We start from the raw sequence: 43,800 nt of genomic DNA on the forward strand, positions 1-43,800 counted from the left end.
TGTTAAACGTTAGTCTGAGGGGTGAGGTGACAGCTTTCCAAAAGACTGGAGAGTAGAAGATTTCCAGCCCTCGAGAATGCCCTCGATCCCGCTTTGGAGTTCTTCCAGCCCCCTCAGCATTACATCTATGCTGTCGAGCGCCTTCCCTTAGTCTTGCAGGATGACAGCGTAGGCCCTCAACGAGAAGAAAGACAACACCAGGAGCAAGACACAACCCCCCAGAGGAATAACCCGGGAGCCACCCCCCAGTGGTGCAGGCCGGCGAGCTTGGAGATATGAAAACCATTAAATATCGCTACGTTTCGGTCTGTTGTAGTGAGCTGGTCTAATGAAAACCTCGAGAATCATCATCCTTTTACTTACATTCCTGATATTAACAGCACATTTAACCCTGTCTGAAACATCCACTTGGAGCAGCTCCACACTTACTTTTAATGGGTTTGATCTACTGAGTATGGCTGTCAGCCCCTCCGGAAGATATTTTGCAGTAGTTCTAGGGGACAGGTCGTATTACTCGAGGACTCTAAGGATATACGACGCAAGTCTTAACGTTGTCGATACATTACAGTTATCCAGCTTTAGTGAGGTGAGTGTTTCATTCCTTAACGACACGTATTTAGTAATAGCCGAGTATATCTGGAGCTCGCAGGTTCCTTTTAGTTATATTCACCTCTTAAACCTGAAGGAGGGAAAACTATTAACGTCTCCTAAAATACCTGCGACTTATCTCCAATCGATAAACAAGGCTGTGGTTGTCGGTAGAACTCTTTACCTGCTTACACCAAGGTATCTTTTGGGACTAGATATTGATACTCTTTCGAAGACCTACATTAGGGGCTTTCTTAATAGGGGTCTTGAGCTATTAGCAATAAATCAAAGCCTATTCATACTCTCTGTTGAGACACATTGTCCGCTTTGTCTAATGCAGAACGAGAAAAATTTAACGATAGTGACGCCCAGCGGTGAAAAATCGATCACTTATTGTCATGTTTTACAAATGGTTAACCTACCAAATAATAGGGCAGGAATATTATACGATAATGGCACTCTAGCTGAATGTACTGTCCAGGGAGGGGCGCCTTTCTGTTACGGCAAAACTCAGGTGCCCGTGCCTGTAAACTTAGCCTCCGAGCCCAACTACAAGTTGCTATACGCACTTAACATCGCGGGTCTAGAGGTAAATTTGATTGTATTCAATGTGAGCGATGGTATAACAAGAAAATATCACTTACCTCTCCCATATGCAAAAGGGGATATTATTGGTCTAAGAGTTTACGATGACGGCTACTTTTTGGCCTGGGACAACGACACTATAGTGCTAGGCAGCCCCGCAGGCTTTGAGGGTATTATAAAAGCGGAAACACGGGTTATAGACGCTTTTTATGCCGGAGAAAAAATATATGTGGCTTCTCCGAACAGAGTAACAATTTTCGAGAGAAAAATACCCTCAGAACTTCATTCACTTCGACTAGACGCGTTCTCCGAGGACGGGACGCCGATAAGCAACTTCACGGTATTAATTAACGGCAAAAGGATTTCTTCAAATGACTCGTCAGTAAGCTTGTGGCTTCCCAGAGGGGTTTATAATATAACCGTGAGCTCACCTAAACACTACTCGACAACCTTTACACTAAACCTTTCGTCTGATATAAGGAAAAGCATTGTTCTGAAAAGGATAAGGTATTCTCTTATCGTCCATGCATCGACATCAACGGGAGACCAACCTGATGTGCTCGTTTACCGTGGGAACACCCCTATAGCCCGTGGAGTAGGCATCCTTAAGGTAGACCTTTTACCTGGCAATTATACGCTACAAATCAGTTATGGGAACACCTCTGTTTTGAAAAAAGTAGAACTTCTGAATTACACAGAGATTTCTATCACACTCAATACTACACCACCATTAGTTCCTGAAAAACCTCATAATCAAACTAGCACACAACCACCCATGAATAGCACGGAAGCAGAGTATATCATCATGTATGGGGAGAAAACGTGTCCGGAATGTCAACGCACAAAAGAGACTCTCCAAAAACTTTCCGTGAAAGTTTTCTTCAAGGATATTGCTGGTAATCAAACATATCTTAACGAGTACGACACCCTATACCAGTTGTGCGGAGCTGGCAATTTGAGAATAGTACCGTTAACCCTCGTCTTTAAAGGGAACAATCTTATCGCTGTAGTGGCAGGTTCTCTCCCGGCTGAAGGATGGAGTGAGGTGCTGAAAATGAATTTTTCGGGAAAGACGCTTGTCATAATGGATAATGGCGGGCAAGCTTTAAGAGACCTCAACTCAACGCTTATCTATGAGATAGCAGTTAAAGGCTTAACTTCATTAAATTCGAGTTCGAAGCCCAAGGAAAACATCCTACCATTGATTTTGGTGCTCGCAGCCTCAGACTCCGTAAACCCATGCACATTCATGATTTTTGCCGTACTCGTTACGGCGGTTATGAGTTTCTCTGGAAGGAGAAAAGCTACGATTACCGCCGCTTCCTTTATTTCAGCAGTGTATATATCTTACATGACTCTAGGTCTTGGGTTAATACATTTTATAGCCTCGTTCACCTGGCTAAAATACGTAGTCGGACTTCTCTCAATAATTGCTGGTGCATATTCTCTTGCCGTCGGTACCATTGCCTGGCGGGAAGGATGCCGTGAAGATAAAAGAGCGTTCCCAAGGGGGCTCATGAGGCTGAGCGAGAGACTAAGAGGACTGAACAAGCTTAAGGATAAAGTAAACGTAATACAGCAAAACCTCCTAACTAAGGCCCGTAGCGGAGGTATTTACGCGTCATTTCTTGCCGGGGTTCTAGTTAGTTTCACACTTCTACCGTGCAGTAGCGGACCCTACCTGGTCGCATCTTACGTCCTTTCACAGGAGGATACTGCGACAGCTATAGGAATGCTTCTATTGTATAATCTTGTCTTTGTGCTTCCACTAGTACTGATAGCCGCTGGGGTCATAATCGGGGGAAAGCTCTTAATGATGGTGGATTTTGCAACAGTACAACTCAACGCGTTACGTAGGTGGACTGGAATACTGCTTGGAATAATCCTGGTTCTTCTAGGAGTATTTATCGTGTTCTTTCACTAGTCAATAGCAAACATTTTTGTTCTCAATTTCCTTATAAAAACATGTACCGTTGAATCTTGTAGAGTGAAAAAGATGAAGGTAATAGTTGAACTCGGGTCTAAAAGGTGGTTACGTTCAAATACCTATAGAGCCACAGCTAACGTAATTGAGCTTTGCGAAGGAATATATATAGTGGAGACAACCCTAGAGGGTGCAAGGTACCTTTTTCCTGTGATGAGGTGCTCGTGCAGGGAAAGGGATACTGTGAAGATAAATGGAACCCCTTATTGCGAGGCAGAATACTGTAGCGATTTCCTTGAAAAAATTTCAAGATGCGACGGGATAAATATAACCGCTGAAAATCCCGCCTTTAGACGCTTCTCTGTGAAACATCCGATAGCCGAGGACGCGACTAACCCGCATATCCTCCTATCTTCGAATGGGGAAGACCTCGTCCTTAAAGGCTATAGGCTGTATACCTCATGGAACCCTGAGCCCTTATTTCTACATTTCCTTAGTGATAAACAGCTGACGCCGAAATTGAAGTTATCCTACTCGTATAAGGGCTCCCCCCTCGGAATTCTAACAGAGTTCATCAAGGGAGCAATTGATCCGGGCTCTATTCTCTACAGTTCACTTGTTAGAACGCTTACGGGTGAAGGCCTCATTGTGCCTTTAGACGATATAAAGGCAGCTAGTCAAACCATCGCAAGGTTTCACAACGTGATGCTCTCTTGTACTGAAAACTGGTGTACTCCCAGAACAGCAAACGAGACAGATGTTGATAGGTGGCGTAAAAGAACTCTTTTCTACCTTTCCAATATCCTAAAATTTGAGCCATCCCAGAGCATCAAACGCATACTCCTCAATTTGAAGAACCCGTTATTCGATGAATTTATTGATCAGAGGATAATTGCGACTCACCAAGACCTTCACTTTTCACAGATGCTGAAATGGGGGGAGAACCTCTTTATAATTGACTTCGAGGGTGAGCCTGGACGCCCCGATGAGTATAGGCGCGACCTCGAACCCCCCTTGCGTGACCTCGCCTCCACTCTACGTGCATTGTCCTATATAGCCTTTTTCGCTTTATTGGAAGTAAACAGGATTGACAAGCAAAGAACAATGCAGCTCTTATACAGTAACAGTCAACAAGTCGAGCTAGCAAGAGAATGGACGATACACGTGGCCGAGAAGCTAATAGAAGAGTATGCTAGGTATGTCAAGAGAGACATAGTAGAGTCGACGTCGCCTTCTGAAATCCTGGAATTCTTAAAACCTTGGTTTGTCGAGAGAGCCTTGTATGAGGCATACTATGAGTCGGGTTATCGTCCTGAGAATACAATGATAGCGTTGTCAACCCTTGCTAACAATATTCCCCCTATTCTTGACGCAAAGATTATCATGTAGAATGATAGTATCTTTACTAGGGAGTCGTATCATGAGTGGTGTTATCGAAAAAGTAAAAACTGGAATCCCGGGTTTCGACGATTTACTTTATGGTGGCATCCCGAAGAGAAACATCGTTTTGCTGTCGGGGGGTCCCGGAACCGGTAAGACCATCTTCTCGCAACAATATCTCTACTATGGTCTTGTCAATGGTGAGCCCGCTGTTCTCGTAGCCTTGGAGGAGCACCCGGTTCAAATCCGACGAAACATGGCTTCTTTTGGATGGGATGTTCGCCGCTTTGAAGAAGAAGGCAAATTTGCCATAGTTGATGCCTTTACTGGAGGAATCGGAGAGGCTGCCAAGAGGGAAAGGTACGTTGTTAAGAGCGTAGATGATGTCAGTGAACTCATAGACGTTGTACGGCAAGCTATAAGAGAATCTAAGGCTGAGAGAGTTGTCATCGACTCTGTCTCAACACTGTATCTGACAAAGCCTGCCATGGCGCGCGGTGTTCTGATGCAGCTGAAACGTGTGCTGGCTGGGCTTGGAGCTACTTCTATTTTCGTTTCCCAAGTGAGCGTGACCGAGAGAGGATTCGGCGGGCCTGGCGTGGAACACGCCGTTGACGGTATCGTACGCCTTGACCTTGATGAGGTAGATGGGGAACTCGTAAGATCCCTTGTTATATGGAAAATGAGGGGAACCAAACATGACATGAGGAGGAGACCTTTCGATATCACTGATAAGGGAGTCGTCGTCTACAGTAATAAGGTCGTAAAGCTTAAGGGAATCTTTTATAGAGTTGAAGAGGGGGGGTCTAGTGAGCAGTGAGATTCCACTCAAGCCTTTAGGAAAAGATGAGATAAGAAAGCTTGAACTCTCACTCATCCTCGGCACCCTTTTAAGACCAGACGTTATAGATGCGGTTAGGAGTGCTGAGGATAAAATCACTTGGCTAGACTCTCTCGTTGTAGCTGCTGGCGCGCTCGCACGTGAGAGAGCTGGTTACTCTATTGTCCGAATTGCCGAGGAACTGGGTAGAACAGAGTCCACTATTAGGAATCACCTTACTGCTAAAACTGAAGCCGGCAGGCTTGTGAAGGAGACATACGACAAGCTCTTGCAGAGTGGCGGCAAGCTTGAGCTAGATATATTTTCTACAAAGGCTGAGGAGGAGCTTGGAGCTCTAAGAAAACGCGTCGAGGAGTTAGAGAAAAAGCTTGAAACTGTTAAGAAAGCACTAGAGGAGATTCTCAAAAATATCTAGTTGTTTCATCTAAACGCCGCCTTTAGTGTTAGGCCCGGCTAGCCTAGAGTAGGCCTCAAGAAGCATGTCTGCGGCTTTCTCCCAAGTAAACGTACTACTCACCCTGTCAATCGCATTCTTGCGTATTATCTCCCCAGCATCAAGGTATTCTTCAAGGATGGAGAGAAGTTTTTCATCCCCTATTTTCCTATGGTATCTCTCTAAGCTGCCTTGGTTTGAAGCTTCCATAAAGGCCAGCATGTTTCGCATCGCGTCTGCGAGCTCGTAGGGGTTATCGGGCGGGACAAGCAGACCTGTTCCCTTAATACCGTGCTCGTGGATATCAAGAACAGTCTCCTTTAAACCCCCCACCTTGCTCCCCACAACAGGACAGCCGGCGGCAAGGGCTTCTATAGCCATTATTCCGAATGGTTCCCAGCGTGAAGGTGCCACAAAAATGTCGGCTGCGAGATGTGAAAGTTTATAGACCGAGGGAGCGATGCCGAAAATCACCCGGACGTTATAAGGATACTCGCGAGACAGTTCGATAAGTACGTCAACGTACTTCTCTCCCCCCCATACAGGTAATACAAGAAAAATTATCCTGGCCTCACCGAATTCTCTAAGAAGTATCTCGATGGCTTCAGCCATGGTGTCGAAGCCTTTTTGGCGGGAGAGCCTACCGGTTGTTATCGCTAAGGGACCATCAAAGGGGAACGGGTCTAGCTTCAATTCCTCACGAAATGGTGGAGCAACCCGTTCCAGTATATATTCCTTTATTTTTTCATCTGGAATTTTTGGCTCACCCTTTGGTAACTGTCCCAGAGCATGAAGCAACAAGTATTTTCTAAGGGAAGATCGATTAGAAGTATTCCCAACGGTCTTCTCAATCCTATCTCTATGTATCGACAAAACCTCTTGTATGAGTGTCTCATACTGCCAGTCAGTGCCGTTGTAAACTACGAGCCCTCTACGGGTTACATCTCTCCCTAGGAAGCCGAGAAGATCCTCCTCTAGGTACGACTTACTCACGGTGATCAACTGGTCTGACTCCGCTAGGCCCAGTTTTTCTGCAAAGCCTTCTACCGAGTCGAAAACTTCTCGCAGGGTAACATGCAAGGTTTTACCATTTAGGTATGCTTTATGAACCCAGTCCCTTCTAAGACCTGCTGCCTCTATCGTGGCCCAGTCTAGTTTTCTCCTAACTAAGAGGTGCACGTGGTATACCAGGTAAGGTTTCTCATCCTCTCCCCTCTTCTCCTTAGCTTTAAGCAATGGTACTACAGAGTGCCAGTCATGAAAGTGGAGTATGTCTGGCTCTACTAGTCCCAGATCACTTGCCCACGTGAGTATGTATGGAAGAGCCTTTGCGAGATCCACTACTTTGTTTAATAAAACGTCCTCTGAATATACTCTGGAGTCATCTAGAAAATCGCTGTGAACACGGAGGAAATGGATGCCTTTGTACATTGTTTTTTCGAAGACGTATTTTTTCCCCTCAATTAACCTCTCTACAATCTCTGCACGAGGATCTATTACCGGGGAATGAGACGGCATGATTATAGCCGAGAATATTCCCTTTTTGGAAAGGGGTACTAGAAGGTTTGTCGGAACCTCGGCTAGGCCCCCAACCTTTGCGAAAGGTATTGCTTCAAAGGTAACCATCCAGACACTCTTCAAAGCCAACGTAGAGTCACCTGAGTCTCAAACGACTCTCCTGGATTCAATGCCACTATGTGATTAAACGTTATGCCTATTCCTTGAAGCTCCTTCTTTAACCCTTTTTCGGTTCTGGCAAGTGTCTCGATCGGAGCCACCCAGACTTCAGCGTGCTTGTTGTTCTCGACTACTATTTCCTTATAATCCTTCGAGGAGATTCGAATCGTGCGTGACCATGGACTCTCAAACCTCTCTGTAAAGCTTCGGCTATACGCATCGTCCACGGTGTAATTAGGAGTGCTCTCCTCGTCCAAGGGGAGTTTGGGCATCAAGGATAGCTCGATAGATATTTTAGGGTCTATGAATCGTTTCTCCATGTTTCTCCAGATGTATTTGACTCTAAGAGTCTTTCCTTCATCTTCAACTTCATAAACCTTGGTAACATGAATTCGTGAAGGTTGACTTCTTATACTCCAGTCACGTCCCATTGCAGATAGGACTACGCCTCCATCCCCTATATGTTCGACCAAGTAGTGTTTAAGGGCTAGATCGCTCACGTCTACAAACGGAGTGTTTTCTATCCAGTCTCTAAGACTCGCATCACGCTTCCATATATGTTCCCGGAATGATACCCTGCGGTACCAATCTGGCCTATAGTCTGTAATCCCACTTAGATATGGCTCTGCATATCGTGACATTGTATTAATTAGGTTGTGCTCGTAGCCCTCAAGTTTAATGTCGAGCTCGAACAAGGAGCCGCCATCGCTGGGCTTGATATAAAAGTTCGTGTAAAGAGATTCGATCAGTATTTCGCTTCGGCCATCATAATCAAAATCCTCTTCGGATATTCTCAAACCACTTGCATAGTACAACGCTGAGCTCTCTGAAATCCTTTCAGCTTTTATGAGATGTTCGTATATGGCTTGCCTGAGAATCGGTAGATAGGTTCCGCCAAACAGACCATGCCAGTACGCGTCGTTACACTGTGCAAGATAATAATTCTCCCAGGCATGTGGAGGGGCCTTGAGCCTTACAAGCTTCTCGCGTACGCGAAGGAGCTTCTTATGCATGTTGTTTGCTTCAGGGTATTTTCGAAGGAAGTTAGGAAAATAGCCTCCGCTCCACTCAATCATCTTATCATAGCTCCATGGACCAAGGTATGCTAGACCTGTGAAACCATAGCGTTTAATGTATTCAGATGGAGTGAGAGTTTGAATGTCATTGCTTTCCCTAAGAAGGTGGAAAAATAGTCTTAGCCAGGGCTCCGCGTTTTCACGGGGCCACCACTCGCCAAACTTCTCCGCGTCGCTCCCCCATAAGACGTATTTAAATCCGTTAGGTGTTCGGAAGCTTCTAATATAATCGAGGACTTCCGTATGTGTTCTCCAGGGTAATATGTACCTGATGTTTGCATCTATAAAGAGAACACCTATTTTTCTACCAGCGTATTCTGTGAGGATAGCTGTGTGAGTATCATCCCGCCATAACCCTGACCTATACCCAACTTCGTCGTCTACAATAACATAGGAATAAGCAGCTTCCTTTATGGCTGATGGGAGCGTGGGATCCCAGACCCTTTCGGCAAGCCATAACCCTTTGGGCCTAACTCCGAGTAAATCCTCTACCAGTTTTCTGCCCCGTTTCAGTTGTTCAACTCTATCCTCATATGGGAGAATCGAAAGAATACTTTCTGAGAAAGCACCCCCTAAAACCTCGAAACGGCTGTTCTGTATGATATCTTTCATACGCTCGAGATAATCAGGATAGTATTCTCGCCAGTAAAGAAGAAGAGGGCCGCTGAAGTGTAGGGTGAGTGGCAGATCCTTGAAATATGAGAAGAGATCTAGAAGCATCTCATAGGAGTTCGACTGAATTCTCCTCAGGATGCTTTTTAGCTGGCCTATAGGCTGATGAAAGTGTAGTATAAAGATAAACGTACTCTTCATACTATATCCTTGTCCGGTTCAATGAGATAAGTTTTTCTTAAAATTGGAAGTAAATCCCATGCCAACAGAGCCCCGGCCGGGATTTGAACCCGGGACCTTCGGCTACCCCGAGATTATAGTAAACCTTACGAGGCCGACGCTCCACCAGTCTGAGCTACCGGGGCTAAGAGATTATCTTAGACAGAGATTAAAAAATTTTTCACGTCTCATAAAGCTTGAAAAAACGACAGGTTCCTTTAAATCAGTTGAGGAATTACCGGAGCTAAAGTGCCCCGGCCGGGATTTGAACCCGGGATCTACGGCTCGAGAGGCCGTCATCCTTTCAGCCTCGTGCAGTTGACCGGGCTAGACGACCGGGGCCTAACCCAAATAAATTAAAAATCTTGATAAACTTTTCTTTCGCAGGGGGGTTTGAAGACTACTTCACGTCCTCGCCTGAGAATAAGAGTCCTCAGAAAAACGTGGCGCCGGGGCCGGGATTTGAACCCGGGCGCCCTTGCGGGCAACGGATTTCTTGGATCGTGGGATCTCGAGTCCGCCGCCTTAGGCCGCTCGGCCACCCCGGCACCATGACATCTCAGGCGGGGAGGGTAATGAACTTTACCGCAACGACACCTACTAGCCGGGCGTTCAAGACGCCTATAAACACGTTTTTAAGGTGAGTGTTTTTCCTTTCATTTTGAGTTTTTATGAAGAATATTGTCGTTTTTCTAGGCCCAGCCGGGAGCGGCAAAACCTCCCTGTATAAACCGAGAGGTTCTGGGTTCGAATCCCGCCGGCTTGCTCTATATAATCTTGATGGTTCTAGTATGTCTTCTCTGTCTCCTATTCCCCGAGGAGGCCTTAAATCCTTGCTGAGAGTTCTTCTAGCCTATCTGAGAATTACATTTATGCTGTCGAGGGCCTTCCTTTGGTCTGGGAGAGCGCCCGCGTAGGCCCTCAACGAGAAGAAAAAATACGACCACTAGGAGCAAAACATAACCCTCAAGGGGGGTAACCCCGGGAGCCCGCCCCAGTGATGCAGGGTGCGGAAAAACAACAAGTCATTTTTATAAAGCTGAATACAGTGTTGACGCGTTAATGTGTGGCTTGCTTGGTGCTAAGATATGGGGAGGATACGTCTACTTGCACTTTCCGACGTCCATGGCAAGGAGGATATAGTTGATAAGTTCCTAGAATGGGTTAAGAGGGACAACGTTTCATATGATATTATAGTAGCCGCAGGAGACATAGGAAATCCCCAGAGACCCGGGAGCATGTGTAGAATTCTAGCCAAGATATCTAGGGTTTTACAGAAACCCGTCTATTATGTTAAGGGAAATTGGGATGTTGAAGACGACTGTGACGTCCCAAAAGTCTTCAACCTTGACGCAACAGGTCCAATATATTTAAACGATATAGCTCTTGTCGGGCATGGTAGGAGCGCGGAGCCCTTCAGGCTCGAGCATCAGGTCAAAACAATCATACTTGTTACCCATTACCCTCCTTTCAGCATACTCGATAAGGGTAAAGTAATAGACAGCTATCATCATTCACCGCATGCAGGAGTTATTGAAATAAACTATCTGATAGACTATTATCGCCCTAATGTTCACATCTTTGGACACAGCCACAGCTTTGGAGGATTGGAAATAGAACATAACGGAACACTGTACGTGAACGTCGCTCGACTTGACCGGCTTTTGAAGTCCGGCGAGCCTATAGGCAACTACGCTATAATAGATGTATCAAGCAGTGGTGAAGTAAAAGTCGAGTGGCGTTTCATTAACGGGGTATGGAAGAAGTGTTCTAGCTGTGGGAGGATCGTACATATCCCTGAAAAATGGTCTCTTTGCCGTAAGTGTGCTCATAAGTCCGATTTGAAGTTTACAAAGGTGACAGGCGTACCATATAGAAACATGCTTGTGTTCAGCGATGGTGTAACCAGAGAAGTTTTAGCAAAGAAAGAAGTAAAAATACCTTTCTACACTATACGAGACAATGTCACATTGGATGATTTCCTAGACATTATAGTGACCAGGGTATTCAAGGAGACATTCACAAGGGACGGGACGCGGATACTTGAAGTTCCAAAAGATAAGGTTATTGAGTTTTACGGCAACAGGCGTGAGCCTTTGACTCCCTTTAGCGAGTATCTATTTGCATGCAATGAAAAAATTAAGGAGCAAAAACTCTGTCTTCTAATGAAGGTTTTCTCAGTCGATAAAAGAGCACATGTATTTTGGAGAATAAACCAGAACAACCCCCTAAGCATCGAGAACGAGTTTATCCTATTCAGAGAAGGAATTCTATTACCTGAGTCACAACTCCTGAAAAAGCTCGCAGACATTAACTTCAGAGTAATATCCTACAAATTTGAGGCGATCTAAGTGAGCACCACCTGGCGCGAAATTTATAGGAAGATTGTTCACGTCGCTTTAAGTCTTCTCTTATTTGCCCCTTTTTACTTCAAGCTTCCTCCTCCTCTAAATCCCTATAGTTACTACTCGCTTGGACTCTTCTTGGCAGCATTTATAAACAGCGTTGTGGTGAAGAAAGATAAACTTACCTTAGAGATAAACGCGTTACGAGATGAACTACACCGATTTGCGGATAGTATTGGAGACATAGCTAAAATGCCAATATCGATACTAGAGGAGATTCTCACAGATTTTCATAGTTTTGTCGAGAAGCAGCTTTCACTGCTAGAAAGAGACTACGAGAAAAGAGAAGGTTACGTTGGACTTCTTTACGGAATAATCGGGGCGACGTCAAGCCTTCTCGTTGACCCCAGCCATGCATTCTACGGGATAGTTGCGCTGGCAGTTGTAGATGTCTTGGCGTCTATGTCCAGCCTTTTGATTTGGAATAAAGGTAAAACCATGGGTGGCGAGGCAATAGCTTTTCTCTCCTTTGCAATAATACTCATGAGTCTCGGAGTTCCGGTGCTTCAAAGCATTCTAGTTTCAGCGGTAGCTACGCTCTCAGAGTATTTCTCCCCTGAAGATAATCTCACAGTTCCCTTCTTCACAACTATTGCTGCATTTATCCTAAAGCTACCTGAGAGGCATCCGCTATAAAAATTCAGTATGCGTTATAGTCTTCATTAAAGTAGTCTGCGTCTAACTCTAGGGTTTCAGTGTCGTCGCGACGTAAGCTATCACTGATAGGATAAACATCGCCACTATAAGAGCCGAAACTATGCGTTTCATCTTCTCTCTCCTTACCGGCACTTGAATCACCCTGGACCAATGCGAACAGAATAATTAGAGTTCCCGACAATATTAACATTTCTGGTAAGACGGATTTGTTCGTGATAAAGTTTAACGGTATGGAACTTGAGTTGAAGAGAAAAGAGTATTTTGCTTTTGTTTCTTCGAGTTCCTTTCGCGCGCCTATTCCCATGAAGATGAGCTTCCCATCTTTAACTACTAGAACTGTGGGAAAACTTGAGGCATTAACTTGAGCTCTAACGTTGAGACTGTCGATCCCCAGGGGCCAAGTGATGTTATTCTCAATAGAATATCTTCGAAGCATTTCGGGGGTATCTGATGGGGATACGGTGAGAGATACTACCACTGTGTCGTTCTGACTCGAGAGCAGTTTAAGTGTCGGAAGCAGGTATTTACAGCCTGTGCATTGAGTATAGAACAGCTCTATTATCAGTATCTTGTCATGGGATAGATACGATAAGTCGAGATTACTGCCTCCAAGAATAGTCACATATCCGAGGCTTAGCGTTTTATTCAGTCTTCTACTAGCTATTGTCTCGTTTGAAAGAACCTGTAATACACGCTCTACTGAGACCAAATTAACATTTTCCAGTCTGACACAGGAATAATTGATGAATATTTCCTTTATACCTTCCCGCCAATTCACTAATATATTACTTGTATTATTTAGAGTGCATCGGAGTCCTTCCGGGAAACCAGTAATTGACAGCTGGTAGGATCCGGCTTCAAGCGTCTTGACGTACATCGAAGATGGTTGTATATCAAGGAAAATGGTATCCGAGGCCTCGTCCAACCTTGTGACCGCAATCCTACCAGTAGAGTTTTGTGTGGATTTCACTATTAAGTTAAATGTTAAACGTTTAAGCGTCACTTTAAGCGTTAATGGTGTCTTGAGAGATATGTCGAGGATTCTAGACTGGTATAGCGGAGCCTCAATGGTCGCTGAATAGTTTCCTTTTAGAGCCTCAACCATGGTGATGCCTTGAGCCGTCGTCCATAATTCATAGGTTTCAGGTCCCTTTACTGTTATTTTCGCACCGGGAATGGGTTTCCCGTTTTCGTCTGTAACATTAAACGTAAGTGTAACCCTTTTAGGGGGTTCTTTGGACATCGTCGCAGTCATATACATGATAGGTTGAGCTAGCTGTAGTGTGAAGGTGTTTTGCGAGTATCCCTGTTTCAGTATCTCAACAGTATAATTACCTATTGGTATTAGACCTGTAGCATAACCTGTAGAATTCGTGAAAAGTGTAAGGGTTTTAGAGGAATCAGATAAAATTATTGTAGCATTAGAGACGGGGGTTCCCTCACTGTCAATAACCCTTAAATAAAAAAGAGCACGTGTGAGTGGATATATAACGACTAGTCTCCTTCTACCGTAAGCTGCAACATATAAGGTTTCTGTGTTTTTTCCAGGTTCCGGATCAAAAGGAACGCTGCTCCAGTTAACCTGTTGTCTCATCTGGAGAGTTGGAGCGCCTTTCCTGTCGAATGTATAGAAAGTCACGTCACTAACCGTGAACACAGCAACCCCGTCATCTGTGACTAGGTTAACAGAACGTGAAGCTGGTAGTTTAAGTACACTGTTGCATTCAAGGTTGTATGTGCACAGACTTAGGATGCCATCGGATCCGATTATAGCAAAACCGTTTTTAAGAGGAATCATCTGTTTTATAGGAGGCATCATTTTTGTGGCCCTTAGCTGAAGGTTAGGTAATGTGAGTATTGAGGTGTTGTGGAGACCGTTCTCGTCCTTAACTTTTTGGAACAAAATAAAATTGTTCCCGATAGCTTTCGAGGTTAGACCTGTTATCTGTGTAGCTACCTTCTCCACTCCGTTTCCGGACACCCTGTATACCTCGATCCTGTTATCTGTAAGCTGGCACAGCTCGCATAGAGTATCTATGGTCTCAACGACAAGAAAGTTATTGGAAAAATCCATTGAAAATATCCTCACGAGAACGTCCCGGGAATTTACATCTCTTTCAAATATGCGGAGGTTTCTCTTAAGATCTAGAACTATCAGTCTGTCAAGTTTGACCTTCTCGACTGAATAAATCATGCTCATGGCAAGAAATCTTCCATCAGCGCTTAGGGCGCAACGAGCGACTTCGATCTCATCACTCTTAGCCTTGGCATTTAAGGAGGCTAAGACTTGAAGACTAGAAGAGTTTAAAATGACAACCGTCCCAGTCTTGTCGACAACCACAAAAACAGAGCCGTTAGTCGCTAAGCATGAAATATCAGCTCCGAAGGGAAAAATTATTCGAGAGTTTACTTTTCCGGTTTCAAAGTCTATTTTAGAGATAGTTCCATTAGTAAACATGACGAATAGCTTATTCCCATAGGGTAAAAAGGCCTCGAAAGCTGTTGTAAAGTCTAATGTGGCTGTTGTATACATCGGTGCTGAAAACGAGTAAGCTGCTAAGGCAAGAAGTAGTACAAGAAGCACTAGGAAGGTTTTTCCATTAATCATTCTGTTTCCTTCAATAACAGTTTTACAGGTATCTCATTAAGTGTCTGAACAAGTATTGTGATACCCGAGAGTTTTTCCTCTGACGATAGTGAACTGTTAAGCTTGTAAAGTATATCTCTGATACGTAAAAGCGCCTCCAGGGACTCCTTCTGCGACTCAATCGTTTCCTCAAGAACGTTTAGCTCATCAACAGCTCTTGCATTCACTACAACTTTAAGACCCATAAAATCGATCTCGTTAAGAGAAGAAAGCTTTTCGCCTATAAGATCCTCTAGGACACGCTCTAAAGCTTTCATACGCTCAGCTCTAACTTTTACGCTCTCATACCTCTGCTCAAGCTGTTGTAGTGTATCTTGGAGGGTTCCTATCTGAGCCTCAATATACCTGAGCAACTCGTCGAACCCATTAAACTGATATATATTGTAAGACACGACTCCTCAATATGTGCTATACTCAGCGTTTAAAAAAATTAACGTATAAATACAGTAACCTTTACCCTCCAAACCTTCTATGTCTCGATTGATAAATCCTTATAGCACGCAGAAGATCAATCTTTCTGAAATCAGGCCAGTATACGTCCAGGAAGACGAGCTCAGAGTACGCAATCTGCCAGAGCAAAAAGTTGCTTATTCGCTCCTCGCCACTGGTACGTATGACGAGGTCAGGATCCGGGTGTGGCTGGTCACCAGTGAGAAGATACCGTGCAAAAACTTCTTCACTAATTTCATCCTCGTCGAGCTTACCTGTCTTGACGTCCTTGACTAGTCTCCGAACAGCCTCAACGATTTCCCATCTCCCCCCATAGGCAATAGCAATATTCAAGAATCTTTCACTGTATACCGAAGATTTTCTCTCAATATCCTCTATCTTCTCACGAACACTAGAGGGTAGAAGAGACTTGTCCCCTATAAACCTCACGTGAACCTTTCTCTTTTCGATCTCACCCGAGTCTCTAAGCTTCACGAGCTTCTCTTCCAGTACCTTAAAAATCTCTCGTATCTCCTCCTCACTCCGTTTTTTAAGATTCTCTGTCGACAAAACAAACAAGGTCACCGTTTTTACTCCAAGATCGTAACACCAGTCAAGAACCTCCTCGGCCTTTTCGGCACCATGTCTGTGTCCAAACCAAGGTGGGAACCTCCTGACCCTAGCCCATCTTCTGTTACCATCCAGTATAAAGGCAACGTGTTTAGGAATGTCGCCTCTTTTAACTTCCTGTTCTAGAAGATACTCGTAGACCCTATATAAGCCCAAGATGTGGGCTACTGACCTCCAAGACATTAGAGACCACTAGCTTTTTGAGGAGGCTTAAAATATTAATCATTATGCTAAAGCTTTTTTCTCGAAGTTTAGAGGAGTTAGAAAACCCTGTGGAGGAGATAAAACACTTAATCGATCATACGAACCTGAGACCTGAAGCCTCCCTTTCAGATCTTGAGAAAACCTGTAAAGAAGCAAACGAGTACGGTTTCTATGCTTGCTGTATACCACCATTCTTTGTAAAGCAAGCCAGGCAACTAGTTAGGGGCGAGACTAAAGTCGTAACGGTGGTGGGCTTTCCCCATGGTAACTCACCCGTTGAGGCTAAGGAGCTTGAAGTCAAGAGGGCCTTTGAAAGTGGGGCAGACGAGGTTGACGCTGTAATTAATATTTCTCTTGTAAGGAGTGGAAGGATCAATGAGGCTCTAGAAGAGGTGAAAAGATTACTTGAGGTAACGCGAAGCTATGGGGGAGTTTTGAAGATAATTATTGAAACTGGATATTTAGAAGAGAAAACAATTTACGAGGTCTCAAAGGCCCTAGCCGCGACAGGAGTCCATTTTGTAAAGACATCCACAGGGTTTGGTCCGCGTGGGGCTACGCCAGAAGACATCCTGATTATGCGGGATGCAGTAAAGGGGACGGGGACAAAGATAAAGGCCGCTGGCGGCATCCGAACGGGTCTTCAGGCAATGTATTTTTACCTATTAGGCGTCGATAGGATAGGCACAAGCAGCAGCCTACAAATACTGAGCGATCTTAAAAGAATATTCAAGTCATGATATTTTACTTTCCAGAAGCGCCCTTTCTCTTTGGGCTGGGGTGGTGAAATTTAAACAAGCGTAAAAGAAATATACGACAATCACTAAGATGAGGCCGATCATAGATGAAAGGCATCGCATCGATATACGGTTACGGCGCATATATCCCGGTTTACAGAATAGAGGCTAAGGAGATCGCGAGGGTGCACACGAAGGGTGGTGAGAAAGCTCCCATAAAATCTAAGAGCCTCCCCGGACCGGACGAGGACTCTCTAACCATGGCTTATGAGGCAGCTAAAAACGCTCTCAAAAGGGCGAGAATCGACCCCTCGCTTGTAGAGGCTCTCTATATTGGCTCCGAGAGCCCCCCTTATGCAGTCAAACCCTCGGCCACAGTAATCGCGGAGGCACTGGGCCTCTCTCGAAAGCTTTACGGCATAGACATGGAGTTCGCGTGTAAGGCAGGCACTACAGCCGTTATTAGCGTCGCCTCACTTATATCTTCTGGAGTGATAAAGTATGGAATGGGTATCGGGACGGACACTGCGCAAGGCCGCCCAGGCGACGAGCTTGAATATACCGCAGCTGCTGGAGCTGCAGCTTATCTATTGGGCCCCTTGTCAAGAGAGAGTGTGGCCACTATCGAACATACTTATAGCTATGTGAGTGATACGCCAGACTTTTGGAGACGAGAAGGGGAGAAATTTCCAATGCATACTTTTAGGTTTACCGGAGAGCCAGCATACTTTCAACACATAGAAGGTGCGGCGAGAGGCCTGATGGAGGAAACAGGCCTAAGACCTGGGGACTTTAACTACGTGGTATTTCATCAGCCAAACGTTAAGTTTCCTCAGCGCATGGCGGAGATCCTAGGATTTACTCCTGAACAATTAAAGCTTGGCCTGCTCTCTGGAGAAATAGGAAACACTTATGCTGCAGCGTCCCTTGTGGGACTGGCAAACGTGTTGGATCACGCGAAGCCCGGGGAGAGAATACTCGTTGTATCATTTGGAAGCGGTGCAGGCTCAGATGCACTTAGCATCATCGTTGAGGATGGTATAGTAGAGAGAAAACCCTTAGCCCCTAGTGTCAGTTATTACATCAAGAGGGCAAAGTATGTTGATTATGCGTTCTACCTAAAATATAGAAGGTTTATTCTAGGGGTGATGTAGTTGGGAAAAGCCTATATCGTCGGAATCGGCGCCACGAAAATTGACGAACACTGGGAAAAGGGTATACGCGACCTGATGACTGAAGCCTCACTAAGGGCCATACAGGATGCGGGAATATCGAAGAAGGAGATCCAAGGTATATTTGTAGGAAACATGTCATCTGGTTATTTGCAAGGTCAGGAGCATTTGGGATCACTGCTGGCCACATGGTTGGGGCTACCCGGGGTAGCAGCAAACAAAGTCGAGGCTGCCTGCGCCAGCGGTGGTGCAGCAGTCCACGCGGCTTATCTGGCTGTTAAATCCGGTCTTTACGACTGCGTGCTAGCAGTGGGCGTGGAGAAGTTAACCGATGCTCCTACCAGTGATGCAACAAGTGCTTTGATAATGGCAGAGGATCAGGAGTACGTCGCTTTTGCTGGCTTCTCGTTTGTAGCCTTAAACGCTCTTGTATACAGAGAGTATATGAGGAGGTTTGGGGTAAGACAAGAGGACATCGCGCTCTTCGCGGTGCATGACCACAAGTATGCAGCAAATAACCCGTTAGCCCAATACAATAAGCCTGTTAGCCTCGAAGATGTCTTAAAATCACCCCTTGTAGCAGATCCTATAAGATTACTTGAAAGCGCACCTTTGGGAGATGGAAGTGCCGCCCTAGTTATTTGCTCGGAGGAAAAGGCTAGGAGACTTAATAAGGATGTTTTCGTGGAGCTTGCAGGTAGCGCCCTCGCCACGGATATTTTAAGCCTCCATGACAGGCCTGATCTGACCACGCTCTCTGCCACAGTGAAGGCAAGATCCATGGCATTTAAGCAGGCTGGGATAGACGTGAATGATATTGACATATTGGAAGTCCATGATGCTTTTACAGTGCTGGGCGTTATTCACCTGGAGGACCTAGGATTTGCCAAGAAAGGTGAAGGGTGGAAGCTACTAAAGGAGGGCCAGCTCGAGAAAGACGGCAAGATTCCCACTAACACCATGGGGGGTCTTAAGGCTAGGGGACACCCTGTTGGAGCAACGGGCGTATACCAAATCTATGATCTTGTAACACAGTTGCGAGGTGATGCAGGGGCCAATCAGGTCCCTGACCCTGAAATAGGTTTGGCACAAAATGTTGGTGGCGTTGGAGGGACTGTTGCAATAAATGTTGTGAGAAGGGTGAGATAAGATGGCCTATGTGAGGAGTGTTCCGAGAGCATGGAGGGAGAGACAAAACAAGTACAGGTTAATAGGAGGAACCTGTAAGGACTGCGGCAAGACCTTCTACCCCTATCGGGGAATATGCCCAGTATGCGGCTCGAGCAATGTGGAAGCCAAGAAGCTACCTGAGACGGGTACAATAGAGACATTTAGCGTTGTTAGAACACCGCCAACAGAATTTACAGGTCAAGCCCCCTATGTGGTGGCGCTGGTTAGGCTAGACGATGGCACGCTTGTCCCGGCACAGATAACTGACGTTGAGCCCGAAGAGGTTCAAGTGGGGATGCGCGTCGAGGCGGTATTCAGGAGGTACAGAGAGCAGGGTGAGAAGGGAATCATCGAGTACGGCATAAAGTTTAGGCCTGTGGTCAACCTTGAGTCAAAATGAAGAGAAGACAACACGTGAGAAACTAATCGAAATTTTTCTCAATAACCCGGGGGTAGAGTTCACTTTAAACGAGCTTCTCTTGCGACTTAATTTAAAAGAACGCGATGCTAAACAGTTACTGAACAACATAAATCATGTAGCCAAGAGTATCAAAAGACTAACCGGGGGCGAAGCCTACCTTGCCATGCGTCCTCCGACATGTCTAGACTGTGGATACATCTTCCGTGACCTGGAGTCAGCCAGAATGCCGAGCAAATGCCCTAGATGTAAAAGTGAAAGGATAATTCCACCCTCATTCATTCTTTTGAGAAAAGAGTAAGATTCAAGCCTTCAGTTTGTTTTATAAAGGAGTCTCTTCGCTTCGATAGAAGTATTTATCGGGGGGAGAGAATAGAAAAGAAGAAACCGTCTGTTCGATGAACATGTGGGTAGAGTCTATAACAGTACCCGCACGTCTTGTGTATAGTCCGCTCAATGTTAGGCGGCAGGAATGGCTGAAGTGGCTTGATCGGGATCTTCAGAGAAGAGATTACTTCTTCTCCTTCTTCCGGGAAAAGAGAACATGTGGAGTATAGAACCAGGGCTCCACGATGAACAAGTTTTAAAGCGTTTGTAAGTAGTTCTAGCTGGACTTGTTTCATTCTGCTTAGATCCTCCCTTCTTAAGCTCCAGAGAGCAAGTCTTAGCCCGGGATCCCGCGATATAGCTCCGCTATTTGTACAGGGAGCATCGACTACGGCTGCGCTAAAGAGCTTTGAGCTCGAGAAAAATCTACCATCTGAGTTAATTACTTGATAATTGCAGTTTGTAGCTTTCATTATTTCGATACATGCTCTTGTTCTTTTTTCTGAGATATCTACCAACAGAATTGCGTCGTGGTCTATTTTACGGCAAAGTAATGAGGCCTTCATGCAAGGAGCTGCAGCTAAATCAACTATTACTCCTTTTGGTCTAAGCGATATGAGAGCTTCGACTGCTATAATGCTCGCCTTGTCCTGATAAGTTGCAATTTCAGGTGGTAGAGAAGGAAGAGGTATCTCCTGTGTCGGCAAAATCTCTAGAAGATATGGATAATCTTTATCTTGCCTAAACCTGAACCCTTTCCTCTTCAAGTAGTCTTCAAGCCAATCCTTTCTCTCAGTATCATTCAGCCTAACCCACACTTGCCGATATCTTAGAGACTTTAATATCTCGGGGGTTGCTTTCTCGCCGAAACGTGAGAGAAATGTTTCCACTATAAGAGGTGGGACGCTCTCCTTGTAAGATAAACGCAACGTAATAGGCATTTCCTCGAGCTCGTTAAAAAGCCGATCTAAGTTTCTAGGTGTTAGAAGGTTAAGTAGAGAGTCGCTAACAAGGCCACCCCTTAGGGCTCTTATCCTATCTAGTGTGAAGCTGGGAGATGAGGAGGCTAAATAGAAAGCGACATAAAAAGCTCCTTTTCTCCGTAGAGGCAAGTCTTGTTTGTTGTTCTTCCTTAATAGGTAGATGGGTGGCCCAATGTTTTCAAGCGTTCTCTTCGCGAGAAGAAAAGATATCTTCTGCTCTTCAGCGGAGAGTTTGAATTCTTGCATAGTCTCCTGAAATGCTGCATCAAAGGATATCGACTTAGCTTCAATTCTCTCTATGACCCTTGTAGCGGCCCGGAAAGCAATTGGAGAAACAAGCTCTACAAGCTCTTTGTCTCTAGGCATGAAAGGTCATTCCTGGAACTTTTCTTAGAATAGCCTTTGAACCAGTATTGCCAGGGTAAAGCTTGCATAATAGGCTACGAAGACGCTTATGAATGCTCTTTCTGTTGGCAGTTTCTTGTAAACTTTGATTATAGCTGTTAGAAGCCCTAGTACAATAACCTGAACGACTCTGTAGAGAATATTTGTTAGAATAATATCCAGGTTTGCAAGGGCTGGTATTGCGAGTAGAATTGTCGCCAGAAACATGCTTGAGAAATAATCGAGTCCTATCCGGGGATCTCCGCCCAACAGGCGAGATGAAAATTCTAGAATAGATAGTGTTAACGATATCCCTGAAATCCACAAAACTATACGTGCCTCCCTGTACACTATCGGAACAAATAGTTGATCCAGACCAAAGACTACGTAGCTTCCCGTAAGCGTCGCCACCGCTGCCGTTGTAAAATAAATGAGTAAGGCTAAGAATGGAATAACTGGTTGCGAGTACATGTAGGAAACTAAGTTTTCAGGAACTATAACCGGTAAGATGTATTTTTCAATAACTAGGGACAGCCCCCGCTTCTCTAATAGAAGACTTTTAACTCTGGCCTCGTTTTCCGTTAAGAATTTGTAGAGCTTAACGCCTTTCTCTGTTAGCACATACTTGCGTCTCTCATTCTTCTCAACAAGTCCTGAAAGCTTATCCAGATTGTAGTATAGGTTTCCAGTACTGGTCTTAATAGCCTCTTTCAACTCGCTAAAGGACGCTTCCCCGGACTCTCCTATCTTTCTGATAATCGCCCTTAGATAAGGATTCCCTATTACAGAGTATATCTGATCAAGGTCTATGTCCTGCCCTGAACTCTCCATAGACGTGAACACACATAAGCGTCACAGGTTATTAACCTTAGCTCCATATACACGACCCGCCTGGCCCGGGACGTACACACAAATAATAAAAACTATGACGATTAACTGACAATTGAAGTATTGGAATGCAACACGTTGTTCCCGCAGTAGGCATACGCGTTGAAGATGAAGAGTCACTGGGAAAGCTGCCAAACCGCTTGTCGCGTTTTGAGACATCCCATGTCTGGGTTCAACTCATATCCTCCTACAAGTTTTTCTCGGACATGGGTGTCAGCGACATTACCGATGTCTTTATCGATCACGACGTCAACATTGCTTCCCTGAAATTCGAATCTGTAGGAGAAATTGATCAGGAAGTCTTCGAGAAGATAATAACTATAGCTGATGAAACAAAAGGTAGAACCATAATTATTTCCAGGCCACTAAGCTTGAGTAGTACTACTCTGGAGAGAATATACGAGCTGGCGGCCATGTATAAAGTGAAAATTCTACTTGAGCCTGAAAAGCCGGAAAATCTTAAACAAATTTCTAGTATAATCGGATCTTTCATGGGAGGGATTCTTGGACTCTCTCTTGTCCAGGAAAAGTACTCTTCTACGGAGACCTTTATATCAAGCATAAGAGGATATCTACAAGTCGCTAGGAATATAGAGATTTCAAACTATGATGGAACTGAACCCGCCCCAATACTCATACCCTCTCAGTATAATAATCCAATGCTTTTACGCTTTCTCATGAGAAATCAGTTCGAGGGCTTTCTGACAATATGTTATTCAAAAAGAATGACAGACGACACGTGGTTGCTACGGGAGCTTTTCAGTCTAAAAGAGCAGCTGGCCACTCTAAGCGAGAAGGAGGACTAGACTTCAACCTCAAGCACAAGTGCGCCTCTGTATCCGCAGTTTGCACACACGTATAAGGGTGGTGTTAAGCCTGCGACTCCAAGGGGTGAAATTCTTGTGCTACCACAAATGGGACATACAAGGATGGAGGAGGAACGTTGTCTTGAGAATTCCAGAGCTAGAGGTCTACCTTCGACGGCTATCCTGTGCTCAGGTAATCCCTTCGACAAGAGATACTCAATAGCCCGCGTGATTTCCTGAAAACTCGTTTTTGAAAAACACACATCTTCCCCTTCTTCCACCTTGAAGCCAAGAGTAACCTCGACATATTTTCGAGCAGAGCAATCAAATTCTATGCAGACTTCTCCGGAACAGGTTACTATGTTGAAAAATGTATCCGTATCTGTCATCCCAAACACATTAATTGAGCGGCACAAGAATATATTTGTTGTAGACTAGTTACCGGGGGGACCTCTTGATATCCTGGAGAATCAGAATAAAAATAACGACGATAATGCTAGCGCTCATTCTCTTAGCGATGATTATTGGATATACACAGGAAATCAGTAGTGATGATGCCGTGCGACTCTACAAGGAGGCTCTAAATTACGATGAAAAACTCAGATCAGCAGGAGATGTCGAGACAACCATTTTGAATTTTTTCACAGATTTCGCACCTATAGTGATTGTGTCCAATATTCCCTTTGCCGGTCCTGTAACAGTACTCTTCATCTCATTCAACGCTGGTTATACGATTAAGGCCGAATACATAGCGACAGGTCACAATGCACTCTACACTTCTCTATCCGAGTCAGTGGTCATTGTTCAGTTACTAGCGCTTGCGATAGCCGGCGGGGAGGGACTACTCCAATCATATTTGGTTTACCGCAAAATGAAGGCAGACTTATTCGATTCGCTAGCAGTTATAACCCTAGAGGTCTCTCTTGCTGTGCTCTCAGCAGTTCTTGAGGCGGTTTAAACGATGTTTTAAAATTCGTTATTCCTGAAGCTTAAAATATCAAGGCTTGAATAAGTTAAATCGAGGGTGAAAATGCATGCTTGAAGGTTTTGGTATTAAGACGCTCGACGACGTTGACGTTAAAGGGAAAACAGTTGGTGTGCGCGCCGACTTTAATTCACCAATTGACCCCAAGACAGGAAAACTCTTAGACTATACGAGGATAACTGCACACGCCGAGACAACTATTCGAGAACTAGTCGAGAAAAAAGCTAAGGTTGTTGTGATTTCTCACCAGGGCAGGAAGGGAGACCCTGATTTTACCAGCCTACGGGAGCATGCTGAAATACTGGAGCGGTACTTCCCGGGACGTGTTAGGTTTGTACCCGACGTTTTCGGGGACAAGGCAGTCGAGGAAATTCGATCTATAAAAGAGGGCGAAATCCTCGTGTTGGAGAACGTTCGCTACTGGGACGGCGAGACAAAGAATGCTTCCCCCGAAGAACATTCGAAAAGCGAGCTTGTAGCAAGGCTAGCCCCCTTTTTTGAAGTCTATGTTGTAGATGCCTTTTCTGCAGCGCATAGACCCCATGCCTCACTGGTAGGCTTCGCTCCTGTAGTCAAACACTACGTTGCGGGCAGAGTTATGGAGAGAGAACTACGCGCCCTTTACCGTGTCAGAAACAACCCTGAGAGACCATGTGTTTACGTTATTGGAGGGGCTAAAGCGGAGGACACGGCGGAGATTATAAAAAGCGTTCTGGGTGAAAATATAGCCGACAAGATCCTGACTGGTGGCCTCGTGGCTAATCTGCTCTTACATAGCGCTGGATACAATATAGGCTTAGAAAACGTTAAGATATTAGAGGAAAAAGGGTTTTTATCCCTAGAGAAAGAGTTGAAGATTCTTTTAGACAAATACAAGGATCGTGTTTTGCTCCCGGTTGACCTTGCCTTAGATATTGACGGTAAGAGAGTAGAAGTGGAAGTTTCCAGGTTACCCGCACGAGGCATTATAAAGGATATCGGAACTAAGACTGCCGACCTATATTCAGGCTTAATTAAAAATGCCAAGACAGTGGTTATGAATGGACCTATGGGAATTTTCGAAGACGATCGCTTTTCTATAGGGACGAAGAAAGTTTTTGAGTCAATGGTCAGCTCGGGTGCTTTCACGCTCATCGGGGGTGGCCACACGCTAGCAGCGGCAGATAAGCTTGGATTTTCTGAAAAAATATCCCATGTAAGTACTGGGGGAGGTGCACTTATCGAGTTTTTAATAAAGGGAACACTACCTGTAGTCGAGGTCCTGAAGAAGTACGGTCAAACTAGATAAACACTTTTCTATCAAAAAAAGCAAAAGCAAATATATTCACTTTTACTTCAATATATCTGTATGAGAGCCGAGTGGATCTTCTCTCTTTATGAGGAAATACCTGCTCCCAGCTTAGTTGTTATAGGTCTCCCGGACGTTGGACTGGTGGGTCCCATAGCCACTTCTCATCTTGTTAAGCAGTGGGGTTTGAGGAATATAGGCTATGTGGATTCGCCGAGTATACCTCCCGTTATTCTGTTTCATGAGTCCTCACCTCTTCTCCCTATACGCGTGTACGGCGGGTATAAGGGAAACGATTTTGTACTCGTAATTCACTCCGACGTGGCCATACCCCCTCAAGCAATCCACGAACTGTCTTCTTTCCTGGTTTCTACTCTCCTCGAAAAGAAGGCGGGAAGGTTGTTCCTTTTGGGAGGAATCGCGGTTCAAGACAGGTTAAACATACAGACCCCAAAGACTTACGCCGCGTCGATCGACCCCGAGGCATTAAAATACGCTAGAAGCAAAGGTATTGACCCCATACAGGAAGGATACATAGGGGGTATTTATGCCCAAATACTCAAGGAGGCTTTTAAAAATAGGCTTAATGTCCTAGCCCTCCTCGCTGAATGCTTCCTTAATTATCCTGATCCAGGCGCATCTGCGAGCACGCTACAAGCCTTCTCAAAACTTACGGGAAAAGACGTGGACGTGAAACAGCTTATAGAGCAAGAGGAGGAAATAAGGCTCAAGCTGCGGGAACTTATGAAGAGAACCATGGAGAGCATGAAAGGAACAGGAAAAGAGTATGAGTACACGATCCCCGCACTCTATGTGTAAGGGGTGGCTGAAAAATGGAGGAATGGGTAAGGCGTGAAATTGAAGAAATGCTAAAAGAGTTTAAGAGGCTTCGAGACGAATTTGCTAGGATGGAACAAGAGATGTTGCAGCCGCTATTTCATCCCGAAGAGAAAACAGTAGTTCCTCTATACGAGGTTCGACGCGAATCAGACAAGATAATTGTATGGGCTGATCTGGCCGGTGTTCGTGATAAGAATAACGTCGATGTCAGAGTGGAGGGAAGGACGTTGAAAATAGAGGCATTATTCTCTAAACCTTTTAAGTTGGAGGGGTTCACCTTCCTTCGGGAGGGGCTTCAAAGGTACAAGCTTGAAATTCCTTTACCCGAAAATATAGACCTGGACAAGATAAAGGCAACACTCAAGAAGGGAATTCTTGAAATCGAGATACCACTAAAAGTTGAAAGATTTAAGATAAAGGTGGAGTAGTTTTTCTCACTTTATTGCTCTCAACCTACTAATTAGCTCGTTAAGATCCTCAATCCTAGTTACCGCTAGAGGTATATTTTCACGTTTAGCAATTTCAAGCCCTAGCTCGTCCACCTTGCGCGCGCCATGTAAAACAACCAGGGCTGGTCTAAGGCCTCCCATACCCGCCTGCATAGACTTCACTGCTACCATCGGGCTCCTACCATAAGCAACCTTTGTAAAAATAGCTGCCCTTTGAGTCGTTGCACCATACAGCTTGATATAGTCGTAGGACGGAACGTCTAGAACCAGTTTAATGCTGTCCACTACAGTATAGCCAAGTATGGGTGTTGATATGAAAGCCGCCCCTACAATTAAATCTGCTTCAATAGCCTCGCAAAACCTTGCAATCGAGAGTGGAATGCTGAATTCCCTCATGTCTAGGACTGCTTCCCTTAGAAGATCGGAGCCTAATAGGATCCTTCTGAGACCGGAGAGAACTATTCCACCTCGTTCGATGTCCTTCATGATGAGACTCTTCACAAACCTGGCAACAAACCTTGAGCCTGGAGACTTTCGTCTTCCACTCTCATAGTCGCTGAGCACTGAAGCCGATACCCCCATGTGCGTTGCCACTTCCACCTGTGTAAGACTGAATTTTTCCCGCCATTTTCTCATCTCGGCTCCTGGGTTGTCGGACATGATTATTTCTCCGGCTATCTTAGAGGCTACTTCTCGAAGAGAAGGATCGCTCAGCCATCCTTCTGAATTTACCCGTCTCTGCATCATGGAGGATATTGCCATCTGTTATAAAAGTTTTAGGGATTTGTCGAATCAAAAATGGTAATTTTAGACTGGGCATTAAGGCGGTAAAATAATAAGTGACTATCCAACTTCATCTTAGGCGATGAAGAGGCTCGGAAGGCCCGACTGGTGGGGAACTCGTGCAGGGCGGAGCCTGCTTTAATCGTCATAAATATGAGCGTATAGTAAAAAAACCCTTTAATAGACTGCATCGTGAAATATATCGAAAATGGATATGAAGTACACAGTAGCGATAAATGGATTTGGTAGGATAGGTAGAAATTTCCTTAAAGCCGCCCTTCAAAACGAGAAGTTCGTTAAGACTTTCAACGTAGTCGCAGTTAACGACTTATCTGACGCCAAAACTCTTGCACATCTATTCAAGTACGACAGCGTCTTCGGGAGGTTCAAGGGAAGAGTTGAGGTTAAGGATACAAAGCTCCTGATAGAAGACTACGAAATAGAGGTTCTTGCCTTCAAAGACCCGTCTCAGCTACCATGGTCTAAGATGAATGTTGATATAGTTTTAGAGTCCACAGGGCTTTTCACGGACAGGGAAAACGCCTCCAAACACCTCTCAGCAGGAGCTAAAAAGGTTGTGATTTCCGCGCCTGCTAAGAACCCCGACATCACGATAGTTATGGGTGTAAACCACGCCCAGTATGACCCCCGTAATCATCACATAATATCTAACGCTTCATGCACTACCAACGCCTTCGCACCCGTTGTAAAGGTACTCCACGAGAGTTTTGGAGTTATCCAGGGCATGATGACCACTGTACACGCTTATACCAATGATCAGCGGATACTTGACCTTGTCCACAAGGATCTGAGAAGAGCAAGGGCTGCTGCACAGAACATCATTCCTACTACGACTGGAGCAGCCAAGGCTATAATGGACGTGTATCCGGAGCTTAAGGGTAAGTTAACGGCTATGGCTATCCGAGTCCCAGTCCCAGATGGGTCAATTGTCGATTTTACAGCATTACTGAAGAAGCCTGTCACCAAGGAAGAAATGGACTCAGCATTCAAGAGGTATGCTGAGGGAGAACTGAGGGGCATACTGGAATACACAGAAGAGCCAATCGTTAGTACGGACATTATCGGGAACCCGCACAGCTCCATATACGATGCAGCTGCAAGTCAGGTCGTTGGAGAGAGAGGGGACATGGTAAAGGTTTTCGCATGGTACGACAATGAGTGGGGATACTCAAACAGGCTAGTAGACTTAATGGTGTACATGGCCGAGAAAGGGCTCTAAATCACACTTTAAAATCATAAAAAGCTCCTTGTTTGCTGAAAACTATCTTCCCATTTTTATAAGTTATCTCTGTTATCCTGTGAAAAGGGATAAATTTATCTTTCCCATCAACAACGATTACAACCCCATCCCTTGTAACCTCCCTTATCTGTTCCCCGGTGAATTCATCTAGCTCCCCCGATACTCCACGCGAGATAAACTTTACCCGAAGACTACCTTTATCCATGTTTTTATCCCAGAGAACTCGTTGGAAGAAGTTTCGCATGGGGTTTTTCACTGTAGCAGCACCCTCCTCCTGTATCCAACTTCTATCAATATTTTTTCTTTCAATGAGAAGTTCTTCTTTCCTTCCAGCTTGACACGGATATATTTGTCGTCTATATTTAGCTCAAGAACACGCGTCTGTGCTATCTTCTCGATCATCTCACGAGCCTCGTCCGGATCAATCTTTGTCTTTATTTTAGGGCATTGGACGGGGCATAAAGTGCAGAATCTTCCGTCAATATAGTCTAGGCCAGGGCATGGCGCGCGTATACCATCATAGAGCATAGCAGTATAGTTGTTTGCACAACACGCGCTGAGAAAAGGAACTAAACCCTTTTCCCGTACTACTTCGACGGCTTGCCTCTTTATATCACTGACATCTACGGATAGCTGTACCCCCCTTCTCAGAATCCCTTTAACCCTTTCACGTATTTGCGTGGTTTGGAAGCCAGCCTTCTCCAGCCGCTCAAGAATCATAGGTGTTATTCGTAGACCACCGATAACAACTCCAATGGCTCCGGCTTGCTTGGCTTCATCAACTATCTCTTCGATCTCCTCAGTGTTTACCCCGGGTATAAGCGGCCTAAGAAAGAGCAAGGGATGTAGACCATTCTTTCTCATTAAGCGTATGGTTTCGAAACGCTTCTCCGGAGTTGGAGCGTTGGGCTCAAGCTTACGATAATAAGCCAGGGAAACGACTGTAACCAGAGGACTTAGTGGAAGTTTCACGGATGCCAAAGCCTTTACCTGAGCCTCGGAGAGGGCTGCTTTTGTTGAAAACTGAGTGGGATTTCCAAGATGCTTACTGAATGAATGTATGTATTCCAGTGTCCGTGTGAAGGCATGCTCATCGACGAATGGTTCCCCGACGCTTCCTATAGCTATAAGGGATCCAAAACGGCCTGGCAGGAAGTAGGGGTTTAGCAGTAGAGCATAACTCATTTCGTCTCCGCTGAGTCCATAAACGTGGTAGTTTGAGAAGCTTACCCCCATCTCAGGCAGATAACAGTATGTGCAACCGTACTTGCAGCCAATCACGCTGTGAACTGTTACTCCGCAGGGTCGAGGTTTTTTCCTGGAATGGTAATCACCTTTAACTTTCCTTTGACTTTCTGCGGGAAGCCGCTCTTCAAGCATTTTCAACAATAATGTCTTACGGTATAAGAAATCCTTCAGTGATAGCTCTAAAACCACCAATAGCACCGTGAAGTGCTTTATGTTATCTGTAGCTGGGTCTCTTGCTGAGATATCTTGGGAGCATGGCTGAGACTCTGGGATAACCTTGTAACTCCTTGTTTATTCTTTCGACTAGCTCCTCTAGGGTCATTTCGAGCTGTCCTTGACCTCGTATTCTCACACTCAGCTTGCCAGTCTCGGCCTCTTTTTTGCCAATAACAATCACGTAGGGGATCCATTTAACTTCGGCATCGCGAACACGTTTGCCGACACTTTCGTCTCGGTCATCAACATCTACGCGAACACCCTCTTTCTCAAATGTATCCGCGACCTCATCCGCGTTTTTGAGGTACTCTTTCGAGAACGGGATAACTCTTACCTGTACAGGGGCAAGCCATAACGGGAGGGAGGGTTGTTCTCCCCTCTTTGATTTTTGAGCAGCAGTGTCGAAGACGGCGAAGATGTAGCGTTCTATGGATCCGATGAGAGCGGTGTGTATTATGACAGGGTGTTTCCGCTCACCCTTCTCGTCCGTGTAGGTTATCCCGAAGCGCTCCGCATTACCGAAATCTATCTGAAATGTACCTATTTCTCTAGGCCTACCAAGCTCGTCAATTATGTTGTACTCTATGTTCAGGAACCAGTAATACTTGCCTTCAGGGACAAAGTGGAGAAGTACGGGCTTCCCCTCCATCTCTACAAGTTTCCTGAGATATTCCTTGTGTCCATCTAGGAATGACCTTGTGAGATTATATATACTCACGTAGTCTCTGCCGAGCCTTCTCATTTCCTCATATATCTTCCTATGAACCAAGAAAGAGACTTCCTGGGCCTGGGCTAGATCCCTGCAGAAGATGTGGAGATCAGGCATCGTGAACTTTCTAAGCCTAAAGCAGAGAAGGAGTTCTCCAGGCTGTTCTAGGCGGTAGCTGTCGGCGATCTCTAACATGCCTAGAGGCAGGTCCCTATAGCTTATCTCCCAGTCCTTGATCATCGCGAATTGTTGATGACAGGCAGCGTATCTTAGGACCAGCTTCTTTTCATCGACTTCGAACTGGTAAAGCCTATCGCCAAATAGTTGAGCATGTTGAAGAACCGGCTTGTATTCCAAGTTGAATGTATTAGTGCCTCTAACCTTATATACAGGTATACCTAAGCTACGACATACTTGCCAAGCATATTCTGAAACAGCCTCCACCATTATTGTCGCCTCAGGTCCATACCGCATATGACCAAGGTCACTCATAGGCTCCCATTCAAATCCAAACTTTTTACAATACTCGAGGAATTGAGGCTCCCCACCTTCACGTCTCCGCTTAAACACCTCCGACTCTAATAGTGCTACAAAGTCCGCTGGGAGGCCGCTGGGAAGCTCTTCAACACTAACTACCCTACCATCGGGGAACATAACCGCGAAGTCTTCGAAACCCCGCTTAGGAGGCTCTCCCGGTCTTATACTCCTCGAAAGCTCCGATAAAGGATGTCCATAGCAGTCAAGTGTGAAACGCTTATACCAGCCGAAGGGTGCTCTCTGAGTTTTTAGCCCCTTTTCTGAAAGTTGTGACTCTATCGACTTTAGTATTGCCAGGGCTTCACCGGGACTAGCTAGATTCTCTGACAAATGGGCATAGGGATAAACCACTACCTCTGAAGCCTTTACTCTTCTGAATACATCTTCTATTTCCCTAACCGCGGCACTAACAACACCGGGGTCACTAGAATCTCCCTCCTCGACTGTGACGAATACCACTAAGGCGTTTTCAGCCTTCCCAACCCTGCGCCCGTCAATATCCTCAGCACCCTCGAGGGCTTTCTCGCGCGCTTCGTACTCGAAGCTTTTAGCATGGATAAGGAGCAACTTCAACTCGTCCACCCCTCTTACAGAATAAATATTCTTGAGCCTAACCTATACTTTTCGCTATTCGAGGTCGTTCACCCTAGATCCAAGCTTCTTGAGCTTATTCCGCAACTTGCTATAGACCTGCCTGTCCAGGACTTTCGCTTCTTCCTCGATAGAGAACTCCTCTTCCGTCTTTTTGGGTTGCACCATCTCCAGTTTAAGCCTGCAGGTTCCATCAGGTAACAGGGCGTGCCTTGAACAGCCAGCGAACTGGCACCTGTATCCAATGCAAGTATCGCCCGTCCATGAACAAAAAGCTTCAAGTCCCCGCTTGGTACGCCTGTAGATCAGAGCGTTCTTGTAGCAGGTGAAAGCTTTGAAGGGGCAAAGTGGGGAACAACTCACGTCATTCTTTTGCATAAAATTCCCCGCATAGCATTTTACACTCTCAGACGAGATTATTGAACTTTACTCTCTCTAAAGTTTAAAATTATACAAGTGTTAGTGGCTCATATCCATTTTTTACTAGAAACTCGTTTAGTTCGCTTAACGTAGGTGAAGAATGTGCCCCAACCCGAGTCGCTTTTAATGCGCCGGCAGCATTTGCTACTAGGAGACACTGTTCAAGGGAGAAGCCGAGTTTCCACGCAACGAGAAATGCCGCATTAAACGCGTCTCCAGCCCCAGTAGTGTCTACAGCGTGCACTTTAAACGCTGGAACCCCAATGCCGAGTTTAGGCAAACGAGATCCCAAGCTACCCTCTTTTAAAACTAATAGCCCATTAAACTGTGAGTCTAGGTATTCAGGTCCAAGGGTTTCATATTCCCTTTTATTCACAAATAAAATATCAACCATCCTCAGCGTTTCCCGAACGTATGAAAATCCTTTAGATGCTATCGTCATTCCTGGATCATAGCTTGTTGTAACTCCTTTACTCTTAGCTATCTCGAACACCCAAGACGTGTATTCAGGCTTCGTGCTGCTTAAATGGACGTGTTCAACTCCTCTTAGAGCCTCCTCGAGATTCAGGAAGCCGGGAGTTAAATCTGTATTTGCTCCACGAAGGGCGACCATCGCCCTATCCCCATTTGAATCAAGCAGTATTATTACCCGTCCCGTTGGTTTAGAAGATCTGACTATCCACTTCGTATCAACACCCTCCCTTGAAAAATTATCGAGTATGAAGTCTCCTTGCTTATCGCCACCAACCGCGCCGATGAAAAATACCTTTACGCCTAGCTTCGCCATAGCCACCGCAACATTGGAGGCTGCACCACCCACTCTTTGAAAGTAGTCTTTTGCTTCCTGTGCCTCATCCGCTCTGGGTATGCTATCCACTAGATAGTACTCGTCAATGCTGGCATTCCCTGAGACGGCAAAGACGAGTTTAGGATCCACTTTTTTAAGGACGAAGAATATGTATTTCTGTCTTACGTGTAGTGAACCCTGGGAGACTATACTTGTTACATAAGAACAAAAATATAACGTGGACCTGTCACCTATAGATTAGGGGTTGATATTGGGAGAAGACACGAAAAAACTGGCAGAAATAAAGGAATTTCTCGAGAGAAGGCTTGAGGAACTGCGTCACGAAGAACAGCTTATTGAGGAGATGCTAAATCTCGTCAACCAAGCTCTCTCATCTGCGAGTTTCATCAGGGCTTCAGAGCTTGTATCTAGGCCCCAACCCGCTGTTGAGCAACAAAGACAATCTCCGCCGGTGCAAAAAGGGGAGGCGATAGAAGAATCTGTAATAACCGCGACCCCTACAGGCGAACATTTGGCACGCATCCTCGTATATCCCAACATCATTGAGATTTTGTTTGAAAAAGAATTTCAATCATCTACGCCTCCTTTTGAGTCTTTCTTTTTGAGAAAGGTCCTGGAAGGATTCAAGAGAAAAGCCGAAGACTCCGTCGCGAAAGGTGAGAAAGCTCCAGATGAGATATTTGACTATGAGATCATCCAAGATAAGGGAGTTTTAAAGAAGATTATAATAAGGAACTATGGCGACAAGAAGGTCATAAACGAGATCAAAAGTACTTTACGTTGGACTTTGAATAAAATGCTTTCCAGATCCTCGTCCGAGTAATCAGGCCTGAACCACTGTTTTCCTCTGGGACTTATACATTTCTATCAGCTCAGACTCAGTAGTAGCTTGCTCGGGTTTTTTGTCAAACCTATAACGACCCGTGAACCTGGGGAACCTCACTGCTAGACCCGAATCTGGCTCTATTTTTCCGAGCGCGCAGGTGTGAAGAGGACTCAGAGTAATTTCCGCTCCGATAATCTCGAGTACAACGGCTGGGACAAACCACACATCAGCCTCTAGTTTTGAAACCACACGTGGGTGACGGTGCGGGATTTTGTAGGGCTCTAGGAGCTTTGGCAGGTTTGCTAAGTCCTCGTCGGTGAAACCAGAGCCAACTTTGCAAACCGTTTTAAACGTGTCGCTGTTAGGGTCATAGGCTGCCATCAGCAGGGCTCCATAGGTTCCGGCACGTTTTCCTCTACCATGGAAAGCTCCAACCACGACAAGGTCCACTGTGTCTGTCATCTCCATCCTGTAGTCCCGCTTGAACTTTATCCACAACCAGCCTCTAGCTCCCATCTGGTATATGCTCTGATTCCCAGTGGATTTACACATTACTCCTTCACATCCTTCGCTTATGGCCTCCTCGAAGAAGAGCATGAGGTCTTTTACATTATCAACGAGCTTAGCCTGGGAGAGGAGTATGTTCTCGTCCCGCGGTGGCGTTATAGATTCAAGTATTTTTCTTCTTTCCGGGAGGGGCTTTTCGATTAGCTCCTCTCCATTAAGGTAGACTATGTCAAAGAGATATACTCTAACCGGGTACTCCTCCATCGCTTTCTTAACATCATACTTGCGGCGCCTGTGCATGAGCTCCTGGAAGGGCAGCATGTCTCCCGTGTCTGGGTTATAAGCTACTATTTCTCCCTCTACTATAAACTCATCTGCCTTTAGTGTTAACATGAAGTTCACGACGTCTGGGTAGTGGCTTGTTATGTTTTCAAGACGCCTGCTGAAAAGCCAGACCTTATCACCTTTCCTGTGGGCTTGAACACGTTCACCGTCATACTTGAACTCGGCTAGACATGATCCTCCCAGCTTTTCTAGAATCTCGCCGGGATCACCCAGTCTCTCAGCCAACATTGGGAGAATAGGTACTCCAACCTCGATTCTTATCGATCTCACAGCCTCTAAGCCCTTCTCCGCAAGTGTACGCGCAATAAAGCCTAGATCGGGCCTCCGCGTGTATGCCCTCTCGAGAACGTCGCGTGCCGACTTTGTGCCTGTGAAGGCTACAGCCAGGGCGTCCAGAATTGTCATGTCAGCTATACCGAGGCGAAGCTTACCCGTGACTGTCCTAACGATATACTTCGCCTCCTTCGGTGAGGCATCTGATAGGAGGCTTGCAAGCGTGTTGATTTTTGTATCCTGGCTTCCCTCCCCTGAAGCCAGTGCTATCTTCATCAGCGAGTTATAAACATGGGAGACCATCAGCTCACGTTTACCAGTTTCTTCTCCTATGTAGCCTAAGAGACCGGCGGACTGTCTGGGCTTAGAGAGGAGTTCTTCCGCTACTAAGCCAGGATCCCCGGTTTTCTTGTAGAGTTCCTCGACAGATTTGAGAGAGACACCGCTAGCCTTAGAGATTGCCCTTAAAGTAAGCTTTTCGGCAACGCCGAGCTCTACTCCTTCGTAGTCCGGTCGTAGCTGTCCCTGTGTTAGATATATAACCTTGTCTAAGACACTGGTGGGAGTCTTTTTGAACAAGGCCACGAGATAATCTGTCATGGCTAGCCTGCTTGTTGTCGCCTCGATTTTCTCGTAGAAATCGACTAGGACACCATATGGAAGGTCATTCTGCTCCATAATCGCCCTTATATTATTTGTACAGAAGGATGTTTAAAGGTTTAGTCGCGTCTGGGTTGGGGTTAGGGTTTGAAGCTTTGGCCCTTGTTTACCTCAATATTGCTGCTTAGGTGCGGGGTTTGCGTCTGCCACAAGGGGGGTTTGTAGGATCTGGAACGTTGACGTGTAGAAGTTTACACCTACTCTTGGCCTGGTCGTAGAATACGCAAGTAAAGCATGTTCCTGTTAGATCACTTATGCCTGGTTGTGGTTTCTCCTGTCTCTGCATTTGTGGCGCGGGTTTAGGCTGTGGGGGTGGAGTTTGTTGTACTGGAGGTTGAACTGTAGGTGAGGGGTGAGGTCTAGATGGCTGGGCTTGTGGGGCGGGGGAAACAGGGGGGGTTGGATACTTGGGGGGAGCAGTTTGCCTGGGAGGGGGCTGCTGTTCAGGCTGTATAGCTTTCGGCTGCGGCCTTGCAGGTCTTATTGGTTTTTCCTCTAGTTCAACAGGAGCGAGCTCTATAGGTGGTGGTTCTTTCTGTGTTTCCACGACAGGTGGCGTTGGCGGTTTTTCGGGGGTGGTTGTGGGAGAGGGTTGCTTGGCCTGTACGGGGGGTTTAGTTGGTTGCACGGGCTTGAGTTCTAATGGCTGCTGGCTTTCTAGAGCCGGAATGTTTGCGAGGTCAGGCGATAAGCCCTGAATAAGGAGTTTTATCTCTTCTCTGCCTAGATATCGGCCCTCAACGACCTTCTCACCGTCTACCACTACTGCTGGAATGGCACTGATCCCGTACTTCTTGAACTCAGCCGTATAGATGCCCCCGAAGAGCTCATCCAGATTTTCAAGCCATTCCTGGTATTTAGAGGGGTCTTTAAGATTCATTAAGAGCCTAACCGCGAGGCGTGGCCGCTGCTGTTTCGGTATAACGTTTAGCTCGGCCTTAAAGGCTTCCAGCATGGCCTGTGCCTCGGGAGTGCGTGGTAGGAAGACCTTTATCTCTTTGACCACCTAGCCCACCACTAAACCTTATGTTTTCTAGGAAGAACCTGATAATTAAGTTATCTTTTCGATACTTTCAATCTGGTGGAAAACTAGGGGAAGAACTCGAGTATCCTTTCAGTGACTTCGCCTCCTGGCGTAACTTCGACGAATATTTGGGACTGAAAAGTATAAACCTTGAGCTTTCCGGACCTCCAGAAGTCTTCAGGGAGGCCGGCCTTAAGGCAAGCATAGCTTAGGTATTCTTCAACGTCCCAGCCCTCCTCTACAGGAACCTGGGGTAAGAGCAGGCCACGGGCCATTCCGTGTTCGACTAAGAGTCCGTCTCTGCCGATCTTTATCTTTCCTATGAGCTCTTTATAGTCAGAGTATATTAAAGGTTCGGGCTTTGTCAGAACGCTGACCTCAAAGATTATCTCATCCAGTTCACGGGGGGTTACTGGGGGGAATCTAGGATCCTCTGTTGCGGCTGCGACTGCCGCGCGTATTGTTGCCTCGGCTAGAGGGAAGAGGGGTTCAGGGTAGCCGATGCACCCTCTAAGTTCGCGCCTAGCCTGCCTTGTGACTGGGTTCACCTCTATACGTTCAAGAGTTACGAAGACACCGGATTTCTCTAGAAGTTTTACAGGCGTATCTCGAGGTGGCTCAATTATGACAGCCTTGTTAAGGTACTCTTCAACAGCCCTTCTGGCAAGACTAACGAGGAACTTGCCTTCTTCAACAGATAGTTTTTCCATAGATTATACACCTCACTTTTTCAATTTTTTTCTCTATCTCTACTACATGAGTGCCCAGCCAATAAATTTGTCCACATCCTGTGCACATGTAAAACTCGTTATATGTGTCCCTGACCTTGAGGGGAATATTATCCTTAATTTGCTCCTTATCAACCTTGACTAGGGGGGCTCCACACAACGAACATAACGCCTTCTCCGGGTTAAATTCTGGCTTGATATCCAGCCTTGAAAGAACCCAGGCCAGTACGTCCTCCTCGGGACCATCTGGAACGAGTAGAGCTTTTATGTTTTTCCTGATAAGCTCCCTGTAAAGAACCTTGTCTCGGGTAAGGAAAACCGCTTTATTATGCGTCGCGAGGAAAAGCTTAATTTCTGCGTCCTTAAAGTCCCTGAGATAGATTGTCCTGACCCCGAGGAGCCTCAACCATCTTGATAGTTTACCGAGCATCCCATCAGCCACTACTTCTAGCAAGACTGGAACCACCCGTATACGCCGACAAGAATTTTTGCAGTGCTGAAGAATCAAAGAGGAATACATCGTCTCCGAAGTCAGCGTAGACAATGGAGTACTTCCTAAGACTCTCCATTGGTTCCAGTTTCTTCACCGTATAAACGTCCAAGAACTGACCAGCTATCTTGGATACGGAGACCGTGCCGCTCAGCACTTCAGTTCTACCGACTCTCAGTGCATAATGAGCTAAGTCTGGAACTGTGAGTATATTCACTACCTGACCTCTATGACAGATGGGGAGGACTAGGGCGTTTGTTTCGTTGAAGGCTCGATAAGCGGTTGTTACCTTCGAGTTGCATTTTAAACAAGGTAGCCTGAAGGGTTTTAGTTTCGAGATTAGAACCTGAATGCTAATTAATCCACTAGCAAGCATCCAGGATACTAGGGATCGTGGAGTATAAGCTCTCCCAGTCTTGCGGAGTACCAGATAGTATCCCCTCGAGACACGATGCAATGCTGTTGAAAAGCCCGGTGTTGAGCTTATGAAGGATATATTGGTCTTTAATCTGCGTCCCGTGGTAAAGTGGTGTAGAGAATGAAGCGGGAGATATGTCCCCTTTATTTTTGCTACCAGGCTTTTAAAGCCCTCTTGATGCATGATCCCAAATGCTTCCTCGGGGCTTTCAGCCGTTAAAACGCCTTCGCTATAGTCGGCTTTCAACGTTCCGCCACCTCTCGACATGGAATGTTCCTTGTGGCAGTAGCCTCAAGATATCCTCAAGCATTACCTTATACCCGCAGCTATGTTGAAGGAACTCGTGTATCTTCCTAGCTGTGAGTTCTCTGGAGATCGTACCCGGGGACAATTTTACGTAGCAGTTTCCTTGGGGTTTCTTGAGGGCTGGTATGGCTTCAAGCCCGTTACTTCCAACGCCTATAAGGAGTTCTAGTTTTATCCCTCTCAGCCAGTTCCTCTTACCGTATATCATAAAGGCTCCTTTGCCGAGGTACTCGCCGCTAGGGGCTTTTTTAGACACCTGGCTTCCTGGAACCCAGTACACGTCCATTGTTAGCAGTCCAGCCTTCCAAGCGCTACTATAGCTTGCGGCGAATTGGGCTGCCTCGAGTATGTCCTGTTCAGGAACATCTTTTCCCTCAGTCTTTATAACTACGGCTGGAGCTCCGTGAATGTCTGCGTGTAGGAACAAGTCGTGCTCGTCCATGTACCTCCTAACTAGAAGCTCGTTTTGCCCCGCGGATTTCCCGGCTATAACAAGGAAGCCGTTTGTCGTCACGAAGAACCTGAAATCCCTATACCAAGGACGACCTGTCTCCTTCGTTATCCTTACAACCACCTTTGTGGGTTGATCATGTCTTACTTCCTGGAGCTCCTGGATTTTGCTTTTAAGCGACTTGGCCTTCTCGAATAACATCTCAGCGTTAGCGTATGCCGAAATCCTTGCGTTGACGTGAATATCTAGGCCTCCTAGATCCACCTGTATAATCCATTTCTCGTGGTTGAACGCCTTGACCTCAGGGAAATCTTTCCTCAAATCGTTCTCTAACTGTTCCCAGGGAATCCTACTCTCACGCATTCTTCTATAGGATTCTATAAGTCTTTGAAGCCTAGACGCATGATCCATGACTAGCCTAGCTTCAAGCTCGAGCCTCGCCAATGCTTCTCGAGCCCTCTCCACAGGACTTGCTTCGATCTCACCTGCGGAGGAGTCCGATAGCATGAGGCTTGCAACGTAAGAGGGAAAATGTTTAGGATATTCTATCTTCTCGAAGCCAGCCTTAAGGTGAAATGGCTCAAAAGGGTAGATCAACACTTTGCCCTCGATGGTTGTTTTGAAGCCCTCTTCTTTGCGCTCAATTGATTCGAGGTATATGCTTCTCGCCGTTTCAACTATTCGTATTATATCCTTTACGTCAATGCCCGGAGAAGCCGTTTCTAAGCCCTGCCTGTAAGCGGCCTCGTATATGAGCTCTGGTGGCAGAGATAAGGCGTAAGCTAGGGCGGAGATGATGCTTCTTCTCGATAGTCTAGAAGCTAATTCCACTATCTCTGAAGGAGACCTTGAAATGTCGCCTAGCCTGGGTGGGGGTTTGTAGGGCTCGCCTCTCCTTACCGTTCTGTCCTTCATAGTCTTTTGGGCCGCTGCTGCTTGTATCCTACCTTCGTGGTCTAGGAGTACCACGTTACCCTCTCTGACCCACTCTAATACAAGGGTGGCCGAGTACAGGTCTAGGGCCAATACTCTGTCCTCGTTAATAATGCTGACTTCGCGGATTCTACGCCCCTCTATCTCATGTAGAAGTCTTGAACGAACGGGGTTTTTGAGTTCTATGTCCTCACTTAGAGGGGATACGCCTCGTTTAGGACTAAACAATAGTATACCGTTAGAGTGCTGTATGACGTAGACCCCCTTGTATTCTAGCGCGCGTTTAATCCTCGAGCCTTCAAGGCTCTCAAGCAGATCCCATATCTTGTAAAGGTCTAGAACGCTTACGCTATCCCATCCCAAGCCATAAGCCACAGGTAACTAGGGGTATAGCATCATTAAAAACCTACTCCGAGGGCATAACAATATCAGCCTTGTAGGGGTGATAGAAGGATAGCGTTATTTTGTCTCCCTCGCGTCGGACGAGGGCTCTATGGGTAAAGTATTCTGCGAAAATGTTTTCCCCAAAACTCTTGGAGTCAGAACTATAGTTGATGAATATTGAGTTTAATCCCCTGCTGGCTTTATCGAGCGCCAGTGCCAGTAGGGAAGCCACTAGCCCCCATCTCGCCCTGTACTCGAGGTTAAAAGCGTAGAAAACCCTTGGAACGCTGTCCACCACGATTAGCTTGTAGTTTGCCCCTGCTATAATAGAGAGCAGTTCAAGAGGATCACCGGGCGTTTGGAATTTAACGTTACGCCATTTTCCCCTTGACCGCCAGGAGGTCTGAGCGTAGTCTATGTAAAGGGTTTCAGTCCCCATTTCTGAGATAAACCTTTGCACAGCTTCACGCCGCCCTGAGCCTGACGACCCCGATATTTCAATTACAAAGCCTTGACCGAGAAAGCCTATATCTTGGGGTTTACGCCTCCTCGACACCATGTTCACCTATCCTGAAGGTTGCTGTTCCACGCTTCCATGGCGTTGATAGTACCTCTGCCTCTCGAACCACGCCGCGCTTGCGGAGAAGTAGTGTTAGACACGCGTATGTGTCGAGGGCCGCGCCTCCAGCAGGTCTTATTCCGTCCGATTGGACAACCTGTCTAGTAGCTATGACCACCGCGCCGGCACGCGCCACGCGCCAGAGAGAGTAAATAACCTTTGCATAAGCCTCGGTTCTCTCACGTGCACTCAGCGCCTCGGTGCGTACTAGCCGTGTAAGCTCGTCCAGGATTAGTAGGCCTACATCTCCAGCCACGACCTCCTTGAAGGCTTTCTCGAGGAGGACCAACAAGTGTTGTAGACTGTGAGCACGAACATATAGTATGCCAGCCAATACAGAGCTAGGATCTAGATCCCTAGCAGCGGCCATCATCACGACCCGCTCTGGGGAGAAATCGCCTGTTGTATCGACAAAAACCACGCGGGATCCTAGACCACCTTGACCGACTGGCTTTTGAGCGTTAACAGCAAGCTGCATACAGAGCTGTGTCTTTCCACTTCCAGCCTCACCAGCCACATCATATAGACAACCCATTTGGAAGCCTCCATCCAGCAATACGTCTATTGGCCCAACATTACTCTGTAAAACGAGCTTGTGTTGAGGTACAGTATGAGCCTCCATATGTGACACAGTCGGGAGTTGAAGAATTCCCAAAACATCTGAAACATTCATCAGAAGATATAGAAAGAAAAAAGGTAAAAAATTTATTTTTTAGTTTTAGAGAGACTAGGCTTCTTACCTTACCTGGGTGCCCTCAGCTGGAGCAATGACCTTTGCGAGTCTGCGGCGCCTGTACAGGCTGTACTCGTGGGCGATTATGAAGATCACTAGGACTATCAGTATGAGGAGCAGTATGAGTCCGAGGAACTCGCTGCTGCTCATCTCCCATCCAGCAATGGTCAGGAAGATGTCGAGCTTTAACTCGAGTGTTGACTCCTTGCCGCCCGTTACAGTGGCTGTTCCGCTGGCCTCTCTTCCGCCCTTGCTGGCGGTAACAGTGTATGTGCCCTGCGGTATCTCGAGTGTTACTATTCCGCTAGCGTCTGATGTGAAGCTTCCAACATTCTGTACGGTGACGGTTGCGCCTTCAACGCCTTGTCCCCTGGCGCCAACGACCTTTACGGTGAGCTTTCCGATGCTTGGGACTGTTATGCCCACAGAGGGCTGCCTGTCTACGCTTCCGGAGTAGCCTATGTTGAGGCCCTTCCATGTGCCGACGGAGAAGCTAATCTTGCCTGGTGGTACCTCTTTGACTGTTATGCTTCCGCTGCTGTCAAGCGTTTCGGTTGTGGTTCTGCCGTCAGGCGTGGTTATCTGAACCGCAGCGTTGGCGAGTGGTGTGCCGAAGGGTGACGTGAACGTCAGCTGGACGTCGTAGATGTCGAGCTTAACCTGGAAGATCTGCAGGCTGGTCTCAAACCTGCCCTTCTCGATCTTGATGCTCTGAGTGGCTATTGTGCCTACGCCGGCGAGGTCTACCTTAACCTGGTAGGCTCCGTGCGGAGCCTGTCCGTGGTCAGCGGGTGTCTCAGGACTGTACTTGGCGCTTGCATCAGACGGCCAGCTTACCACGGTGTCCTTTGCGAGTCTCAGTATTACGCTACCGTCTGAGGCTGGAGTGTGTTTAGTTACCACGCTGTCGGGCCACGTGACGGTAACAGTGATCTTATTGAGTATGCTCTGGCTGAGAGACCCTCCTTGGGCGTTGGTCAACACGAGCTTAGCGACATAGACGAAGGTTTCAAGCGTTGTCCCGCTTCCAGGCGTGTAAAGCCTTGGAGTGTCGTAGTCTGTGACTGTGTCAAAGATCACTATCTCCTTGGGTATCTTGCCCGCTGCCCTGAGGAGGTAGCTGTCACGCCAGTAGACGAGGAGCTGGTATTTCTGAGTACCAGGCGGGACGTAGAGGATTGTGTTACCGTTGGCGTTAGTGAAGTTGAACGTGCTTGGATAGGCCTTTGCGTTCGGTTCTCTCAGGTAGGCTGCAACCATGGCGTTCTGCAAGGGCTTGCCCGACCAGTCGAAGACTGTTACGAGTATGCCGCTCCACTGGAGTGGGACACATACTCCGCCGGGCATGTTGTTTGTGAGGTCGAATGAAACCGTTTTGGTGAGGGTGTCAGGGTCTAACACGTCCTCGGTCTTCAGGTTGTACGGGGATAGTATTGGGTCGAAGTTTAGCTTGGTGGAAAGCCCGTAACTGAGCCCGCTTACACCCAGGAATGCAAACTTGCCCGTGAAGACGGGGAGACTGCCTACAGGAGTGCTGACTGTAGCACCCTTGTCAGGGTAGAACGTAACCGTGCCGTCGGACCCTGTCGTGCCGCTGACTAGGGTTGAGCCGATAACAGTTACTGTTACGGGCTGGTTAGCGAGGCCTACCTGCTGTGAACGGAGGTTGGGGCCTGTGACCTGGACGCAGAAGCCCTCCATCGCCGCGGTGTACACCACCTTGGCTACACCGCTCCAGTAAGTGACGTTCCATGCTCCGCCAAGCATGTAGTCGTG

41 protein-coding genes and 3 tRNA genes are annotated in these 43,800 nt (G+C 46.3%); 18 read left to right on the plus strand and 26 right to left on the minus strand.

Annotated elements, in window-relative coordinates; translation table 11 throughout:
* Positions 1–328 precede the first annotated feature (328 nt).
* The 4 genes from ACP5KC_RS02390 to ACP5KC_RS02405 all read left to right on the plus strand — a co-directional run bounded on the left by ACP5KC_RS02390 (position 329) and on the right by ACP5KC_RS02405 (position 5,733).
* The gene (locus tag ACP5KC_RS02390; RefSeq protein ID WP_428286793.1) at positions 329–3,097 is read left to right on the plus strand and encodes a hypothetical protein; all 2,769 of its coding nucleotides are present in this window, start codon (positions 329–331) and stop codon (positions 3,095–3,097) included.
* A 72-nt stretch (positions 3,098–3,169) separates the two neighbouring features.
* A complete protein-coding gene (locus tag ACP5KC_RS02395) occupies positions 3,170–4,486 on the plus strand; it encodes a hypothetical protein (RefSeq protein ID WP_428286794.1) in 1,317 nt (438 codons plus the stop codon).
* Between the two features lie 31 nt (positions 4,487–4,517).
* Positions 4,518–5,297: a KaiC domain-containing protein gene (locus ACP5KC_RS02400; protein ID WP_052884918.1), complete on the plus strand. Its 780-nt coding sequence runs from the start codon at positions 4,518–4,520 to the stop codon at positions 5,295–5,297.
* Entirely contained in the window at positions 5,287–5,733 is a 447-nt protein-coding gene (locus ACP5KC_RS02405) for a transcriptional regulator (protein WP_191118449.1), read from the plus strand. Before ACP5KC_RS02400 ends, ACP5KC_RS02405 begins: the two co-directional genes overlap by 11 nt.
* Positions 5,734–5,742: 9 nt before the next feature.
* Here the strand turns inward: ACP5KC_RS02405 and ACP5KC_RS02410 are convergent, their stop codons facing one another.
* The 5 genes from ACP5KC_RS02410 to ACP5KC_RS02430 all read right to left on the minus strand — a co-directional run bounded on the left by ACP5KC_RS02410 (position 5,743) and on the right by ACP5KC_RS02430 (position 9,883).
* Positions 5,743–7,398: a glycosyltransferase gene (locus ACP5KC_RS02410; protein WP_273433077.1), complete on the minus strand. Its 1,656-nt coding sequence runs from the start codon at positions 7,396–7,398 to the stop codon at positions 5,743–5,745.
* Positions 7,389–9,317, minus strand: coding sequence for an alpha-amylase/4-alpha-glucanotransferase domain-containing protein (locus ACP5KC_RS02415; protein ID WP_273433078.1), 1,929 nt, complete (start codon positions 9,315–9,317; stop codon positions 7,389–7,391). Before ACP5KC_RS02415 ends, ACP5KC_RS02410 begins: the two co-directional genes overlap by 10 nt.
* Before the next feature lie 68 nt (positions 9,318–9,385).
* Positions 9,386–9,481, minus strand: a tRNA-Thr gene (locus tag ACP5KC_RS02420).
* A 104-nt stretch (positions 9,482–9,585) separates the two neighbouring features.
* Positions 9,586–9,677, minus strand: a tRNA-Glu gene (locus tag ACP5KC_RS02425).
* 102 nt (positions 9,678–9,779) lie between these two features.
* Positions 9,780–9,883 (minus strand) — tRNA-Ser (locus ACP5KC_RS02430).
* Positions 9,884–10,423: 540 nt separating this feature from the next.
* On the opposite strand from ACP5KC_RS02430, the gene ACP5KC_RS02435 reads away from it, so the two are divergent.
* Positions 10,424–11,686, plus strand: coding sequence for a metallophosphoesterase family protein (locus ACP5KC_RS02435; protein ID WP_052884338.1), 1,263 nt, complete (start codon positions 10,424–10,426; stop codon positions 11,684–11,686).
* Positions 11,687–12,376, plus strand: a complete 690-nt coding sequence (locus ACP5KC_RS02440; protein WP_273433200.1) for a hypothetical protein — start codon at positions 11,687–11,689, stop codon at positions 12,374–12,376.
* 4 nt (positions 12,377–12,380) lie between these two features.
* Here the strand turns inward: ACP5KC_RS02440 and ACP5KC_RS02445 are convergent, their stop codons facing one another.
* The 3 genes from ACP5KC_RS02445 to uppS all read right to left on the minus strand — a co-directional run bounded on the left by ACP5KC_RS02445 (position 12,381) and on the right by uppS (position 16,286).
* On the minus strand, positions 12,381–15,005 hold the full coding sequence (locus ACP5KC_RS02445) for a carboxypeptidase regulatory-like domain-containing protein (RefSeq protein ID WP_428286795.1): 2,625 nt from the start codon (positions 15,003–15,005) through the stop codon (positions 12,381–12,383).
* Complete coding sequence (locus ACP5KC_RS02450; protein WP_052884341.1) at positions 15,002–15,436, minus strand: hypothetical protein; 435 nt, start codon at positions 15,434–15,436, stop codon at positions 15,002–15,004. The genes ACP5KC_RS02445 and ACP5KC_RS02450 overlap by 4 nt, the downstream gene beginning before the upstream one ends.
* A gap of 61 nt (positions 15,437–15,497) precedes the next feature.
* A complete protein-coding gene (gene uppS / locus ACP5KC_RS02455) occupies positions 15,498–16,286 on the minus strand; it encodes a polyprenyl diphosphate synthase (RefSeq protein WP_052884342.1) in 789 nt (262 codons plus the stop codon).
* 44 nt (positions 16,287–16,330) lie between these two features.
* Between uppS and deoC the strand changes: the two genes are divergently transcribed.
* The 5 genes from deoC (at position 16,331) to ACP5KC_RS02480 (ending at position 20,105) form a co-directional block, all read left to right on the plus strand.
* On the plus strand, positions 16,331–17,047 hold the full coding sequence (deoC, locus tag ACP5KC_RS02460) for a deoxyribose-phosphate aldolase (RefSeq protein ID WP_052884343.1): 717 nt from the start codon (positions 16,331–16,333) through the stop codon (positions 17,045–17,047).
* 104 nt (positions 17,048–17,151) lie between these two features.
* Positions 17,152–18,198: a hydroxymethylglutaryl-CoA synthase gene (locus ACP5KC_RS02465; protein ID WP_052884344.1), complete on the plus strand. Its 1,047-nt coding sequence runs from the start codon at positions 17,152–17,154 to the stop codon at positions 18,196–18,198.
* Positions 18,199–19,365, plus strand: a complete 1,167-nt coding sequence (locus ACP5KC_RS02470) for a thiolase domain-containing protein (protein WP_428286796.1) — start codon at positions 18,199–18,201, stop codon at positions 19,363–19,365.
* Position 19,366: 1 nt separating this feature from the next.
* The gene (locus ACP5KC_RS02475; protein ID WP_052884346.1) at positions 19,367–19,786 is read left to right on the plus strand and encodes a Zn-ribbon domain-containing OB-fold protein; all 420 of its coding nucleotides are present in this window, start codon (positions 19,367–19,369) and stop codon (positions 19,784–19,786) included.
* Positions 19,773–20,105 (plus strand): hypothetical protein, encoded by a 333-nt coding sequence (locus ACP5KC_RS02480; protein WP_273433204.1) that lies wholly within the window; start codon positions 19,773–19,775, stop codon positions 20,103–20,105. Before ACP5KC_RS02475 ends, ACP5KC_RS02480 begins: the two co-directional genes overlap by 14 nt.
* Before the next feature lie 55 nt (positions 20,106–20,160).
* Here ACP5KC_RS02480 and ACP5KC_RS02485 read toward each other — a convergent pair whose 3' ends face one another.
* On the minus strand, positions 20,161–21,480 hold the full coding sequence (locus ACP5KC_RS02485) for an RsmB/NOP family class I SAM-dependent RNA methyltransferase (RefSeq protein WP_273433205.1): 1,320 nt from the start codon (positions 21,478–21,480) through the stop codon (positions 20,161–20,163).
* Positions 21,481–21,504: 24 nt separating this feature from the next.
* Entirely contained in the window at positions 21,505–22,329 is an 825-nt protein-coding gene (locus ACP5KC_RS02490; protein WP_052884349.1) for a winged helix-turn-helix domain-containing protein, read from the minus strand.
* 125 nt (positions 22,330–22,454) lie between these two features.
* Between ACP5KC_RS02490 and ACP5KC_RS02495 the strand changes: the two genes are divergently transcribed.
* Positions 22,455–23,192: a hypothetical protein gene (locus ACP5KC_RS02495; RefSeq protein WP_273433206.1), complete on the plus strand. Its 738-nt coding sequence runs from the start codon at positions 22,455–22,457 to the stop codon at positions 23,190–23,192.
* On the opposite strand, the gene ACP5KC_RS02500 is transcribed toward ACP5KC_RS02495, so the two are convergent.
* Entirely contained in the window at positions 23,189–23,581 is a 393-nt protein-coding gene (locus ACP5KC_RS02500) for a hypothetical protein (protein ID WP_052884351.1), read from the minus strand. The two genes, ACP5KC_RS02495 and ACP5KC_RS02500, sit on opposite strands and share 4 nt — an antisense overlap.
* A gap of 65 nt (positions 23,582–23,646) precedes the next feature.
* On the opposite strand from ACP5KC_RS02500, the gene ACP5KC_RS02505 reads away from it, so the two are divergent.
* The 4 genes from ACP5KC_RS02505 (at position 23,647) to ACP5KC_RS02520 (ending at position 26,733) form a co-directional block, all read left to right on the plus strand.
* A complete protein-coding gene (locus tag ACP5KC_RS02505) occupies positions 23,647–24,150 on the plus strand; it encodes a hypothetical protein (RefSeq protein ID WP_428286797.1) in 504 nt (167 codons plus the stop codon).
* Between the two features lie 76 nt (positions 24,151–24,226).
* Positions 24,227–25,465, plus strand: a complete 1,239-nt coding sequence (locus tag ACP5KC_RS02510; protein ID WP_273433209.1) for a phosphoglycerate kinase — start codon at positions 24,227–24,229, stop codon at positions 25,463–25,465.
* Positions 25,466–25,525: 60 nt separating this feature from the next.
* Positions 25,526–26,284, plus strand: coding sequence for a PAC2 family protein (locus ACP5KC_RS02515; RefSeq protein WP_273433210.1), 759 nt, complete (start codon positions 25,526–25,528; stop codon positions 26,282–26,284).
* Positions 26,285–26,298: 14 nt separating this feature from the next.
* Entirely contained in the window at positions 26,299–26,733 is a 435-nt protein-coding gene (locus ACP5KC_RS02520) for an Hsp20/alpha crystallin family protein (protein ID WP_052884355.1), read from the plus strand.
* 6 nt (positions 26,734–26,739) lie between these two features.
* Here the strand turns inward: ACP5KC_RS02520 and ACP5KC_RS02525 are convergent, their stop codons facing one another.
* A complete protein-coding gene (locus ACP5KC_RS02525) occupies positions 26,740–27,498 on the minus strand; it encodes a helix-turn-helix domain-containing protein (protein WP_191118452.1) in 759 nt (252 codons plus the stop codon).
* A gap of 253 nt (positions 27,499–27,751) precedes the next feature.
* On the opposite strand from ACP5KC_RS02525, the gene gap reads away from it, so the two are divergent.
* Complete coding sequence (gene gap / locus ACP5KC_RS02530) at positions 27,752–28,777, plus strand: type I glyceraldehyde-3-phosphate dehydrogenase (protein WP_273433212.1); 1,026 nt, start codon at positions 27,752–27,754, stop codon at positions 28,775–28,777.
* 1 nt (position 28,778) lies between these two features.
* Here the strand turns inward: gap and ACP5KC_RS02535 are convergent, their stop codons facing one another.
* From ACP5KC_RS02535 to ACP5KC_RS02555, 5 genes are all read right to left on the minus strand, one after another.
* Complete coding sequence (locus ACP5KC_RS02535; protein ID WP_052884356.1) at positions 28,779–29,054, minus strand: RNA repair domain-containing protein; 276 nt, start codon at positions 29,052–29,054, stop codon at positions 28,779–28,781.
* Entirely contained in the window at positions 29,051–30,235 is a 1,185-nt protein-coding gene (locus ACP5KC_RS02540) for a radical SAM protein (protein ID WP_428286798.1), read from the minus strand. The genes ACP5KC_RS02535 and ACP5KC_RS02540 overlap by 4 nt, the downstream gene beginning before the upstream one ends.
* A gap of 25 nt (positions 30,236–30,260) precedes the next feature.
* On the minus strand, positions 30,261–32,081 hold the full coding sequence (locus ACP5KC_RS02545) for a threonine--tRNA ligase (protein WP_424738590.1): 1,821 nt from the start codon (positions 32,079–32,081) through the stop codon (positions 30,261–30,263).
* Between the two features lie 54 nt (positions 32,082–32,135).
* A complete protein-coding gene (locus ACP5KC_RS02550) occupies positions 32,136–32,477 on the minus strand; it encodes a hypothetical protein (protein ID WP_191118454.1) in 342 nt (113 codons plus the stop codon).
* A 70-nt stretch (positions 32,478–32,547) separates the two neighbouring features.
* Positions 32,548–33,456 carry a carbohydrate kinase family protein gene (locus tag ACP5KC_RS02555; protein ID WP_052884358.1) on the minus strand — a complete coding sequence of 303 codons (909 nt, stop codon included), beginning with the start codon at positions 33,454–33,456 and terminating at the stop codon, positions 32,548–32,550.
* A 121-nt stretch (positions 33,457–33,577) separates the two neighbouring features.
* On the opposite strand from ACP5KC_RS02555, the gene ACP5KC_RS02560 reads away from it, so the two are divergent.
* Positions 33,578–34,150, plus strand: a complete 573-nt coding sequence (locus tag ACP5KC_RS02560; RefSeq protein ID WP_191118455.1) for a hypothetical protein — start codon at positions 33,578–33,580, stop codon at positions 34,148–34,150.
* Here ACP5KC_RS02560 and ACP5KC_RS02565 read toward each other — a convergent pair whose 3' ends face one another.
* The 9 genes from ACP5KC_RS02565 to ACP5KC_RS02605 all read right to left on the minus strand — a co-directional run.
* Positions 34,151–35,956 (minus strand): ATP-dependent DNA ligase, encoded by a 1,806-nt coding sequence (locus tag ACP5KC_RS02565; RefSeq protein WP_424740645.1) that lies wholly within the window; start codon positions 35,954–35,956, stop codon positions 34,151–34,153.
* A 106-nt stretch (positions 35,957–36,062) separates the two neighbouring features.
* Complete coding sequence (locus ACP5KC_RS02570) at positions 36,063–36,944, minus strand: hypothetical protein (RefSeq protein ID WP_428286799.1); 882 nt, start codon at positions 36,942–36,944, stop codon at positions 36,063–36,065.
* Between the two features lie 83 nt (positions 36,945–37,027).
* Positions 37,028–37,672, minus strand: a complete 645-nt coding sequence (locus ACP5KC_RS02575; RefSeq protein WP_273433220.1) for a TIGR00296 family protein — start codon at positions 37,670–37,672, stop codon at positions 37,028–37,030.
* The gene (locus tag ACP5KC_RS02580; RefSeq protein WP_191118456.1) at positions 37,653–38,156 is read right to left on the minus strand and encodes a Mut7-C RNAse domain-containing protein; all 504 of its coding nucleotides are present in this window, start codon (positions 38,154–38,156) and stop codon (positions 37,653–37,655) included. Before ACP5KC_RS02580 ends, ACP5KC_RS02575 begins: the two co-directional genes overlap by 20 nt.
* Positions 38,125–38,844 carry a hypothetical protein gene (locus tag ACP5KC_RS02585; RefSeq protein ID WP_424739284.1) on the minus strand — a complete coding sequence of 240 codons (720 nt, stop codon included), beginning with the start codon at positions 38,842–38,844 and terminating at the stop codon, positions 38,125–38,127. Before ACP5KC_RS02585 ends, ACP5KC_RS02580 begins: the two co-directional genes overlap by 32 nt.
* Entirely contained in the window at positions 38,828–40,663 is a 1,836-nt protein-coding gene (gene rqcH, locus ACP5KC_RS02590; protein WP_428286800.1) for a ribosome rescue protein RqcH, read from the minus strand. The genes ACP5KC_RS02585 and rqcH overlap by 17 nt, the downstream gene beginning before the upstream one ends.
* Before the next feature lie 31 nt (positions 40,664–40,694).
* Positions 40,695–41,228 (minus strand): hypothetical protein, encoded by a 534-nt coding sequence (locus tag ACP5KC_RS02595; RefSeq protein WP_191118458.1) that lies wholly within the window; start codon positions 41,226–41,228, stop codon positions 40,695–40,697.
* Positions 41,212–41,964 (minus strand): AAA family ATPase, encoded by a 753-nt coding sequence (locus ACP5KC_RS02600; RefSeq protein ID WP_273433228.1) that lies wholly within the window; start codon positions 41,962–41,964, stop codon positions 41,212–41,214. The genes ACP5KC_RS02595 and ACP5KC_RS02600 overlap by 17 nt, the downstream gene beginning before the upstream one ends.
* A 63-nt stretch (positions 41,965–42,027) precedes the next feature.
* Positions 42,028–43,800, minus strand: a 1,773-nt coding sequence (locus ACP5KC_RS02605) for a carboxypeptidase regulatory-like domain-containing protein (RefSeq protein ID WP_428286801.1), incomplete at its 5' end; no start/stop codon positions are given.

It is taken from the genome of Infirmifilum sp. (assembly GCF_049970975.1).
Taxonomy (GTDB): domain Archaea; phylum Thermoproteota; class Thermoprotei; order Thermofilales; family Thermofilaceae; genus Thermofilum; species Thermofilum uzonense.

Excerpts from the sequence above, each read along its gene's own strand:
- ACP5KC_RS02400 (WP_052884918.1), top strand. The coding sequence starts at position 4,518 with ATGAGTGGTGTTATCGAAAAAGTAAAAACTGGAATCCCGGGTTTCGAC.
- ACP5KC_RS02465 (WP_052884344.1), top strand. The coding sequence starts at position 17,152 with ATGAAAGGCATCGCATCGATATACGGTTACGGCGCATATATCCCGGTT.
- ACP5KC_RS02485 (WP_273433205.1), bottom strand. The coding sequence starts at position 21,480 with ATGCCTAGAGACAAAGAGCTTGTAGAGCTTGTTTCTCCAATTGCTTTC.
- ACP5KC_RS02435 (WP_052884338.1), top strand. The coding sequence starts at position 10,424 with ATGGGGAGGATACGTCTACTTGCACTTTCCGACGTCCATGGCAAGGAG.
- gap (WP_273433212.1), top strand. The coding sequence starts at position 27,752 with ATGAAGTACACAGTAGCGATAAATGGATTTGGTAGGATAGGTAGAAAT.
- deoC (WP_052884343.1), top strand. The coding sequence starts at position 16,331 with ATGCTAAAGCTTTTTTCTCGAAGTTTAGAGGAGTTAGAAAACCCTGTG.
- ACP5KC_RS02500 (WP_052884351.1), bottom strand. The coding sequence starts at position 23,581 with ATGACAGATACGGATACATTTTTCAACATAGTAACCTGTTCCGGAGAA.
- ACP5KC_RS02520 (WP_052884355.1), top strand. The coding sequence starts at position 26,299 with ATGGAGGAATGGGTAAGGCGTGAAATTGAAGAAATGCTAAAAGAGTTT.
- ACP5KC_RS02525 (WP_191118452.1), bottom strand. The coding sequence starts at position 27,498 with ATGCAGAGACGGGTAAATTCAGAAGGATGGCTGAGCGATCCTTCTCTT.
- ACP5KC_RS02550 (WP_191118454.1), bottom strand. The coding sequence starts at position 32,477 with ATGCAAAAGAATGACGTGAGTTGTTCCCCACTTTGCCCCTTCAAAGCT.
- ACP5KC_RS02490 (WP_052884349.1), bottom strand. The coding sequence starts at position 22,329 with ATGGAGAGTTCAGGGCAGGACATAGACCTTGATCAGATATACTCTGTA.
- ACP5KC_RS02565 (WP_424740645.1), bottom strand. The coding sequence starts at position 35,956 with ATGGAGCAGAATGACCTTCCATATGGTGTCCTAGTCGATTTCTACGAG.
- ACP5KC_RS02600 (WP_273433228.1), bottom strand. The coding sequence starts at position 41,964 with ATGAATGTTTCAGATGTTTTGGGAATTCTTCAACTCCCGACTGTGTCA.
- ACP5KC_RS02510 (WP_273433209.1), top strand. The coding sequence starts at position 24,227 with ATGCTTGAAGGTTTTGGTATTAAGACGCTCGACGACGTTGACGTTAAA.
- ACP5KC_RS02475 (WP_052884346.1), top strand. The coding sequence starts at position 19,367 with ATGGCCTATGTGAGGAGTGTTCCGAGAGCATGGAGGGAGAGACAAAAC.
- ACP5KC_RS02445 (WP_428286795.1), bottom strand. The coding sequence starts at position 15,005 with ATGATTAATGGAAAAACCTTCCTAGTGCTTCTTGTACTACTTCTTGCC.
- ACP5KC_RS02575 (WP_273433220.1), bottom strand. The coding sequence starts at position 37,672 with ATGGAAAAACTATCTGTTGAAGAAGGCAAGTTCCTCGTTAGTCTTGCC.
- uppS (WP_052884342.1), bottom strand. The coding sequence starts at position 16,286 with ATGTCTTGGAGGTCAGTAGCCCACATCTTGGGCTTATATAGGGTCTAC.
- ACP5KC_RS02515 (WP_273433210.1), top strand. The coding sequence starts at position 25,526 with ATGAGAGCCGAGTGGATCTTCTCTCTTTATGAGGAAATACCTGCTCCC.
- ACP5KC_RS02395 (WP_428286794.1), top strand. The coding sequence starts at position 3,170 with ATGAAGGTAATAGTTGAACTCGGGTCTAAAAGGTGGTTACGTTCAAAT.
- ACP5KC_RS02390 (WP_428286793.1), top strand. The coding sequence starts at position 329 with ATGAAAACCTCGAGAATCATCATCCTTTTACTTACATTCCTGATATTA.
- ACP5KC_RS02495 (WP_273433206.1), top strand. The coding sequence starts at position 22,455 with ATGCAACACGTTGTTCCCGCAGTAGGCATACGCGTTGAAGATGAAGAG.
- ACP5KC_RS02415 (WP_273433078.1), bottom strand. The coding sequence starts at position 9,317 with ATGAAGAGTACGTTTATCTTTATACTACACTTTCATCAGCCTATAGGC.